We start from the raw sequence: 57,671 nt of genomic DNA, 5'->3' as shown, positions 1-57,671 counted from the left end.
GCCCCCCGGCTAGCTCTTGTTGTTGCCATCCCGCGCGCTTGCGCGTGTACTGTTCGCGTCCAAGCGTGCTGCAGGACGGGAGGTTTGATGGGTCAGAAGAGGATCGCCCCACCCCCGGTGCGCTGGGCCATGGCCGTCCTGGCCGTCCTGTTGATCGGTTATCTCGCCGCGGTGGCGCTCCAGCCCGCCATCTTGGATCTGCTGCCGTCCGGTGTCGGATGGTTCGGCCGGCCCGGATCGATGGCGACGACCGCGATCGTGGTCGGCGTCCTGGTCGCGGTGTGCGTCATGACCTTCCGGTCCAACACCAGCCACCGCCTGGTCGGTGTGTCCTTCACCGTGATCGCGGTGCTCATCACCATGAGCGCCATCCTGGGTCTGAGCTCGTACTGGAACTGTCACGACGAGAACCACCCCGCTGTTTTCACCCCGCTGATGCTGACCGCCCAGCTGATCAAGGGCAGCAGCAGCGACTACTCGCTGGGCGGGCACGTGTGCCCGAGCCCGACCCCCGTCGGCCTCGAATTGGCCCGGATGGCAGCGGTTTCGGCGATCTTCACCGGCTTGGGCGGTGTGGTGGTCGGGGTCTTCCGGTCCCAGGTGGACCGGCTGCGCTCGAACTTCGCCGATTCGGTCACCGCCATCGTGGGCGTCGACGACGACACCGAATCGATGATCAGCGGTGTCGCGCGGACCTTGGACCGGCGCAGCACCCTGGTCGTGATCACCAGCGCCAATGACGACCGGGTGCAGCGGGTCCGAAGACTGGGCGCCCGCGTGGTGCTGGTCGACTTCAACACGCCTGCCACGCTGGTGTCGCTGCGGCTGTGGCGCCACCTCAGCCGGCTCTACCTGATGGCACCCGACCCGGCGATCAATCTTTTGTGGCTTGACCTGATCAGCCGCCGGTTGTCGCAAGTGGCCAACAAGCGGCGGTTGCCGCTGATCGTGCGCATCGACGATCCCTGGCTGGCCGAAGCCTGGCGAGCCCAGCAGTTCGGCGGATCCGACACCCGATGGGCGGCCGACGTCGTCGGCAAGTATGAAGTCACGGCGAGCCGGCTCCTGGACGGCATCATCGCGACCGGCCGAACTAAACGTGTATTCGTCTGCGGCACTTCGCAATTGACCTTGGCACTGTGTGCGGACCTGACCCGCCGCGCGCTGGAGCGCGACTTCTACACGCCGCCGGGCGCAGTCCCGCTGCCGTCGCTGACCCTGGTGGAGCGCGACGCCGAGGAGTACCTCAAAGATCACGAGTTCTACCGCCGGCAAGCGGGATTCGCCTCCGAGGGACCGTCGATCGACGCCGTGTCGGAGGGCCCGACGATTCCCACGATTCTGCGGCTGATCGGCGACGCCGACCCCACTACCAGCGCCGTGATCCTGGTCGACACCCATACCGCCACCACCGGAACCAGGCTGGCGGCCCGCTTCCCCGAGATGCCGGTCTATACCTCCGACCTGAATACCAGCATCGCCGACGACTCGATCCAGGTGGTCGGCCTGCTGCAGTCGTACTCGCTGGTGTTGGACAGCCGCGAAGGCCAGGTCCAGGACGCCTGGGAGCGGGCCGCCCGGCTGATCCACGAGCGCTATGTGGCCACCATCGATCCCAGCTGGCCGCGGGGGCCGGCCTCGGTGCCGTGGGTCGAACTCGACGAGTTCTACCGCGGCTCCAACCGGCGCCAGGTGCGCAACGCGTTGTGGATGGTCGAACAGATCGCCGGCCACACCTGGAACACCTGGGGCAGCCCGCCTGCGCAGTTGTCCGGGCGCGACATGGCCGACTCGCCGCCGCTGGAACAGCTCGCGTTGATGGGCTTCGACCAGTACTCGGCGATGGCCATGGCCCAGGCGGAGCACGAGGACTGGTGCCGCTACTACCGCCGCAACGGCTGGAAGTTCGGCACGCCGCGCGACGACGCCCGCAAGATTCACGACAAGCTGGTCGACTGGGCCACCGTCGAGAGCAATCCGGACTTGCTGAACGCCGCCGTGCGCAGCCTGGCCGCCACCCTGTGGAGCCTGCGCCAACTCGGTTACCGGTCCCGGCCGCTGTGGCGAACCTTCACCCGGGTCGGAACCGTTTCCGCCGAGCAACGCACCGCGCCCTGGACATGGACGTCGGATTCGGGGCACACCATGCATGCCGAGGCCGGCGACTGGGAGGTGCGATCCGACGGCAAGACCTGGTCGGTGCGCGACGACATCTTTCACGCCACCTACGAGCCGGTGGGCGAGGGGCAGTGGCGCCGGAAAGGACGGGTTCAGGCTCGTCCGGCACAGCCGGGAGAGTCGATCAACACCCTTGAGGGCCCAACGAACGCAGCCGACGGCGACTGGGTGGTGCGAGGCGCAGAGGGCGAGCAGTGGCCCGTGCCCGCCCAGGAGTTCGCGCAGCGTTACGCCGAGTTCCAGCCCTCCGATGAAGCCCACGTCCCGGCCGCGGACTGACGGCCGCCGCGCGGCGCTGCCGGTTTGCCAGAGCCGATTGCTGGGACCAGTGCCATGCGCTACCGTCGCATGACGGTTTCGCCGTATCCGCCTCCCCCTGCCCTCAATTGAGGAGACTGCCGTGGCCATATTCATCAGCTACTCGAGCCAGGACAGGACGTCGCTCGACGCGCTGACGACCGCCTTGAAGCGGGCTCAGCAGAAGGTGTGGTTCGACCAGGAACTCGGTGGCGGGGACGCCTGGTGGAACGCGATTCTGGAACAGATTCGCTCGTGCGATGTCTTCATCGTCGCGCTGTCCAACAACTGGCTGCAATCCAAACCGAGCCAGGCCGAGCTGCGCTACGCCCAAGCCCTCAATCGGCCCATCCTGCCCGTGCAGGTGGGTCCGGTCGACAGCGTGCGCGTCAATCCCGTCTCCACGCTGCAGATCATCGACTACCAGAACCCGACGGTCGACGCCGGTATCGCACTGGTCACCGCAATCCACGCGCTGGTCGCGAAGGCTCCGCCGCTGCCGTCGCCGTTGCCGGACGAGCCGCCGGTGCCGTTCGGTTACATCATGCGGCTGGGAAACACCTTGTCCGAGAAGGAGCTCACTCCCCAGCAGCAGTTGCAGTTGCTGGTCGAGTTGCGATCCGGACTCGACGAGGACGGCGACGACCCGAGCGCGCGCAGCGACATCGCCCAACTGCTGCGCATGTTGCGGATGCGCCACGACGTCACCTACCGCACCCGAACCGAGATCGACAACGTGCTGGCCGAGATCGAGGCGAAGGACGGTGCCCCGACGGGCTCGCCGGCCAGCGCCCCCGCTGCCGCTGCGGCGGCACCCCCGTCGGCCCCGGCGGCCGCACCGCAGGCCCGCCCGGCCGCGGGCCACGCCGCACCTGCGCCCAGCGGCGGGCAGTCCAACAAGAAGCTGCTCATCATCGGCGGCGCCGCACTGGCCGCCGTGGTGGCAATCGTGTTGATCGTGGTCTTCGCCACCAGCGGTGGCAACACCCGCAAGCCGGCTGCGGCCAGGCCCAGCGGCGCTGCCGCCGGGGCCCCGAACACAGGCGGGGCTCCGACCGAAACCGCGTCGATCCTGCTGGGCGCCGCCGACATCGGCGCCGTGCTGGGCGACCCCAACATGAAGGAAAGTGCTCACAGCGACCAGCTGCGCGCCCCGCAGGGGACGTTGTCCGATCCGGAGTGTCTGTCGGCCTTCGAGCCGTTCCAGGAATCGGTGTACCGGCCGCACGACCCGACCGGGATTCACACTCAGGTCGTCCAATCGTCCGGTGATGCCCACCGGGTGGTCGAGGCTGTCGCGAAGTTCCCGTCGGCAGAGAAGGCTCGCGCGTTTGTCGAGTCATCCGAAGGGAAGTGGCGGGCGTGCGCCAACAAGACCGTCACGTTCACCGGTCCGAGCAAGAGCACGGAGTGGAACTTCGGCGAGGTCAACGGCGCCGCGCCGAAGATCACGATGACGCGTGCGGAAACCGACAACAACACCCGAACCTGCCAGCATGCGCTCAGTGCCGCCGGCGATCTCGTGATCGAGGTTCAGGCGTGCGGTAACGACATCACCGACGGCGGAGCGAAGTTGGCCGAGCAGATCGTGGCCAGGGCGAACAAGTAATCGTCCGGAGAAATGGAGCGGCCCCCGAGCGACGCTCCGGTTGGACAGACCGGACGCTCGAGGGCCGGGTGGCTGCGGGAAATTCGCCAGCGCGCGTAGATCGCTGACTCTTCCGAGCCGATGCAGCTAGCGCGCAGCCACCTCACATGTCCATGAAGCTATCAATTTCGCGGACCACCTCCCTTCTTGTGTAAAGCCGACGCTACCGCGACTCCGGCCCGGCGACAACAGATTTAAGCGCTCAGCGATCAAGGACGATGGCAGCGTCGACCAGTTCGGCGAAGGTGTCGGCGAAGGAAGACCGCGGCAGCCACCGCCCGTCGAGGGTGTGCACACGCGCGGCCAACGTCATGCTCGACACCAACCAGACACCTTGCGCCGCGACGAGATCCGCTGGCCGCAGCGCGCGATAGTCGCAGTCGTACCCCTGCGCGCGCGCAACTTCGAACAGCGCCTGCTGGGTGGTTCCCCGCAGGATCGGATACCAGGGCGGAGGGGTGAGCAGGCACGGGCGGCCGTCTTCGCCCTCGACGGCGATGACCACCGTCGAGCGTGGTCCTTCCAGGATGTAGCCGTCGGAGCTGACGAAGATGACATCACCGGCGCCCTGGCGGGCGGCGTGGCGCAGCACCGCCATGTTGACCGCGTAGGACAGCGTCTTCGCTCCAGCCAGCAGCCAGGGCATGGTGTCAATGCCGTTGGCGGGCAGCCCGCGGTCGAGCGTGATCGCGGCGATACCGTCGCGGCGCACCGCGGTCACCCGGTCCGGGACGGGATTGACCATTACGTATGCCGTAGCAGCACTGGGGTCGTTCTCCCGGCCGCGGCTGTAGATCAACCGCATCGCCGCCTCGTCGCCGGTGATCGTCAGCCACTGCCGGGTCGCCACATCGATGGCGCACCGCCACTGCGCCAGGTCCGGTTCGGGCAGGTCCATCAGCTTCGCCGAGTGGGTCAGCCGCTGCAGATGAGACTCGACCAGACACGCCCTGCCGTCCCGGACCAGCAGCGTCTCGAATATTCCGTCGCCCCGCACCGCCGCCAGATCGTCGGCGTGCAACAGCGGCGTCGCCGAGTCCAGGACTTCGCCGTCCAGAGTGACGACCACACCCGTCATGGGGAGTGAGCCTAACGGGCCGGGCCGGCACCGGGCGTGCGGCTGACTTCACGCTCGGCGGAGGTCGGGCCGCGTCGCCGTAGAGTTGACGGGTGGCGCACATGAATCCAGTCCCTGCCCCCGATCCCGGCCCCGACGCCGGCGCGATCTGGCACTACGGCGACCCGCTCGGTGAGCAGCGGGCGGGCGAAACCGACGCGATTCTCGTCGACCGCTCGCACCGCGCGGTGATCACGCTTACCGGAGCGGATCGCCGCGCCTGGCTGCACAACATCTCCACCCAGCACGTCAGCGAGCTACCCGAAGGCGCCAGCACGCAAAACCTGAGCCTAGACGGCCAGGGCCGGGTGGAGGATCACTGGTTGCAGACCGAGTTGGGCGGCACCACCTACCTGGACACCGAGCCGTGGCGCGGCGAACCATTGCTGGGCTACCTGCGCAAAATGGTCTTCTGGTCGGACGTTGCGCCGGCCGCCGCCGACCTATCGGTGTTGTCGCTGATCGGGCCGCGGCTGGCGGATGCGCCGGTATTGGCCGCGTTGGGGGTGGACGCACTTCCGCGGGAATGGTTGGCCGTGCCGTTGCCCGGCGGCGGCTTTCTGCGCCGGATGCCGAGCACTCCGAATGGCCCGGTCGAGCTTGATCTGCTGGTGCCGCGCGACACGACCGGGGACTGGCGGCAGCGGCTGACCCAGGCCGGTGTGCGCCCGGCCGGTGTGTGGGCCTACGAGGCCCACCGGGTGGCGGCCCTGCGTCCGCGGCTCGGCGTCGACACCGACGAGCGCACCATCCCGCACGAAGTGCGCTGGATCGGCGGTCCCGGCGCGGGAGCGGTGCACCTGGACAAGGGTTGCTACCGCGGCCAGGAGACGGTGGCCCGCGTGCACAATCTGGGCAAGCCGCCGCGGATGCTGGTTCTGTTGCACCTCGACGGTTCGGCGGACCGGCCGGAAACGGGGGCCGCGGTGCTCGCCGGCGGTCGCGCCGTAGGACGGCTGGGAACGGTCGTCGAGCACGTCGACCTCGGACCGGTCGCGCTGGCGCTGGTGAAGCGCGGCATCCCCGCCGACACGCAACTGACGACAGGCGCCAACGGCGAGGTCGCCGCGGTGATCGACGCGGACTCGCTGCCACCGGTGGATGGGGTGGGCGCGGGGAGGCTGGCGGTCGACCGGTTACGCGGCGGCGCCCGATGAGTCAACGTGACATCCGCCATGTGCGGCCGGGCAGGGCGCGCCCACCTTCGGCCGCGCGGCACGGTAAGCTGTCGTCAGGACAATAACGACACTAGAGATCGGAGCCGCCTACTCGTAGGCCGCTCCGTTATTTCGCGAGGGGGTCCCCCCATGGGCCGCGGCCGGGCTAAGGCAAAGCAGACCAAGGTTGCTCGAGAACTGAAATACAGCTCCCCGCAGACCGACTTCACGCGGCTTCAGCGCGAGTTGTCAGGGACGAGCACCAGCACCGATGAATCCGACCATGTCGAGGGCGATTCATGGGACGACGAGGACAGCTGGCGCCGCTGACCTGACAGACCCAGGTGCCCAACGGCACTGAATCTGTTCAGAATCTCGGATGCTGCCCGACGAGCGTCGCCCGCGGGCCTTCTTTTCCACCCTTGCAAATGGTGCCCAGCACCCAGCAGTCCAGGTGCCGCGCGGTCAGAATGGCCAACGCACGGTCGGTGTCTTCAGGGGCGACGACGGCGATCATCCCCACCCCCATGTTGAACGTCTTCTCCATCTCCGGCCGGGCGACGCGACCGCGCTGCGCGATCATGGCGAATACCGGCGCGGGCGTCCACGTTCCGCGATCCACCTCGGCGACCAGACCGTGCGGGATGACGCGTTCGAGGTTGCCCGCCAGCCCTCCTCCGGTGACATGGCAGAAGGTGCGAACCTGTGTCTCGGCGGCCAGCGCCAGGCAGTCCTTGGCGTAGATCCTGGTGGGCTCCAGTAGCTCCTCGCCCAGCGTGCGCCCGAACTCCTCGACGTACCCGGCCAGGTTCATCCGGTCGATGTCGAGCAGCACCGCACGCGCCAGCGAATACCCATTGGAATGCAGCCCCGAGGAACCCATCCCGATGATGACGTCACCGGGTTTGACGCGGTCCGGCCCCAAAACGTCGTCGGCCTCCACCACGCCGACGCCGGTGGCCGAGATGTCGTAGTGGTCCGGTTCCATCAGCCCCGGGTGCTCGGCGGTCTCGCCCCCGAGCAGCGCGCAACCCGCGCGCACACAACCCTCGGCGATGCCGCTCACGATCGCCGCGACCCGTTCCGGCACGGTCCGGCCGACGGCGATGTAGTCCTGCAGGAACAGCGGTTCGGCGCCGCACACCACGAGATCGTCGACCACCATCGCGACCAGGTCCAGGCCGACCGTGTCGTGCTTGTCCATCGCCTGGGCGACCGCCAACTTCGTGCCGACACCGTCGGTGGAGGCGGCCAGCACCGGTTCGCGGTAATCGCCGCGGAGCGCGAACAACCCGGCGAAGCCGCCGAGCCCACCGCGCACCTCGGGTCGGGTGGCCTTGGCCGCCAGCGGCTTGAACAAGTCGACAGCGCGGTCACCGGCTTCTATGTCCACCCCGGCCGTCGCGTAGGTGATGCCCTGGCTGCCCGCGCCGCGTTTGGCGCTTTGTTCGGGATCCGTCATCGCGATAAAGGCTACCGGTCGGCAGGTACCCCGGTGACGGTTACCTCCGCAGAGCCCCGGTCAGCGCCCGACCGGCACTTCCGGAGCGTCCTGGCCCGCCAGGTCGCCCAGGCCGGCGCCGCGCGCCGCATTGGCCAGCATGTGCTCGATGACGTTCTTGCCCAGCGCACTCTCGCTGGGCAGTTCGATCGGGTACGTGCCGTCGAAGCACGCGGTGCACAGCCGCGAGGCAGGCTGCTCGGTGGCCGCGATCAGACCGCGCAGCGAGATGTAGCCGAGGGTGTCGGCGTTGATCGCGTGCCGGACCGCCTCGAGCATCTCCCCTTCGTCCTCGACCGCGTTGGCGATCAACTCGGCCGGCGAGGGGAAGTCGATGCCGTAGAAGCAGGGCCACTTCACCGGCGGCGAGGCGATGCGCACATGCACCTCCACGGCCCCGGCTTCGCGCAGCATGCGCACCAGCGCGCGTTGGGTGTTGCCGCGCACGATCGAGTCGTCCACCACGATCAGGCGCTTACCGCGGATCACCTCTTTGAGCGGGTTCAGCTTGAGGCGGATACCGAGCTGACGGATGGTCTGCGACGGCTGAATGAAGGTGCGCCCGACGTAGGCGTTCTTCATCAGGCCCTGTCCGTACGGAATGCCGGACTCCTGGGCGTATCCCACCGCAGCCGGGGTCCCGGACTCCGGGACCCCGATGACCAGGTCGGCGTCGACAGCGCATTCGCGGGCCAGTTGGCGGCCGATGTCGAGGCGGGCACCGTGAATCGAGCGGCCACCGATGGTGCTGTCCGGGCGGGCCAGGTACACGTACTCGAAGATGCAGCCCTTCGGCGTCGGATTCGCGAAGCGGGTGGACCGCACTCCGTCCGCGTCGATGGCGAGCAGTTCACCTGGCTCGATGTCCCGGACGAAGGATGCGCCGACGATGTCGAGGGCGGCGGTTTCGGACGCGACCACCCAGCCGCGGTCCAGCCGACCGAGTGACAGCGGGCGCACACCGTGGGGGTCGCGGCAGGCATAGAGGGTGTTTTCGTCCATGAACGTCAGGCAGAACGCACCGCGGACGGTCGGCAACAGTTCCAGCGCGGCCTGCTCGAGGCTGGAGTCGGCCGCACCATGAGCCAGCAGCGCCCCGAGAATGTCGGAGTCAGTGGTGGCCGGGGCGGGTGCCCGCTTGGCGATCAGCCCCTCGTCGCGGGCGCGCGCCATAAGCTCGGCGGCGTTGACCAGGTTTCCGTTGTGCCCCAGCGCGACTCCGGTGCCCGCGGCGGTGTTGCGGAAAACCGGCTGGGCGTTCTCCCAAGTGGTGTCGCCGGAGGTGGAGTAACGGCAGTGTCCGATGGCGACGTGGCCCTCCATGGCCGCGAGCGTCTGCTCGTCGAATACCTGACTGACCAAACCGAGGTCCTTGAACACCAACACCTGTGATCCGTCGGCGACGGCGATGCCTGCGGCCTCCTGGCCGCGGTGCTGCAAGGCGTAGAGGCCGTAGTAGGTGAGCTTGGCGACATCTTCACCCGGGGCCCAGACCCCGAATACGCCACACTCTTCACGAGGCGAACTGAAGTCTTCTTCGGGCTGCTGCGCGGTCACGGTGTGGCGGCTCCCTAGGGCGCGGTTGGTGACGCTTCGGAGTCTACGGGCACCCCGGGCCGCCCGCGCAACGCCGGCGGGCGTGTTGCGGCGTCATCAACGGGCGTGTCGGCGCGAAACTCCAGGTCAATGGATGTCAGGACGCTAAACGCAACAACGGCATCCAGTGTTCTATTTCACAGGCCCGGGAGCCGGAAAGGGTCAGCACGCCGCTTGTCGCAGCCTCGGTGAACCCCAGCAGTCCCGTTGTCACCAACAGCCACGTGCGCGGGTCCGTCTCGACAACGTTCGGCGGTGTGCCGCGAGTGTGCCGCGGTCCGGATACGCACTGCACGGCGACGAATGGCGGTATCCGCACTTCCACGCTGGCGCCGGGCGCCAGATCGGCCAGTGTGCGCGCCGTGAGCCGGACGGCGGTCGCGAGGTCGGCCCGCTCCGGCGCAGGGCTGGTTTCGTCACGCAGCCACTCCGCAATCGCCGACACGGCCTGCCGTGTCTTTGCCGGATCGGCTTTGGGACGGGCGGCCATACCCTAGGGTCTCAGAATCATGGAGCGTCGTCGCTCGGGCGCGCGGCCACCCTACCGAACCATCGGCCTGATCGCGCTGGTGGCGCTGACGCTCGTCCTGGGCGCGCTGTACTGGCAGTTCCGCGGCAATTTCACCCCGAAGACGAAGCTGACCATGGTGGCACCACGCGCGGGCCTGGTGATGGACCGGGGCGCGAAGGTCACCTACAACGGCGTCCAGATCGGGCGGGTGGCCACCATTTCCGAGATCACCCGCGACGGCCACCCCGCCGCCCAGCTGATCCTCGACATCTTCCCCAAGTACATTCCGCAGATTCCGGCGAACGTGGCCGCCGAGATCAAGGCCACCACCGTGTTCGGCAACAAGTACGTGTCCCTCAGCTCACCGACAGTTCCTGCGGCACAACACATTACGCCCGCCGTCGTGATCGATGCGACCAAGGTCACCACCGAATTCAACACGCTGTTCCAAACCTTGACCGCCATCGCGGACAAGGTCGATCCGGTGAAACTCAACCTGACGCTCAATGCGGCAGGTCTGGCGCTGGCCGGGCTGGGTGACAAATTCGGTGCCTCCCTGACCAACGGAAACGCCATCCTCGACGACCTCAACCCGCAACTGCCGGCGGTCCGCCTGGACATGCAGCGACTGGCCGTTCTCGGGGACGTCTACGCCGACGCCGCACCGGAACTGCTGGCGGCCCTCAACCAGGCGGCCACCACCGCAAGCACCGTCAGTCAGCAGCGCACCGAGCTGGACTCGGCGTTGCTGGCGGCCGCCGGGTTCGCCGACACCGCGACACCGGTGTTCGAACGGGCGGGACCGTACCTGGCGCGGGGGGCTGCCGACCTGCTCCCTACCGCCCAGCTGCTCGACGAGTACAGTCCCGAAATCGTGTGCACCCTGCACAACTACGACGAAGTTGCGCCCCGGATCCGAAATGCGTTGGGATTCAACGGTTACGCGCTCGGCGCGTCGTCGTCAGGAGCCATCACCGGCGCACCGGGCCCGTACATCTACCCCGAAAACCTGCCCCGGACCAACACCAGGGGCGGCCCGGGCGGGCAACCGGGCTGCTGGAAGAAGATCACCCGAGACTTGTGGCCCGCTCCCTATCTGGTGATGGACGCCGGCTACGACCTGGCCCCCTACAACCATTTCGAAATCGGTTCACCGATGTTTCTCGATTACGTGTGGGGCCGGCAAATCGGCGACTACACCATCAACCCATGACATCCCTGTTGCGCACACTGGCCGCGCTGACCCTGCTCGTCGTCACCGCCTGCCACAGCACCGGCGCCGCACGGCAGGGCGACTGCCGGCAATTGCAGGTCGACTCCGGCTGGTACGGCGACAACCGTGACCGGATCAACGCGATGATCGGTCGGCTCGGGACCTGCGGCAAGCCCGGGACCACCGCACCGTTGGCGTTGTTCGACTGGGACAACACCATGATCCGCAACGATATCGGGCACGCCACGTTCTTCTGGGTGATACGAAACTCCAAGGTGCGCCAGCCCGCCCGCGGCGACTGGACCACCACCAGCCCCTTCCTCACCCCGGCGGCCGCGACGGCCCTCGGCGCCGCCTGCGGAAGCCTTGCGCCGCCCGGCCAGATCCTGCCGACGGGGTCCGGACCCGGCACCGGGTGCGCCGACGAGTTGGTGTCCATCTACTCAGACGGCCAAACACGCTCGGCGCAAGCGGCGTTCGCCGGCTTCAACCATCGCCGGTTCAAACCGGTGGACGCGTGGCTGCTGCAGCTGCTCGCCGGCTGGACCGACGCTGAGGTCACCGGGTTTGCCGCCGCCGCCAGGCAGGAGAATCTGGACGCGCCGCAGGGCGCCGAACAAACGGTGGGCAGCACCCGGCAAACGGCCTGGGTGCGCTATTACCAGCAGATGCGTGACCTGGTGGGCGCGTTGCAGGCCAACGGATTCGACGTGCGGGTGATCTCGGCGTCTCCGGAATTGGTGGTGCGGGTCTGGGCCGCGGATGTCGGCGTTCCCGCCGACCGGGTGATGGGCGTGCTCACCGATCACGACGGCGGCGTGCTGACACCACGGCTTGCGTACTGCGGCGGTGAACCGTCCATGCCGTTCAACGAAGGCAAACGATGCCGCATCAACCAGCAGGTGCTCGGCATCACCGGCCCGGCGGCGTTTGCGGCCGCACCCGAACCCCGCCGCCAGGTGTTCGCCGCGGGCGACTCCGACGGCGACGTGACCTTCGTTTCCGATGCCACCGAGCTGCGACTCGTGCTGAATCGCAATCAGATCGAACTGATGTGCCGGGCCTACTCCAGCTCCGATGGCCGCTGGTTGATCAATCCGACGTTCATCAACCCGCTGCCGCAGAGCCCACCGTATCCGTGCGCTACCCAGGGCTTCGACCAGCCCGACGGCGGTCAGGCGCCACTACACGGCGCCGACGGCAGCGTGGTGGCCGACCAGCAGGATCGAGTACACTGAAGAACGACTGGAATATTTCCGGGAACTGAACTCAGTATGACACCGGCGTAACCCCGGAATTAACTATAGATGTCAGTTTCTGACTAAATCGACTGTCCTGCAACAGTTGTCGACGCCACCCTGCTCCACCGCGCGCCCACGCCTGAAGTATGAGATTCTCCGGTTGCTGTGGTCACTTCGAGCGAAGGCGGTGTTTCCGGTGCCCATGATCTTCTCCCGCGACGACGGCCAGTCGGCGCAACGCCCGCCTACCCCCATCATCGTTACCCGGCGCGGCAAGATGGCCCGCCTGGAATCGAGCCTGACGCCCCACGAGGCACAGATCGAAGACCTGATCTTCCTTCGAAAGACGTTGAACCGAGCCGATATTCCTTACCTGCTGATTCGCAATCACCGGGACCGTCCGGTTATCGCCGTCGATATCCGACTGCGTTCCGCCGTCGAACGTGCGTTGGCGGCCGCCTGCACTGCCGAGCCGATGTACGCCAAAACTCTGGATGCAACTGGTGTTTCCCCCGCATTGCTGGCCGACGGCCGGTTGTCCCCGTCGCCGGATCCACGCATCCTGCGACTGTACCGGCGCCGGATCGCACCGGGCGGCTTTCGCTTCGGACCGGCATTCGGCGTCGATCTGCAATTCTGGGTCTTCGAGGAGAGCGTGATCGGGTGCCCGGTAGAGAACTCCCTGACCCGCACGCTCCTGCCGCGGTCCGAAGTCACCCCGGCAACTGTCAAACTCTACGGCTACAAGTGGCCGACCCTAGAGGGCATGTTCACCCCGCACGCCAGTGATGTCACCTTCGACATCGACCTGGTGTTCTCCTGGGTCGACGGCAGCGATCCGGCGTTTCGCGCTCAGCGCGCGGCGCGGATGTCCGGGCATGTCGTCGGCGAAGGCGACGACGCCGAAGCGCGAATCCGCCAGATCGACGAACTGAAGTACGCGCTGCGCTCGGTCAATATGTTCGCACCGTGGATCCGGCGCATCTTCATCGCGACGGATTCGGCGCCACCGCCGTGGTTGGCTGAACACCCGAAGATCACCATTGTGCCCGCCGTCGAACACTTCTCGGATCCGGCGGCGCTACCGACTTACAACTCCCACGCGGTCGAGAGCCAACTCCACAACATCGCCGACCTGAGTGAGCACTTTCTGTACTCCAACGATGACATGTTCTTCGGCCGGCCTTTGCAGGCCAGCATGTTCTTCTCCCCCGGCGGGGTCAGCAGGTTCATCGAAGCCAAGACTCGGATCGGGCTGGGCACGAACGACGCCACCCGCAGCGGCTTCGAGAACGCCGCCAGGGTGAACCGCCAGCTGCTGTTCGAGCGGTTCGGGCAGATCATCACCCGCCATCTCGAGCACACCGCCGTCCCGCTACGCAAGAGCGTGCTGCTGGAGATGGAGCGGGAATTCCCAGAAGACTTCGCCCGCACCCAGGCGAGCGCGTTTCGCTCCTGTACCGATATCTCGGTGACCAACTCGTTCTATCACTACTACGCGCTGATGACGGGACGCGCTGTGCAGCAGGAGAAAGCCAGAGTCCGGTATGTGAACACGACCACGAGGGCAGGCCTGAATCTACTGCCCGAGTTGCGAAAAAATCGCCGATACGACTTCTTCTGCCTCAACGACAGCAGTTGTCCCGAAGTCGGCGCTGCTGAGCGCACCAAACGGGTCGTCGACTTCCTGGATCGGTACTTCCCGATCCCAGCCCCCTGGGAGAAAGTCGCTGTTGACGTCAGTCGGCCCGATTTCGCGGTGCCGTCGACGCGAGCACCATCCGAGCGGGACTGAAAAGCGAGTCGCGACGCGACGACTGCTCGATGAATATGCCGGCTTCGGCAATATTGCGTTGCGCCTGATCGGGTGAGACGAAGGTGCCCACGGTGTTGCCGCCACCCAGCGGAATGACGGAGTGCACAACGGTTTCGGGGTAGACGTGCACCAAGTTGCAGGCCTGAGCGCCGTCCCGGCCGCGTGTCCCGCCGACGGCTACCGTGAGGTCCTGGGTATAGCAGGTAGCCGAGGCGACCGACACCGGGATGCCGACGAAGGTTGCATTGGTCGAGTAGTGCAGGTGCCCGGCCAGGATGGCGCGGACGTCGCTGCCTTTGAGCACCCGCCCAAGAGGGGCCTGGTCACGCAGTTCCACGGTGACGGCCATATCGAGCACGCTCGGAATCGGCGGATGGTGCAACGCCAGAATGGTGCCGTCAGGCGCTGGTGTCGCCAGCTCGCCTGCGAGCCAATCCAATTGAGATGCCCGGATCTCACCATGGTGATGCCCCGGCACCGAGGTATCCAACGTGATGATCCGCAGCCCGTCGACCGTGCGCACGTGGTCGAGCGGCGCCATCGACGGCACTTCGTCCAGCAGCAGCCGACGCAGTTCGGCCCGATCGTCGTGGTTGCCCATCACCCAGATGAGTTCGGCCCCAAGGTCGGCCGCGAACGGCTCCACCAGGTCGCGAAGCTTGCGGTAGGCGGCCGGTTCGCCCTTGTCGGCGAGGTCACCGGTGAAGACGATGGCGTCGGGGCGCACCCCCGAGTGGTTGAGCTGTCCGAGGAGTTCACCCAGCCGTCCGTCGGCATCCACGTCGCCGTAGAGCGGACCGTCCCCACCGACGAGGTGGGTGTCGCTGATATGCAGGAGTACGTAGTCCGGCCGCGGGTGCTCCGCGGCCCTGAGTCTGTGCACCGGCGGTGCCGCCCTCTCTAGCTGGGGATTTAACAAGCAATTAACAAGTGTAGGGGCTCAGGCGGCAGATCGCGCGTCGTGTGAGCTGTTCCACGTTCTCCGCTGCACGACGACCGCGGCTATCGCACCGGCCTCATTGATGGCCAGGTGCACCAGGATCGGCGCCACCAAGCTTCCGCTGCGCTCGGCCAACCACCCGAACACCCAGCCCGCCAGGCCGGTGACCACCACGACGGGCAGCAACGGTTCGCCGACCATGCGCGCGTCGGCGATGTGTGACAGGCCGAACGCGCCGGCCTGCAAGAGCCGTCCGCGGGTAGGACCGAAGGCTTTCGCGGCGACGTCACCCAGCGCCCCGCGGAAGGCGGCCTCCTCGGCCCAGACGGTGCCGACCGGGATGTGCCATGCCAGCCAGCCGGGTACCGACTCCGGCAACTCGCGCGCCGACATCGACAGCCGCACCTTCGGAACCGGCGTGGTCGCCGCGATCGTCGCCGTGACCAGTGCCGCTGCCATGGAGCCCCACCGCAATCCCGCCCACACCCGGGGTGGACGAAATCCCAAGGGCTTGGCGGTCGTCAACGCCAGCATGCTGCCGGCAGCGGCCTGCGCCGGTGTCCGGTAGGCGGACCGTAGCCGCGGGCTGACCAAGCTCCAGCCGACCAGGGCGGTAGCCAAACCCAGTGCGCGAAGCCTTAACCGAAGAATCGCGGAAGCACCGCCTCGGATGTCTCGCGCAATTCGGCCAGCGATACCGTGAACAAGCCCTGCACTTCGATCTCTTTCGACTCCTGATCGACGACGCCGATGCGGGCGGCGGGCAGTCCCCGCGCCTCGCACATCGAGGAAAACCTGCTCTCCTCGGTGCGCGGCACCGCAACCAGCGCCCGGCCGGCCGACTCGGAGAACAGCGCCACAAAGGGGTCGGCGCCCTCGGGAAGGATTATGCGGCAACCGGTTTCGCCAGCCAGCGCCGACTCCACAATGGCCTGCGCCAGTCCGCCTTCGGACAGATCGTGTGCGGCGGTGATCAGCCCGTCGCGCGAGCCGGCTGCCAGCACCTCGGCCAGCAGCTTTTCGCGTGGCAGGTCGACTGCGGGGGGTAGCCCGCCCAGATGATCGGCGGTCACCTGCGCCCAGATCGAGCCGTCGAACTCGTCGCGTGTGTCACCGAGCAGCAACAGGCTTTCCCCCGGCTCCGTGCCCAAACCGGTGGGAACGCGCCGGCCCACGTCGTCGATGACGCCGAGTACCCCGACCACCGGCGTCGGCAGGATGGCCGACGAGCCGGTCTGGTTGTAGAAGCTGACATTGCCGCCGGTGACCGGAATACCAAGCGCCGCACAACCATCGGCCAACCCACGCACCGCCTGGGAGAACTGCCACATCACACCCGGGTCCTCGGGCGAGCCGAAGTTGAGGCAGTTGGTCACCGCGACGGGGGTGGCGCCGGTGACGGCCACATTGCGGTATGCCTCGGCGAGTGCGAGTTGGGCACCGGTGTAGGGATCCAGCTGCGTGTAGCGCCCGGAGGCGTCGGTGGACAACGCGATTCCGCGCCCGGTCGCCTCGTCGATGCGCAGCACACCGCCGTCGGCGTGTTCGGCCAGCACGGTGTTGCCGCGCACGTAGCGGTCGTACTGCTCGGTGATCAACGCGCGGCTGCACAGATGCGGACTGTCAAGCAGCGCAAGCAGAGTCGCACGCAGCTCCTCTCCCGTGGCCGGCCGGGGCAGCTTCTTCGACGAGTCCGCGTTCAGCGCATCCTGCGTCTCGGGACGGGCCACCGGACGCTCATACACCGGGCCCTCGTGGGCCACCGTGCGCGGCGGCACGTCGACGACGGTTTCGCCGCGCCAGGTGATGCGCAGCCGGTCGCCCTCGGTAACCTCACCGATGACGGTGGCCAGCACCTCCCACTTGCGGCACACCGCCATGAACGCCTCCACGTTCTCCGGCGCCACCACCGCGCACATCCGCTCCTGGGACTCGCTGCACAGGATCTCGGCGGGGGTCATCTCTTTGGCGCGCAGCGGCACCGTGTCCAGGTCGATCGCCATGCCGCCGTCCCCGGCAGACGCCAATTCTGAGGTGGCACAGGATAATCCGGCACCACCAAGGTCTTGGATGCCGATTACCAGGCCGCCGGAATACAGTTCGAGACAGCACTCGATGAGCACCTTCTCCATGAAGGGGTCACCGACTTGCACCGACGGCAGCTTCTTGCGCGAATTCTCGGCGTCAAACGTATCGGAGGCCAGCACCGAAACCCCGCCGATGCCGTCCAGCCCGGTGCGCGCCCCGAACAGGATGATCTTGTTGCCCGCGCCGGAGGCGAACGCCAGATGCAGGTCTTCCTGGCGTAATACGCCGACGCACAAGGCATTCACCAGGGGGTTGCCGGCATAACAGGCGTCGAAGACGGTCTCGCCGCCGATGTTGGGCAGTCCCAGTGAGTTGCCGTAGCCGCCGATACCGCGGACCACACCGTCGAGGACCCGGCGGGTGTCGGGCGCGTCGGCGGCGCCGAACCGCAGCTGGTCCATCACCGCGACCGGCCGCGCCCCCATGGCCATGATGTCGCGGACGATGCCGCCGACGCCGGTGGCCGCGCCCTGGTAGGGCTCCACGTACGACGGGTGGTTGTGCGATTCCACTTTGAAGGTGACCGCCCAGCCGTCACCGATGTCGACGACGCCCGCGTTCTCGCCGATGCCGGCGAGCATGCCGGTACGCATCTCCTCGGTGGTGGTCTCACCGAAGTATCGGAGGTGGACCTTCGACGACTTGTACGAGCAGTGCTCGCTCCACATCACCGAGTACATCGCCAGCTCGGTGTCGGTGGGCCGACGCCCGAGAATCTCGCGAATCCGCTGGTACTCGTCGTCCTTGAGACCCAACTCACCGAACGGCTGCGGCTGGTCGGGGGTGGTTGCGGCGTGCTCGACGGTGTCAGTCACGGGGGGGCTCGTCACCCCGACAGTCTAGGTTCCCGCCCTAGGTGCCGACGACGCAGAACTGGTTGCCTTCCGGATCGGCCAGCACCACCCAGCGGAAGTTGTCGCCGAAGCTGTGCCGTTCGATCTTGCTGGCCCCCGCCGCGGTCAGCCGGGTGACCTCGGCCTCCATATCCTCGGCGCCGAAATCGAGATGAACGCGGTTCTTCCCGGGGGTCGGATCGGGCACCTTCTGAAAAGCGAGCCGCGGCCCGTCCGGGCGTATCACAGCGATGAACTCACCCGGCATCAACTCGTGCGTCGTGCCGCCGAACTGCTCGGCCCACCAACCGGCGAGCGCCACCGGGTCGGTGCAATCAAAGGTGACCATCTCGACTTTGAGCGCCATACCGCCGACTCTAGGCCTCGGGGGCCAGAAACGCCTGCAGTGCAGCCGCATACGTACCGACGTCGTGCGCACCCATCAACTCCCGCGCGGAATGCATGGCCAGCTGCGGAGCCCCGACGTCGACGGTCGGAATGCCGGTACGTGCCGAGGCCATCGGCCCGATCGTCGACCCACAGGGCAGATCGGCGCGATGCTCGTAGCGCTGCAGCGGCACCCCCGCCTGTTCGCAGGCAACGGCAAAGGCCGCCGCGGTGCGTCCGTCGGTGGCGTACCGCAGATTCGGGTGCACCTTGAGCACCGGTCCCCCGTTGACCGCGATCTGGTGTCCCGGTTCGTGGCGCTCGGGATAGTTGGGGTGGGTGGCGTGCGCCATGTCGGCCGACGCCAGCAGCGAGGCCGGCAGCAGCCGCAGGACGTCTTCGCGGTTGCCGCCGGCGGCGAGCACGATGCGTTCCAGCACCGTCTCCAGCAAGTTGGATTGGGCGCCATGATCGGACGTCGAGCCGACCTCTTCGTGGTCGAAGAGCACCAGCACGGGTAGGAATTCACCCGGTGCTGTGGTGTCCAGGGCCAGTAACGCTTCCAGTCCGGCGTAGCAGCTGGCCTGGTTATCCAGCCGTGGAGCGCTCAGCAGGCTGCCGTCAGCCCCGACGACCGTGGCGGGTGTCAGGTCATGCGTCATGAGGTCGGCGGATAACACATCGCCCGCGGACACCCCGGCTTGCTCGGCGACGTAATCGACGAACGACTCGGCCGCCTCACCCACTCCCCACACCGCGTTGAGGTGGCGCTGCGGATCCAGCGTCAGCGACCTACGGTCCTCGGCAAGGTGGATGGCCAACTGTGGAACCCGCAGAATCGGCTCGTCGATCCGGACCAGCCGATGAGTGATCCGGCTGCCATCCCGCACCGACAACCGCCCGCTGATGCCCAGGTCCCGATCCAGCCACGAGTTCAGCCAGGCGCCCCCGTAGGGCTCCAGCGCCACCACCTTCCAGCCGGCCACGCAGCGGTCCGGGTGCTGCTTGACCCGCAGGTTGGGGCTGTCGGTGTGCGCGCCGACGATCCGGAACGGGGCCAGACCGGCGCGCCCGCTCCAGGCGACCAGCGAGCCGGCGCGGCGGATGAAATAACGCCCCGGCTGCTCAGGCCAGCGATCGAACTCGCTCAATTCGGTGTATCCGGCGTCGAGCAACCGGGCGGCCGCCGTCGCGCACGCGTGGAACGGCGACGGGGACGCATCAATGAATTCACCCAGGCCGCGGGCGGTGGCCACCATGTAGTCAGGTTAAGCACCGTCCCCTTCACAGGGGCGTTAGGGTCTTGCCTGTGCCCGCTGTTCAGCCGCAGCCCATTCTGGCGCCATTGACGCCAGCCGCGATCTTTCTGGTCGCCACCATCGACGACGGTGGCGAGGAGGTGGTCCACGCCGCGCTGCCCGACATCTCGGGCCTGGTGCGCGCGATCGGTTTTCGCGACCCGACCAAACGACTGTCGGCGATCACCTCCATCGGGTCTGACGCCTGGGACCGGTTGTTCTCCGGTCCACGGCCCGCCGAGCTGCATCCCTTCACCCCATTGACGGGGCCGCGCCACTCCGCGCCCGTGACACCCGGCGATCTGCTGTTCCACATCCGGGCCGAATCCATGGACGTGTGTTTCGAACTGGCCGGGCGCATCCTCAAGGCGATGGCCGGTGCGGTGACGGTGGTCGACGAAGTGCACGGCTTTCGCTTCTTCGACAACCGCGACCTGCTGGGTTTCGTCGACGGCACCGAAAACCCGGACGGTGCAATCGCCGTCAGCGCCACCACGGTTGGGGACGAGGACCCCGGTTTCGCCGGCTCCTGCTACGTCCATGTCCAGCGCTACCTGCACGATATGACGTCCTGGGATTCGCTCTCGGTCACCGAGCAGGAGCGGGTGATCGGGCGAACCAAGTTGGAGGACATCGAACTCGGCGACGACGTCAAGCCGTCCAACTCGCATATCGCGCTCAACGTGATCACCGACGAGGACGGCACCGAACTCAAAATCGTGCGGCATAACATGCCCTTCGGCGAGCTGGGCAAGGGCGAATACGGCACCTACTTCATCGGCTACTCCCGCACACCCACGGTGACAGAACGCCTGCTGCGCAACATGTTCCTGGGTGATCCACCTGGTAACACCGACCGGGTGCTCGACTTCTCGACCGCCGTCACCGGTGGGTTGTTCTTCTCCCCCACCGTCGACTTCCTCGACGATCCACCGGCCCTCCCCCAATCGCCGCCTCAGGCCGCGGCGTCATCCGACGGCTCTCTTTCCATCGGCAGCCTGAAAGGAATCTCCCAGTGAACAACCTGTACCGCGACCTGGCGCCGATCACCGAATCCGCCTGGGCCGAAATCGAGCTCGAGGCGGCACGGACGTTCAAGCGGCACATCGCCGGCCGCCGCGTGGTCGACGTCAGTGAGCCAGGCGGCCCGGTGACGGCCGCGGTCAGCACGGGACGGTTGATCGACCTGGAATCGCCCACCGACGGGGTGATCGCCCATCTGCGCGACAGCCGCCCACTGGTGCGACTGCGCGTCCCGTTCACCTTGTCGCGCAACGAGATTGACCATGTCGAGCGCGGCTCCAAAGACTCGGACTGGGAACCGGTCAAGGCGGCGGCCAAGAAACTGGCATTCGTGGAAGACCGCGGCATTTTCGAGGGGTACGCGCCGGCGTCGATCCAAGGCATCCGCGGCTGCAGCTCCAACCCCCCGCTGACGTTGCCGGACGATCCACGCCGCATCCCCGACGTCATCACCCAGGCATTGACCGAACTGCGGTTGGCCGGCGTTGACGGCCCGTACTCGGTGCTGCTGTCGGCCGACACCTACACCAAGGTGAGCGAGACCACCGAACACGGGTATCCGATCCTCGACCACCTGAACCGGCTGGTCGACGGCGACATCATCTGGGCGCCCGCCATCGACGGAGCATTCGTATTGACCACGCGCGGTGGTGATTTCGATCTTCAGTTGGGCACCGACGTGTCGATCGGCTACCTCAGCCACGACGCCGACACCGTGCAGCTCTACCTGCAGGAGACATTGACGTTCCTGTGTTACACCGCCGAGGCCTCGGTCGCGCTCACTCCCCCTCGGGACTGACGAGCATGACGACGTTCGGCGGCCACACGGCCCTGGTCACCGGCGCCACGTCTGGGATCGGCCGCGCCATCGCCCTTCAGCTCGCGCAACGTGGCGCCGACGTGGTGGTGCACGGGCGCAATGCGCAGCGCGGCGCTGAAGTGGTGCTTGAGATCGAAAGTGGCGGCGGCCAGGCACGATTCGTCGCCGCCGAGCTCAACGATCCCGGCGCGGTGCGGCGGCTGGCCGCCGAAGCGGGCCCGGTGGACATCCTGGTCAACAACGCCGGTGTCTTCATCTTCGGCGACACCGTCGACACCGACGACGCCGTCTTCGACGAACACGTGAACGTGAACATGCGCGCCCCCTACATTCTGGTGCAGGAACTCGCGCCGGGGATGGCCCGACGGGGCCGCGGCGCGATTGTCAACATCAGCACCCTGGCCGCCTCGGCGCCGAAGCGCAAAGGCGGAATCTACGGGGCCACCAAGGCCGCGCTAGAACTGCTGACCAAAGTGTGGGCGGACGAATTCGGCGAGTCCGGTGTCCGGGTCAATGCCGTGGCGGCCGGGCCTACCGACACCCCCGGCACCGAGGCCACACCCGGGCTCCTGGACAAGCTGGCCGGGGTCACCGCGCTGCGCCGGATCGCCGACGCCAGCGAGATAGCCAGCGCGGTGGTGTTTCTCGTCTCCCCGGAGGCCAGCTACGTCAACGGCGCGATCTTCAACGTCACCGGCGGCGAGACGTCGTTCGCCCGGTAACTACAGGTCCAGCACCAGGTCGCTGTCCGGAGCGGCGGAGCAGATGAGCACTTCGCTTGGCGCCGGGAGCTGCAGCGGTGGTTGAACATCGATCGTGGTACCGGCCAGGATGTTGGTGACGCACATGTGGCACACCCCGCTGCGGCACGAGAAACGCGTTGGCACGTCGCATGATTCGGCCAAGTCGAGAATGCTGCCGTAGTGCGGTGACCAGTTGACCGTCAGCCCGCTGCGCGCGAAGGTGACGGCCGGCCCGGTGCCGGGCACCCCCGCCGGCTGGTGCGGCGGCGTGGCCGCCGCACCGACCACCCCGGGGTTGATCGCAGGCAGCGCACCGAAGAGTTCGCTGTGAATACGGGCGGGGTCGAATCCGGCCGTCATCAGTGCGGCCCGCATATCGGACATGAATGACGTTGGTCCGCAAAGGTAGGCGGTGCCGTTGGCCGGCAGGCCCAGCGCGGCCAGCTCTCGGCCGTCGAGGCGTCCCTGTGTTTCGGTGTAGACCACGCGCCGCTTCGCCTGCGGCACCGCCGCAAGCAGATCCGCGACCTCAATCGCGAACGCCTCACTGCGCCGATTGCGGGTGGTGTGCAGCCACCAGATGGCACGGCGGCTGCCGGCCGACGACAGCGCATGCAGCATCGCCAGCACCGGCGTCACCCCGATCCCCGCGGAGACGAGTACCACCGGCGTGTCGTCGTCGACGAGGTAGAAGTCACCACGGGGAGCGGCGGCGTCGATCACGACCCCCGGGGCGACGTGGTCGTGCAGCCATCGGCTCACGACCCCGTACTCCTCGCGTTTGACGCTGATCCGATATTCGCCGCCGCGCGGATCACCGGACAGCGAGTAGCTGCGTACCGGCGCCGGACCGGTTTCGGCGGGGACTCGCACGGTCAGGTACTGGCCCGGCAACACCGGCGGCAGTGGGGTGCCGTCCTGCGAGGCAAGCCGGATCGACAACACCGAAGGCGCTTCCCGTCGGGCCGCACTGACTCGCAGCGGGCGGAAACCGTTCCAGGCCGGCTCGCCGCCTCTCGACGCCGTCAATCCGTCTTGGCCGGTCAGCATCTCGGTGAAGGACTGGCGCCACCCGGGACTCAACGCAGGTTCGTCGACTGCCTTGCGGAGCTGCTCGGTGTCGTGATCCGGTAGATAGAGCAGCGCGTCGACATCGGCCACCGTGAGTTGGTGCTTGCCGCGACGGGTCAGCGTGATGTCGTCACCGGCCTGCACGCTGCCCTCCGTGACGACCCGGCAGTAGAAGCCCGGGCGATGTTGCTTCACAAGCAGATTCGGGATCCGCGGGTCGTCCAGCCGCATGCCGACCCGGAAGCAGGTGACGCGGGGCTGAGTTACCTCGAACTCGGCGGCACCGATGCGGTAGCGGTCACCGATACACACCTCGTCGTCGGCGAGGCCGGTGACGGTGAAGTTTTCGCCGAAGTGGCCGGCCACCAGGTCGTCACGACCGAGGTAGTTCTTCCAGAATTCGTATGACTCGGTCTGGTACACCAGCACGGCCCGTTGTTCGCCACCATGGCCGCCGAGGTCGCCCTGCCCGTCACCGTCGATGTTGAGACGGCGCACCATCACCGGCCGGTCGACAGGTGTTTTCCAGATCCCGGTGTGGACGGTCTTGTCATTCCATTGAACGTCTCTGGGCATGCCCACGTTGACTGAGACCAGCTTGCCCATCTGCGCCTCCTCGGCCCGGCACCCCAGCGTGTGCCTCAACGATTGAGACTAGTGCCGGCGGCCCGCCTCGTGCATAATGGGTTGCGCAACCCATAATTTTCCAGCCCAAGGGAGCTTGCCATGCCGACCGTCCACCATCGCTATGCCACCATCGACGGTCACCGACTGTTCTACCGCGAGGCCGGCGACCCGCGTCATCCCACAATCGTTCTGCTGCACGGCTTTCCGACCAGCTCGTACATGTTCCGCAATCTCATTCCCGAGCTCGCTGACCGGTTCCATGTCGTGGCACCCGACCACCTGGGCTTCGGACTGTCCGACGCGCCGTCCGTCGACGAGTTCGATTACACCTTCGACGCACTCTCCGATTTAACCGCCGGGTTACTGAGCACACTGGGCGTCGACCGGTACGCCATGTACGTCCAGGATTACGGCGCGCCGATCGGCTGGCGCCTCGCGCTGCGAGAGCCGTCCGCGATCATCGCCATCATCACCCAGAGTGGCAACGGTTACGACGCGGGTTTCGTCGAGAGCTTCTGGCAGACGGTGTGGGCATATCAAGAAGACCCGAACCCCGGCAACGAGGCGGCGGTGCGGCAGTTTCTCACGCTGGACGCCACCCGCTGGCAATACCTGACGGGCGTTGCCGACGAGACGCTGGTGGATCCCGAATGCTGGCACCACGATTTTGCGCTGATCTCCCGGCCCGGCAATGACCTGGTGCAGCTCAAGCTGTTTCGGGACTACGCGTCCAACGCGCCGTTGTATCCGCGCCTGCATGAGTACTTCCGCGCGACCCGCGTACCGTTGCTGGCAGTCTGGGGACGCGGTGACGAGATCTTCGGCCCGGCAGGTGCCAGCGCATTCGCCACCGACCTGCCGCACGCCGAAATCCACCTGCTGGAGGGCGGGCACTTCCTGCTGGAGTCCGCACTGACCGAAGTCGCCGGACTCATCCGTACATTCTTGGCCGGTGATCGCATCGCCGCATGACAGGACCGCAATCAGTGGGCTGAATATCCCATAGACCTGGCCGGCTCCGGGTTAGCCTGGCGCGATGGCCGATCCGGACGTCGAACAGCGGCTGACCGCCAAGGGGCGCGCCACCCGCGACCGGATCGTTCTCGCCACCGCCGAGTTGATCGTCGCGGAAGGCCTGGCGGCGTTCAACATGGATAACGTGCGCAAGGCCGCGTCGGTGAGCGGTTCCCAACTCGCGCACTATTTCACCGACAAGCGCGCACTGATCCGGGCCGTCATCCACCGGCAGATCGAGGTGGTGCTGGACTTCCACCGCCAACCGAAGCTGGGTGGCTTGGCCACCTTCGACGACTACGAGCGCTGGCTCGACCTCAACATGCGCTATCTGCGGCGCATCAAGTACACCGGAACGCCCACCTACCACGCCCTCGCCGCCCAACTCGCCAAATCCGACGAGTCCACCCGCGAGGCATTGGCGGTCGGCTATCAGCGGTGGATCACCCTGTTGCAGAGTGCGATTCAACGAATGAAGGACAACGGGGTACTGGTGGCCGAGGCACAACCGCGCGCCCTGGCCTCGGTGATCGTGTGCGCTCACCAAGGTGGCGGCACCCTTGCCTTCACCTATCAGGCGGAATGGCCGCACGCGGATGCCACGCGATTCGCCGTCAACTATTTGCGCCTCTTCGCCAAAGACCCCGCCGAACGCGCGCCCAGACCGCCGCGGCGTCCCCGCCTCCGGCGCCCATCGCCCAGGTCCGGCGATCGGCCCACTGCACGGCTGACACAAAAGGGACTCGCTACGCGCACGCGCATTGTCGACGCCGCGGCCGGCCTGGTCTTCGAACGAGGGGTGGCCAACACCAGCATCGACGAGGTGCGGACCCGCGCCGAGGTGAGTGGATCGCAGATCACGCACTACTTCACCGATAAGCGCGATCTCATCCGTCAGGTGGTCGCCACCCGCCGTCACGACGTGAAGGCCTTTCACACCCAAGCCCGCCTGGGCGCGCTCGACACCGTCGATGCCTTGCGCACATGGGTTGATGCCTGCATGGCTGACGTGGACACCGTGTATCGACTCGGCGGGTGCGTGTACGGGTCACTGGCCGGTGAGTTGATCGACGCCGACAGCGAGATTCATGACGACGTCGCCCGCGGGTACGATGAGTGGATCGAAATCTTCTCCGCGGGAATAACTTCCATGCGCCGGCGGGGCGATCTACGTCCCGATGCCGACCCACGGCACTTGACGGTGTCACTCGTCACCGCCCACCAGGGCGGCGCCATGCTCACCCACGCCACTGGCGACCCCGAGCCCATGTCCGCAGCACTCAACGCCGCGGTCGACTACGTTGCCTCGTTCGCGGCGAAAGCGGGACGTAGCCCAGCGCGGAACCGCTCCAAGTCCTGATCCCCCGGCAGCCTGGACATTACTGGGATGCCGTGCCCATAATAATGGGATATACCGCCCACTTTTCTAGGAGGGGATGGCCATGGCGGCTCCGACGAGGGGGACGAGCCCGCTGCCGACGACACCTGCCGTGGTACGCGAGCCGCACGGTGAAACAACGATGCGCGCAATTATTTTGGAGAGTTTCGGCGGGCTCGACAGCCTGGTCTATACCGACATTCCCAAGCCCCTGCCCAAGGACGGCGAGGTCGTCATCGAGGTGAAGGGCTTCGGCATCAACCACGCCGAGATGCACATGCGCCGCGGCGAATGGGCCGAAGCCGCCGAAGTGAGTGGCATCGAATGCGTCGGCATCGTCGACGCCTGCCCGGGCGGGGAGTTCCCGGTCGGCGCGAAAGTCACGGCGCTGATGGGCGGCCTGGGGCGCACCATCAACGGCAGTTACGCCGAATACACGCGCGTGCGTGCCGCGAACGTCGCGCCGATCGAGTCCGACCTGCCCTGGTCACAATTGGCGGCGCTGCCCGAGACGTACGCGACAGCCTGGACCTGCCTGTTCCGCAACCTCAAACTGACGGCTGGACAGACGCTGCTCATACGAGGCGCGACATCGTCTTTTGGGCAGGCGGCGCTGAAGATGGCGGTCGCGGCCGGCGCCCACGTCATTGCCACGACGCGCAGCCGTGGACGCATACCCATGCTCGAGGCTCTCGGCGCGGCCCGCGTCGAGCTGGAAAGAACCGATCTGGCCGCTCACCTCGCGGAGTCCAAGCGGCTGGACGCCGTGCTCGACCTGGTGGGCAACAGCACCATCCTCGACTCCCTCGACATGCTGCGTCGCGGCGGTACGGCGTGCCTTGCCGGTTGGCTGGGTGGGTTGGACCCCATCGGGGATTTCAACCCGCTGCTGCGTCTGGCCAGTGGCGTGAATCTGAACTTCTTCGGCAGCTTCGTGTTCGGCACACCCGGCTTCCCGCTCTCCGACGTGCCCCTACAGCACATCGCCAAACAGGTCGCGGACGGCGAGCTCGATGCGCAACCGTCCCGGGTTTTCGCCTTTGACGAGATTCGGCAGGCACACCGCGTGATGGAGGCCGGTGAAGCCGGGGGGAAGATGGTGGTGGTGATGGATCGCGAATGAGGGCAGGAGCCTGGTAGTGGCCGTACCACCCGTGCTGGTGTTCGACGTGAACGAGACGCTGCTCGATATCGAAGCCTTGGCGCCGGTGTTCGATGATCTGTTCGGTGACCGGCGAGTGTTGCGGGACTGGTTCAACCAGCTCGTCATGTATTCGATGACCGCAACGCTGTCGGGCAATTACGTCGACTTCGCGACGCTTGCCGGGGGAGTGTTGCGGATGCTGGCCGACATCCAGCACGCGGACATCGGCGCCGACGCAGTAGAGCGTCTGGCGGCGAGCATGCGCACCATGCCTGCCTATCCCGACAGCGCAGAAGGGCTTACCCAACTGCGCGACAACGGTTTTCGACTCGTCACCCTGACGAACTCGCCGCATCCGCCAGGTCAGCCGACGGCGCTGGAAAACTCCGGGCTGGCAGAGTTCTTCGAAAGGCGGTTCACTGTCGATGCCTGCCACGCCTTCAAGCCGGCCCCCACGGTCTACCGGCAGGTGTGCGAGGAACTCGGCGTGGCGCCCGCCGACTGCCTGATGGTGGCCTCGCATGTGTGGGATCTGCTGGGCGCCCACCACGTCGGTTTCGGCACGGCCCTGATCACTCGGCCGGGCAATGCCCCGCTACCCGTCGACGCGCTGCCACAACCAGATTTCGTGGCCGCCGATCTCCGCGAGCTTGCCCGCAGCCTGCCGCCCCCTTCGCCGAAAGGAATCGACTGATGCCGGCAAGAGAATACGACTTCCAATACGACGTTGTGGTGCTCGGGGCCGGTCCGGTCGGTCAGAATGTCGCCGATCGAGCCCAGGCAGCCGGACTGAGCGTCGCGGTCGTCGAACGCGAACTCGTCGGCGGTGAATGCTCGTTTTGGGCCTGCGTCCCGAGCAAGGCGCTGCTGCGCCCCGTCATCGCCCTCGCCGACGCCCGCCGAGTGCAAGGCGCGCGGGAGGCGATGACCGGGTCTATCGATCCGGCAGGGGTGTTCGGCCGTCGCGACCGCTTTGTGAGCGACTGGGACGACTCCGGTCAGGCCGACTGGGTAGACGGGATCGGCGCGACGCTGATCCGCGGCCATGGGCGATTGTCCGGCCCCCGGTGCGTCACGGTAGCCACCGCAGGCGGCGAATCGGTGATCCTGTCGGCGCGCCATGCGGTGGTGATCTCCACGGGAAGCCGCCCGGCTCTACCAGACCTGCCCGGCATCGACGAAGCCAAGCCGTGGACCAATCGCCAGGCCACCGACAGCAGCTCGGTCCCGGACCGGCTCGCGATCGTGGGTGCCGGCGGAGTCGGCGTGGAAATGGCCACGGCCTGGCAAGGCTTGGGCGCGTCAGTGACGCTACTGGTGCGAGGCTCCGCGCTGCTGGCCCGGATGGAACCGTTCGTCGGCGAGTTCGTCGGCCGGGGACTCGCCGCGGCGGGCGTCGATGTGCGCGTAAGTGTCTCGGTCCGGGCGCTGAGCAGACCCGACGCGATGGGCCCGGTGCGGCTGACGCTCGATGACGGCACTGAGCTGGAGGTCGACGAGATCCTGTTCGCGACCGGTCGGGTGCCGCTCACCGACGACATCGGTTTGGAGTCAATCGGATTGACCCCGGGCAGCTGGCTCGACGTCGACGACACCTGCCGGGTGACGGCCGTCGAGGACGGCTGGCTCTACGCCGCCGGCGACGTCAATCACCGCGCGCTGCTGACCCACCAGGGCAAGTATCAGGCCCGCGTCGCCGGCGCGGCCATCGGCGCCCGTGCCGCCGGACGCCCGCTGGACACAGCGCCGTGGGGCGAACACGCGACCACCGCCGACCATCACGCCGTGCCACAGGCATTCTTCACCGACCCAGAGGCGGCGGCCGTCGGACTGACCGCCGAACAGGCCGCTCAGCGCGGCCACCGGGCCAAGATCATCGATGTCGAGATCGGTGATGTCGTCACGGGCGCAAAGCTTTTCGCCGACGGGTACCAAGGCCGGGCACGCATGGTGGTCGACGTGGACACCCGCCAGGTGCTCGGCGTGACCCTAGTCGGCCCGGGTGTCACCGAGCTGCTGCACGCGGCCACCATCGCCGTCGCCGGCCAGGTTACCGTCGAGCGGTTGTGGCACGCCGTGCCGTGCTTCCCGACGATCAGTGAACTGTGGCTGAGACTGCTCGAGTCCTATCGAGACTCGTTCATCACGGTCGTCTGACGAAAAGGAGTGCTGGATGGCGACATCGGACGGATTCCACCCGGACTTCGGCCCCCGGCACGCAGACAAACGCCGTAAGCACGTTCATCACATCAGGGCGTCCCAACTCGATTCGGACACGGCCCAGACAGACGGCCTGCGGCGCTTCGCCGCCATCAGCGGCAAATCGGTCGGCGCGCAGCAGCTATGGATGGGAGAGACCTACATCGAGCCGGACACGGCATCGGGCAACCATCACCACGGCGAGTCCGAGACGGCGATCTACGTGCGAAGCGGTAACCCGGAATTTGTCTTTCACGATGGCGTGCAGGAAGTGCGCATCAAGACCGAGCCGGGCGACTACATCTTCGTCCCGCCGTTCGTCCCGCACCGGGAGGAGAACCCGGACCCAACCACGCCCGCGGAGGTGGTCATCGCCCGCAACAGCCAGGAAGCGATCGTGGTGAATCTGCCTGAGCTGTACCCGCTCTAAGCGCTGCACTTTCCCGCCCCTGGCGTGTTTACATTGCCGCGAACGATCATCGGCCCGGGCGCCGGAATCAACGAGGAGACCAACCAATGAATTCCGATATCCGGTTCGGCCTCATCTTGGCGCTGACGGTCAACGGGCTTGCGGTGAGCGCATATCGAGACATGGTCGCCGTCTCCCAGAAAGCCGAGCGATGCGGTTTCGATTCGGTATGGCTGTGCGATCACTTCCTCACCATCAGTCCCGACGACTATGTGAAGGACGCCGGGATTGCCGATAAATCCATCGGCGCCGACCCCGCCGAACCACCCGCCTCGCTTCCGCTGCTGGAGTGCTGGACGGCGCTGAGCGCTCTGGCGCGGGACACCACCCGGCTGCGCCTGGGCACCAGCGTGCTATGCAACTCCTACCGTCACCCTTCGGTGCTGGCGAAGATGGCCGCGACGCTCGACGTCATCTCCGAGGGACGGCTCGATCTCGGCATGGGCGCCGGCTGGTTCCAGCGCGAGTTCGAGGCCTACGGCATCCCGTTTCCACCAGTGCGCGACCGGGTCTCGGCCCTTGCCGAGTCGCTGGAAGTGATGAAGGCGGTATGGACCGAGCCGAATCCCACGTTCGCCGGGCAGTTCTACTCCTTGAACGGCGCCATCTGCGATCCGCCCCCGGTGCAGCGGCCCCATCCGCCGCTGTGGATCGGCGGGGAGGGCGACCGCGTGCACCGCATCGCCGCCAGGTCCGCACAGGGCCTCAACGTGCGGTGGTGGTCGCCTGAACAGGTCGCCGCGCGCCGCGACTTCCTGAGCCGGGCCTGTGAGTCTGCGGGCCGCGACCCGGCGACGCTGCGCCTGTCTGTCACGGTGCTGCTCGCACCGACCGACTCCGCCGAGCAGGAAGCCCGAGTGCGCGCCGAGTTCGCCTCGATCCCCGAGTCGGGGCTCATCGTCGGTTCACCTGACAACTGCGTCGAACGCATCCGCGACTACCAGCGCCACGGTGTCGACCAATTCCTGTTCACGATCCCCCATGTGGCCCGCTCCGAGTACCTCGACAACGTCGGACGCGACATCATCCCGCTGGCCAAGTCGCACTGAAGCCTGGCCCGCTCAGCCAATTCTCAACTGATTCTTCGGAATCCCTGGCTCTGGCTCAAGGATCCACATAGTCGCATACCGGAGCATGGAACCATGTCTGAGCCCGTGGGCGAGCCGCTGAACACCAATCTGATCGAACGCTACCTGTGCACCCGGGCGCGGCGGTACTTCCGCGGCCGGCACGACGGTGAGTTCTTCTTCGTCCTCAACACCGCCCCGCGCCTGCACGTCCATCTCGAGATCCCGGCGTCGCACCCCGACGTATTCACCATCCGCGTCACGCCCGCATGCTTCTTCCCCGCCTCGGATCAAGCCCGACTGACGGCGCTCGCCGATTCCTGGAACGAGCAACACCGCGAAGTCACCGCCGTTGTGCATGGTTCCTCCGACCCGCAACGCATCGGTGTCGCGGCCGAGCAGTCCCGGTGGATCGGTGAGCGAGTTCGGTTCGACGATCTCGCTGCGTTCGCCGACCGCGCCACGGCGGCCGCCATCGATCTTTTCAGCCGGTTGACCGTGGCCGCGGAGCTGCCGTCGCGGCCTCTGCTGCTCGACGCGAGCTAACCCAGCCGACCGGTAAGCACCGCGCGGCGCCACTGCGGATTACGGTCGCATGTCGGCCTGAGGGATCAGGCGGTCAGCACCGCGTCGAGCGCCGAGTAGAACAGGCCCAGGCCGTCGTCGGAGGGACCCGTCAGCGCTTCGGTGGCGTGCTCGGGATGCGGCATCAAGCCCACGACGCGCCCGTTGGCGGAGCTGATGCCGGCGATGTCGTGCAGGGATCCGTTGATGTTGTCGCGATAGCGGAACACCACCCGTCCCTCGCCTTCCAAACGTTCGAGCACCTCTTTGGGGGCGACGTAGCGGCCTTCGCCGGACTTGAGCGGGATCAGCAGGTCGGCGTCGGACTCGAAACGCGATGTCCACGCGGTCGAGGTGGAGGTTACGTTCAGCCACACGTCGCGGCAGATGAAGTGCAGCCCGACGTTCCGCGTCAAGGCGCCCGGGAGCAGTCCGGCCTCACAGAGCACCTGGAACCCGTTGCAGATGCCCAGCACCGGCATGCCACGGCCGGCCGCGGCGACCACTTCACCCATCACCGGGGCGAACCGGGCGATCGCACCGGCGCGCAGGTAGTCACCGTAGGAGAAACCGCCGGGCACCACCACGGCGTCGACACCCTTGAGGTCGGCGTCGGCATGCCACAGGCTGACCGCCTCGGCCCCCACCAGTCGGGCCGCCCGCGCGGCATCGACGTCGTCGAGCGTGCCCGGGAAGGTGATGATGCCGATCCGTGCCGTCACTGCGGGTCCCGGCTGATGGTCCAATCCTCGATCACCGTGTTCGCAAGCAGCGATTCTGCGATCTCGGCGAGCTGGGAGTCATCTACTGTGTCGTCGACTTCAAGCTCAAATCTCTTGCCCTGACGGACATCCGAGATGCCAGGGTGACCCAGCCGCCCCAGGGCGCCGACAATCGCCTGCCCCTGCGGGTCAAGAATCTCCGCTTTAGGCATCACATGCACGACCACCCGGGCCACTGCGTTCCTCCTCAGGTCTGACGACTACGCGTCCGGGCCAACTCTACCGACCCCCACGACGCTCAGGCGACCAGAACCAGGCCGTCGCCGCCCAGCTCGGTGACGCGGCGTTGCGCGTCCCCATCCGGGTCCAGTGCGGCGTCGCTCAGCGCGGTCCACGCATTGACCTCAAAGGGACGTCCGGCCAGGTCAGAGGATGCGCGGGCGGCGCGGGCAGCCGCGATGAACTCCTCAATACGCGGATGGTCGAGCGCGACGTTCATGGCGTCGCATCGCGCCCCGGCAATCGTGGCCAGGCTCACGCTGTTCACCCCGAGCAAAATCGGCGGACGAGGCGACGGCAACGGGAAACCGGCCCAGCGCTCCACCCGACCCGGGTCCCACTGGATGTCACATAGGTCGATGACGTCGATCAGGTGCTGGTGCCGCCGCTGTATCGAGCCATGCAGCGGAATGTCGAGCAATTCGTGTTCACGGGCCCACCGGGTGCCCGGCGCGGACCCGGCGCCGAGGCCGAACACGAAACGCCCGCCGCTGATCTCCTGCACCGAGGCGGCCGCCGCGACCGCGACGCCGGCGGGCCGGTTAGCGGCGTTGACCACCAGGGTGCCGATGCCAATGGTGGAGGTCGCAGCCGCAAGCGCACCGGCCAGGGTGAAGCACTCCAGCATTCGGGTGCCCGACAACATCGCTCCCGAAAGGTGGTCGAAAACCCACGCCCGGCCGTACCCTTCGGCTTCCGCCCGCATCACGTGGTCACGAAGCTGCGGCCAGGGGTGGTTGGCCGCACTGTAGAGAACATCGAGTTTCATTGTGTCGCAGATAATCTCAGCTAAGCGCAGGAGGCGATGTAGGCCTCGCACAGCGGGGCGGTCAGGGCGTCGAGTACGGCGGCGTCGTTGAGCACCGGCCAGGGCACCTCCGGGGTTCCAGCCGCCCATAGTGTGAGCTCGCTGATCGTGCTGCTTGCGACGTGGGCGATCAGGTAGGTGTGCATGATGACGGGTCCGCCGATCACGGCGGCCATCCGGGTCGCTTCGTCGTCGGTGATGGACGGCGACTGCTCCTGCGCGCCGAGCTGGCATCCGCGCAGCGCGGCGACGGCGGTGCCGAACACCGACGCGGCGAGTGCGCCGCCGCGGGCGGTGTCGCCACGCCAGTGCACGATCTGGGCGTGCAACTGCCACTGACCTTCCGGGCGGGCCACCGTGGCGCGTGCGGCTACCGCGGAATTGCGGCTGTCCTGTGGTGACGCAACAGTGTTACAGACCTGCTCGAACTTGAACTGCGGTATCCCCCTGCCCGTTACCGCGGTGTCGATAACGGCCGGGGCCGGCCAGTCGTACACCGGGTGCAGTGGGATCGACCGCCGGTCGATCCAGGCGGTGCCCGGAATTAGATCGCACACCGGAGGGCAGGTTTCGGGTTCGGCGTATGCAGGGGTGGCGGCGACAAGCGCGATCGCGAAGCTACCGGCCACCATCATGGTCGCCAGAAACACTCTCAGCTGCACGGCCCCCATCAAGGCACAATCGTAGACATGCAACTGACGCATTTCGGACATTCCTGCTTACTTGCCGAGTTCGGTCAGACCAAGATCCTTTTCGATCCCGGCAGTTTCGCGCACGGCTTCGAGGGAATCACCGGCCTGTCGGCGATTCTGATCACCCACCAGCATCCCGACCACGTCGATGTCTCGCGGTTGCCGGCACTGCTCGAGGGCAACCCGGACGCGGCGCTGTACGCCGATGCGCAGACCACCGAGCAACTCGGCGAGCCGTGCCGGGCGGTGCACGTCGGCGACGAACTCGCGGTCGGAGCGCTGCACATCCGGGCGGTGGGCGGCAGACATGCCGTCATTCATCCGGAAATCCCGGTGATAGAGAACATTTCGTTTCTGGTTGGCGATGGCGAGCACCGCGCCCGGCTGATGCATCCCGGTGACGCGTTGTTTGTCCCGGAGGAGCCGGTGGATGTGCTGGCCACTCCGGCCGCCGCCCCGTGGATGAAGATCTCGGAGGCCGTCGACTACCTGCGGGCGGTAGCGCCGCAACGGGCGGTGCCGATCCACCAGGGTGTAGTGGCGCCCGAGGCGCGGGGTATCTACTACGGCCGGCTCACCGAAATGACCACGACCGACTTTCAGGTCTTGCCGGAGGAGAGCGCCGTCACCTTCTGACGGCGAGCAGACACAAAAGCACCTCGGAGCGCTCGCTCCCGGGTGCTTTTGTGTCTGCTCGCCAAGTCAGGTGACGTCGTCGGCGACGCCGCGGCCCGCGGCGCGGCCGGAGAAGATGCAGCCGCCGAGGAAAGTTCCCTCCAGCGCCCGGTAGCCATGTACTCCCCCGCCGCCGAAGCCGGCCGCCTCGCCCGCGGCGTACAGCCCGGTGATCGGCGTGCCGTCGGATTTCAGCACCCGTGAATCCAAATCGGTTTCGATGCCGCCCAACGTCTTTCGCGTCAGGATATGCAACTTGACCGCAATCAGCGGGCCGGCCTTGGGGTCGACCAGCCGGTGCGGCGCCACCACGCGCCCCAGCCGATCGCCGAGGTAGCCGCGGGCAGCCCGAATCGCGGTGACTTGACCGTCTTTGGTGAACTTGTTGGCCACCTCGCGATCGCGCGAGGTGACCGCGGCCTCCACCGTCTCGTAGTCCAACGGGAACACGTCGGGCAGCCCGTTCATCGCCTCCACCAGATCCGGCAGTGAATCGGCGGTGACGAAGTCCACACCCTTGTCGATGAAGGCCTGCACCGGGCCCGGCGGTCCCGACCGGGCCCGCGCGCGCAGCATCCGGCGCACGCTCTGCCCCGTCAGATCGGGATTCTGTTCCTGACCCGACAGCGCGAACTCTTTCTCAATGATTTTCGCGTTCAACACAAACCACGTGTAGTCGTAACCGCTTGCGGCGATGTACTCCAAGGTGCCCAACGTATCGAAGCCGGGAAACAGGGGCACCGGCAACCGATTTCCCGCACCATCGAGCCACAGTGACGACGGACCCGGGATGATGCGGATGCCGTGCTGCGGCCAGATCGGGTCGTAGTTGGTGATGCCCTCGGTGTAATGCCACATGCGGTCGGGATTGATCACCCGCGCGCCGGCCTTCTGGGCGATGCCGATCATCCTGCCGTCGACGTGCGCCGGCACGCCGCTGAGCAGATTCCGGGGGGCCCGGCCCATTCGCCGGGGCCAGTTCTTGCGCACCAGGTCGTGGTTGCCACCGATGCCGCCGCTGGTCACCACCACCGCCGAGGCCCGGAATTCAAACTTACCCACTGATTTTCGTGACGATGCCACCCCACGTGGATCGTCGGAGGGTTCCAGAACGGTGCCCCGGACGCCGGTCACCGCGTCGCCTTCGACGATCAGCCTGTCGACCTGATGGCGGTGCGCGAAACGCACATTGGGCCGGTTACGCAGTTGCCGCGCGAAGATTTCTACCAGCGCGGGCCCTGTTCCCCAGGTGATGTGGAAGCGCGGCACCGAATTGCCGTGTCCCTGAGCGTCATAGCCACCACGCTCGGCCCACCCGACCACCGGAAAGATCTTCAGACCGCGCGCCCGCAGCCAGCTGCGCTTCTCTCCGGCCGCGAAGTCGACGTAGGCGTGCGCCCACTGCTCCGGCCAGTAGTCTTCGGGGCGATCGAAGGCCGCGGTGCCGAGCCAATCCTGCAGCGCGAGTTCGTGACTGTCCCGAATCCCGAGTCGGCGCTGCTCGGGGCTGTTGACGAAGAACAGGCCGCCGAACGACCAGTAGGCCTGGCCCCCGAGGTTGGCGCTGTTCTCCTGGTCCAGGATGAGAACGCGCAGGCCCCGGTCCACCAGTTCGCAGGCCGCTACCAGCCCGGCAAGTCCGGCTCCGACGATGATCGCATCGGCTGTGAACACGCCAGAAACCGAACCCGCATCGCTCATGTCGAAACAGGGTAGCGCCCGACGCGGGATGCGACCCGCTGAGCGTCAGGCGGCGTCCAGCACCGCTTTACCGGTTCGCCAGCTGTACACCGTGGGCGTGCAGTCCTGCAGCAGTGCCAGGTCGATGGCATCCAGCATCGCTTGCCGCGGGCCGGGCTTGCGCAGGTGACGGGCGGCGACGGCGATCCTAACCACGCCGCCGCGCCGGGCGATCCGGTCGGCGGACAGCACCACCATCCGGCACCACCAGGGTTCGGCCAGGAACCCTTCCCCGATACCCAATACCCGCGCCCGCACCGTGTGATCGCGAACCAGGTCGGTCATGCCGTAGGCGTCGGCGACGAAACGAAAACCATTGCTCGGCAGCGCCTTGACGACTCCCGGGGAGACCAGCCAGCCCGGCGCCGCGAAGAGCCGGGTACGCAAGCCGAGATGCTCGAGCACCCGGTCGGCGGCCTTGATGCGCAGGCCTGCTTCGTGCGCGTGCAGCGTCGCGAACTCACCGCGCCGCTTCTTGGTGGCAGCTTCGTCATAGCCGTGCAATACCAGGGCATCGCCGCGGGCGCGCCGGTCAGTCAGCCAATCCACGGTGTGTGGGTCGCGGTCGAGTCGATAGTCATTGGCCAGACGTGGTGCCGCGAGCAGTGACACCGGAACGGAACGCGCGTCCAGCTGCGCACAAAAGTCGGCGACGTCGGTCAGCGTTTGCTCGCCGATTCCCGAAATCGAGACGATCAATTTTCCAGACATGTTTGTAGTTTGCCGAGCACAAGTGTCGAGACGGTGAAGGACACACTGACGGCAGACGTATATCAGCCCTGTGATCAGGTCGAACGGGACTCCCCAGGGGGTGACCGTGACAATTCGTTAGATATGCTCAGCAACGCCATGGAAAAGGCGCCATCCACACCGGCCGACGCCGTGCTGCCCACCACCGCGACGGGAAAGTCGATACCCGGCGACTATCCCGAGAGGCTCGACGCGGCCACCCTCCGCGTCGCCGGGGTGTGCATCCTGGCTTCGGTGATGCTGTCGGTGGACACTACCGTCGTCAGTGTCGCGCAGCGCACGTTCATCGTGCAGTTCGAGTCGACGCAGACCGTCGTCGGGTGGACGATGACCGGCTACACGCTGGCCCTGGCCACGGTGATCCCGTTGGCCGGCTGGGCGGCCGACCGTTTCGGCACCAAACGGCTGTGGATGGGTTCGGTGGTGGCCTTCATGCTCGGCTCGTTGCTGTGCGCGATAGCGCCGACCATCCTGCTGCTGAACGTCTTCAGGGCGGTGCAGGGCATGTGCGGTGGCATGCTGATGCCTTTGGGGTTCACGATTCTGACGCACGTTGCCGGCCCGAAGCGACTTGGCCGTCTGATGTCCGTGCTGGGCATCCCGATGCTGCTCGGCCCGATCGGCGGACCAATCCTCGGCGGCTGGCTGATCAACGCCTTCAGCTGGCCGTGGATCTTCCTGATCAATCTCCCGATCGGGTTATGCGCTTTCCTGCTAGCCAAGTTCATTTTTCCCCGAGACCAACCGGCGCCATCGGAGACGTTCGACGCTGTTGGCGTGCTGCTGCTCTCACCCGGGCTTGCCATGTTTCTGTTCGGGGTGTCATCTATCCCCGGCCGGGGCACGCTGGCCGATCGTCATGTGTTGGTACCGGCGATCATTGGCCTGGCACTGATCACAGCCTTCGTTGTGCACGCGCTGCACCGGGCGGATCACCCGCTGATCGATCTGCGCCTGTTCCGCATCCCGGCGGTCACCCACGCCAATGTCACGGCATTGATCTTCTCCATCGCTTTTTTCGGGTCCCTGCTGCTGATCCCGAGTTACCTGCAGCAAGTGCTGGGTCAAACGCCCATGCAGTCCGGTCTCCACCTGATTCCCCAGGGGCTGGGCGCCATGCTGACGATGCCGTGGGCCGGCATCTTCATGGACCGCAAGGGCCCCGGCAGAAGCGTTCTACTCGGCATCTCCCTCATCACGGTCGGGTTAGCGGTTTTCACCGTCGGTGTCGCGCGGCAGGCCGACTACTCACCTGTCTTGTTGTTGGGCCTGGGCATTCTGGGCATGGGCATGGGCTGCACCATGATGCCGCTCTCGGGGGCGTCCGTGCAGGCGCTGGCACCACACGAGATCGCCCGCGGTTCCACGCTGATCAGCGTCAACTTCCAGGTGGGCGGCTCGATCGGGACCGCGTTGATGTCGATGGTGCTGACCAGCCAGTTCAACCGCAGTCAGAACATCTCGGCGGCAAACGAATTCGTGCGCCGCCAAGAGAACGCCGCGCGACGCGGGGTGCCGGTAGACCCCTCCGGGGTACCCCAGCGAACACTGCAACCCGACTTCGCTACCGGCCTGCTGCACGACCTTTCCCATGCCTACACAGTGGTCATGCTCATCGCTGTAGCACTGGTGGCGGTCACGCTGATTCCGGCGTCGTTCCTGCCCAAGAAACCCGCCGCCTAGCCGTGCTGGGCGGTGGCCAGCAGCCACGCGTACTGGAAAGCGGTTTCCTTCCACCGTTCATAGCGTCCGCTGATTCCGCCGTGCCCGGCTTTCATCTGGGTCTTCAACAGCACCGGGCTGCCCTGCGAACCGTTGGTGGCGTGCCGCAACGCGGCCACCCACTTGGCCGGCTCGACATAGTAGACCCGGGTGTCATTCAGCGACGTCATCGCCAAGATCGCCGGATACCGCTTGGTCTGCACGTTCTCATACGGTGAATACGACTTCATGTACGCATAGACGTCGCTGTCGGCCAGCGGGTTTCCCCATTCGTCCCATTCCGTCACCGTCAGCGGCAACGAGGGATCCAAGATGGTGGTCAACGGGTCCACGAACGGCACCTGCGCCAGGATCCCGGCGAAGAGCTCCGGCGCCATGTTGGCCACCGCGCCCATCAGTAGCCCCCCCGCGCTGCCCCCCAGCGCCACCAGTTGCCGCGGGGTGGTCAGCCCGGTGTCCACGAGATGCTGTGCCACAGCGATGAAGTCGGTGAAGGTGTTCTTCTTCTCCAGTAGCTTGCCGTGCTCGTACCACAACCGGCCCATCTCGCCGCCGCCGCGGACGTGGGCGATGACGAACACCATGCCACGGTCGAGCAACGACAGCCGCGCGATGGAGAATCGCGGATCTTCACAGATCTCATAGGCGCCGTAACCGTAAACGAGTGCTGGAGCTGGGAATTCGATGCCGGCCTTATACACGATGGAAATCGGCACCCGCGCGCCATCCGGCGCTTGCGCCCAGTCGCGGCGCTCCACGTAGTCCTCACGGCGGTAGCCGCCCAGCACCGGCTGCTCCTTGAGTAAGGTGCGTTCCCCGGTGGCCAGGTCGAGATCGTAGATCCGCACCGGCGTGACGAAGGATCCGGCGCCGACCCGCAGCTTGGGCGACCTCCAGTTCGGGTTGGCCCCCAGCCCCGCCGACATCAGCTCGGAGTCGAAGGAGATCTCCTGCGGCTCCCCGTAACCGCCGTCGGAACCGAACGGCCACAGCTGGATTCGTGGCAGTGCCGCCCGCCGGTAGCTGACCACCAGATGGTCGGCGAAGGCGTCGACGGCGTCGAGTCGGACGTCGTCGCGGTGCGGGATGAGGGTGCGCTGTCGCGTGGGGTGGGCAACGGGCGCCTCCGTCAGGGTGAAGTTCACCGCGCCGTCGTTGTGCAGGATCAGGAACCGGTCCTCGCCCCCCACCGTCGCATGCTCCACCGAATACTCGACGCCTTCGCGGCGCGGCAGCACGACGGTGAACTCGGCCTCGGGATCGGCCGCGTCCGCGTAGCGCACCTCCGAGGTGACCGACGATCCGGCCGCGATCACGATGTAGGTGTTGCTGCGCGTGCGGCCCACGCCGAGCCAGAATCGTTCGTCGGGTTCGTGATACACCCGCTCCGACGGTCCCCCGGATGCTAGTCGGTAGCGCCACACCGTGTCCGGTCGCCATGCCTCGTCCACTGTGCTGTAGTAGACGGTGCGGTTGTCGGCCGCCCAGGTGGCCCCCGCGCCGATGTCGGTGATCTCGTCGGGGTAGCGCTCGCCGGTGCGTAAGTCCTTGAACCGCAGCGTGTACCGTTCGTCGCCTTTGACGTCGACGGAGTAGGCCAAGAGGTTGGCGTCCAGGCTGACGCTGGCTGCCCCGAGGGCGAAGAAGTCGTGTCCGTCGGCTTCGATGTTCTCGTCGAGCAGGACCTGTTCACCGGGGATCTCGGTGTGCTCGTCGAACTGTGGCGGGTTCCAATCGCCGGGATCGGTGACCGGGCAACGGCAATGGACGCCGTACTGCTTCCCTTCAAAGGTACGGGCGTAATACCACCAGTCGCCGCGCCGGGTCGGCACCGACAGGTCGGTTTCCTTGGTTCGGGACTTGATCTCGTCGAAGATCTGCTGGCGCAACGACTCCAAGTGGGCGGTGCTCCGATCGGCGTACTCGTTCTCGGCCTCGAGGTAGCCGATGACCTCGGGGCTGTCCTTGTCGCGCAACCACTCATACGGGTCGATGAACACATCGCCGTGGAATTCGCGGCGCGTCTCCACCCGCTTAGCTGCGGGCGGTACCAGCGCGTCGGTCATGCGCCGATCCAGTCGTTGAAACGGAGCCCCGAAATCCGTTCGTAGGCTTCGATATAGCGGCCCCGGGTCGCCTCGACGATGTCCTGGGGCAGCGGTGGGGGTGGTTCGGTACCGTGGCGGTCCCAGCCGGACTCGCTGCTGGTGAGCCAGTTCCGAACGAACTGCTTGTCGAAGCTGTTCTGCACCACGCCCGGCCGGTATTCGTCGGCGGGCCAGTAGCGCGACGAGTCGGGCGTGAAGATTTCGTCGGCCAGTACCAGGTTGCCGTCGCGGTCGGTGCCGAATTCAAACTTGGTGTCCGCGATGATGATTCCCTTGGTCAATGCATGGTCGGCCGCCTGCACGTAGATCTGCAGGGTTCGGTCGCGCAGTTGGTTGGCCGCCACGGCGCCCACCAGTTCAACCACCCGGTCGAACGAGATGTTCTCGTCGTGGCTGCCCAGTTCCGCTTTCGTGGCGGGGGTGAACAGCGGTTCGGCGAACTTGCTGGCCTCGACAAGGCCCGGTGGCAGGGCGATACCGCACACCTTTCCGGTCGCCTGGTAGTCGAGCAGCCCCGAGCCGGTCAGATAACCGCGGGCAACGCACTCCACCTCGAGCATCTCCAGCCGGTGCACCAGCAACGCCCGACCGAGCACTTCCTCGGGGATGCGCGGGTCGTCGGGTGGGCCGGCCAGGTGGTTGGGGGCGTCCACGAGGCCGAAGAAGAACACGCTCATCGCCGTCAGGATGCGGCCCTTGTCGGGAATGGCGCTGTCCAGAATGAAGTCGTACGCGGAGATCCGGTCGGTGGCGACCAACAACAGGTGGTGGTCGTCGACGCGGTAGATCTCGCGAACCTTGCCGCTGGCCACATGCTGGTAATCGGACAAAGGGGGTCGCATCGGGTCAGCCTATCGGGCGAGCCGGCACCATTTCGGTGCGAGCTGTGCTGGTATCGGAGGCATGACGAGGTTCCTGCCGTACTCCACCCGCCCCCTTCGCCTGTTCGGTCAACTGATCAGCGATATCACCATTTCGTTGTGGACGGTGATCTGGGTGTTCGTCGGCATGGCGGTGCACGACGCGATCGCGACGATCGCCGAGGCCGGGAGGCAAGTGGAGAGCGGTTCGAAAGGCCTGGCCGGCAACCTCGCCTCGGCAGGACAGGGAGCGCACAGCGTTCCACTGCTCGGCGATGCGCTCGGCAAGCCGCTGGACGCCGCCAGCCAGGCGGCTCTGGACGTGGCGGGCGCGGGCCACAACCTGGACACGACAGCGAGCTGGCTGGCCTGGGTCCTGGCGCTGGCGGTGGCGTCGCCGCCGATTCTGGCGGTGACCGTGCCGTGGCTGTTCCTGCGCTGGCGGTTCTTCCGGCGCAAGTGGGTGGTGACCGCGCTGGCCGCCACCGCGGCAGGGCAGCAACTGCTGGCCATGCGGGCGCTGGCCAACCGGTCGCCGGCCAAGCTTGCGGCGGTCAGTGCCGACCCGGTAGGCGGCTGGCGCCACGAGGATCCGATGGTGATCCGGGGGTTGGCCGCGCTGGAACTGAGGGCGGCCGGAATCCGGTTGCGGATGCCCTGACATTGTTACGCCGCAGCGACACGGCGTTCAGGGCCGGCTGGCGTCCAGTTCCACGACCAGATGGCGGATGCCGGTGTGCCGGTTGCTGCGCGTCCATTCCGGAGGTTCCACCAACCGGACGGCGTCGAACCGCGACAACAGTTCCTCGTAGAGCACTCGCAGCTCCAGCCGGGCCAGGTTGGCGCCCAGACAGTAGTGCACCCCCTGACCGAATCCCAGGTGCGGATTGGGTTTACGGGTGATGTCGAACTGGGCGGCGCGCTGGAAGACGGTGTCGTCGCGGTTGGCCGAGCCTTCCCAGATCTGCACCTTCTGGCCCGCCTGGATCCGGTGTCCGCCGAGGGTGACATCGCGGGTGGCGGTGCGCCGCTTGGACGGCGACGGCGATGTCCATCGGATGATCTCCTCCACCGTCGTCGGCAGCAACTCGAAATCGCTCCGCAGCGCCCGTAGTTGGTCCGGGTGCTCGGCCAGCGCCAGTAGCCCGCCCGCGACCGCGTTACGGGTCGTCTCCGCCCCGGCGCTGAACAACAGACTGAAGAACAGGTACACCTCGAGGTCGGACAACGCCTGGGAGTCCCCGTCGTCGACCAGGGCGTTGGCAACCACCGACAGCATGTCGTCGGTCGGCTGCGCACGCTTGGCGGCGATCAGCTCCTGACCATAGGTGTACATTCGCGAGCCGGCCTCTTCGATCGACAGCTGCGACAGTGCAGCCTTGCGCGATCCGCCGAAGTCGAACTGCGGCTCGATCGCCTCGAACAGCCAATGCCGTTCGGATTCAGGCACTCCCAACAGGATGCAGATCATCTGCATCGGCACCTCGGCGGCGATGTCGACCAGGAAATCGAACGGCTGGCCGGGCACCACTTCGTCCACCAGCCGGCGCGCCCGTGCCCGTAGGTCGTCCTCGACCCGGCGGATCATGCGCGGCGTGAGGCCGGAGCTGACCAGCCGCCGGATCTGCGAGTGCCGGGGATCGTCCATCATGTTGAGCACCTGGCCCGCGATCGCCAGATCCTGCAACAATGTGCCGCCGAACGGACGGGAGCCGCCGGTGACAGACGAGTACGTCACCGGATCCCGGAGTACCTCAAGGGTTTCCGGGTAGGTGGCCACCGACCAGAACCCTTCGCCGTCGGGGGTGTTGTCGGTGGGTTCGTGCCAGAACACCGGCGCCTCCCGGCGGTGCACGGCGAACAACTCGTGCGGGAAACCGTTGGCGAAGTTGTCCAGGTCGGTGAAGTCGATGCCCGTTACCGCGGTGGTCACAGGATCGCCCCCGGCGTGTACTTGGCCGCCTCCGGGTAGCGACTCACGAGCTCGTCCACCAGGGTGGCCACCTCGTCGACCTGGTCACCGGCCGCACCGACAAAGGCCGCCTTGTTGGCCAGCGCGGCATCGAGTGCCGCCCTATCCAGCGGGAGCCGGTCGTCGTCGGCCAACCGGTCCAACAGGTCGGGCTCGGCGCCGCGTTCCCGCATGGCCAGCGCCGTGGCCACCGCGTGTTCGCGGATCACATGGTGCGCGGCTTCGCGGCCCATCCCGGCACGCACGGCGGCGATCAGAACCTTGGTGGTGGCCAGGAACGGCAGATACCGGTCTAGCTCGCGCTGGATCACCGCCGGGTACGCACCGAACTCGTCGAGCACCGTCAGGAACGTCTCGATCTGTCCGTCGATGGCAAAGAAGCTGTCCGGCAAGGCCACTCGGCGCACGACGGAGCAGAAAACGTCGCCCTCGTTCCACTGCGCGCCGGCCAGCTCGGCGGCCATCGACGCGTAGCCGCGCAGCACCACCTGGAGTCCGTTGACCCGTTCGCAGCTGCGCGTGTTCATCTTGTGCGGCATCGCCGACGAGCCGACCTGACCTTCGGCGAACCCTTCGGTGACCAGTTCGTGTCCGGCCATCAGCCGGATGGTGTGCGCCAGCGACGACGGTCCCGCACCCAGCTGCACCAGCGCGGACAGCACGTCATGGTCCAGCGAACGCGGATACACCTGTCCGACACTGCGCAATACCGTTGCAAATCCCAGGAATTCGGCCACCTGCTGCTCTAGGGCGGCGAGTTTGACCGCGTCACCGTCGAGCAGGTCAAGCATGTCCTGTGCGGTGCCCATCGGGCCCTTGATGCCGCGCAGCGGGTAGCGGTCGATCAGCTCCCGCAGCCGGGTCAGCGCGATCAGCGTCTCCTGCGCGGCCGAGGCGAACCGCTTGCCCAGGGTGGTGGCCTGGGCGGCGACGTTGTGGCTGCGCCCGGCCATCACCAGGTCGCGGTAGGCCACGGCCCGCTCGGCAAGGCGGGCCACCACCGCAACGCCATGGTTGAACACCAGTTCCAGCGACTGGCGGATCTGCAGCTGCTCCACGTTCTCGGTCAGGTCGCGGCTGGTCATGCCCTTGTGCACATGCTCGTGGCCGGCGAGTGCGTTGAACTCCTCGATGCGGGCCTTGACGTCGTGGCGTAGCACCCGCTCCCGCGCGGCGATCGAGGCCAGATCGACGTTGTCGAGGACGCGCTGGTAGTCGTCGATCGCCCCGGCGGGGACGTCCACACCCAGCTGGGTCTGGGCCCGCAGCACGGCCAGCCATAGCCGCCGCTCCGCAACCACCTTGGCCTCGGGTGACCAGATCGCGACCATCTCACCGCTTGCGTACCGGTTGGCCAGCACGTTTGGAATGCTCACGAACACACAGCTTACGGTCGGGCGCGGGACGCACCTACCGGCGACCGGCCAAATCCCAACTGTCACAGCAGTCCTGCGTCAGGCGCCACTCTCTTGCCCGCCTCACAGCGACACGTCAACCCTGTCGCGCTGAGGTGGGCACAAACAGTCGCGACTCCGGCAGAGATCAAAGTGACGGAAGTGACATGATGCCGCCATGCACTTCGCCGGCGTCGACCTGGCCTGGGCGGGCCGCAATCCGACCGGGATTGCCGTCGTCGACGAGGGCGGTGTGCTCGTCGACGTCTGCGCCGTCCGCACCGACGACGAAGTGCTCAATGCGCTGCGCCCGCACCTGCGAAGTGAGTGCGTCGTGGGTTTCGACGCGCCGCTGGTGGTGACCAATCCGACCGGACAGCGCCCGGCCGAGACCGCGCTGAACCGCGATTTCCGCAGGTTTGAGGCGGGGGCGCATCCGTCCAACACCGGCAAACCCGAATTCGCCGGCGGGCCACGAGCCGCGCGGCTGGCCGCCGAGCTGAACCTCGACGTGGACCCGTATTCGAAGGCGCCGCGACGCGCCCTCGAGGTGTATCCGCACGCGGCGACGGTGGCCTTGTTCCGGCTGCCCCGCACATTGAAGTACAAAGCCAAGCCGGGCCGCGACATCGAGCGGCTGCGCTCAGAGTTACTGCGGCTGATGGACCTCGTCGAGACACTGGCCGGCGCGCGGGTAGGCCTGCGTGTCTGCGAACACGAAGGGTGGACCAGGCTGCGCCGCGCCGTGCTGACCGCACAACGCAAGAGCGAACTGCGGGGCGCGGAGGATCCCGTCGATGCCGTCGTTTGTGCCTATGTGGCGATGTACGCACACCGCCGTCCCGACGACATCACCATCTACGGCGACGCGGCGACCGGCTATATCGCGACGCCGTCGTTGCCCAGCGACGTGCTGATGACCCGCACCGGCGGCTGATCGACGGGAGCGAGCACTTCGATCAGGTCGATCACCGTCGCCATCGCCGCGGCGCGCGGATCGCGCCCCTCGACCAGAGCCGAGACCACCGAGCCGTCAACGGCACAGATCAGGGTGCACACCAGCTCGATTTGAACTGACCGACCCGACCTCTCGATGGCTTCGGCGACCGCCTCTGCCCGCTGGCGCAGGCTGCGCCGCATGCTGTCGCGCAGGGCCGGAAGACGGGTACAGGCGATATGCCGCTCATACCGCGATATCAGCTGCTCAGCGAGCCCCGGCCCGGATACGTCCCCTACCAGCAAGTCGACCAGCACGTCAGCGGTGGTCTCCGGCCCGCGGCGCCGACGGGACAGGGCGTTGACCCTGGCCCTCAACTGCGCCACCTCGATCATTCCAATGTGTTCGACCGCGCGGGCGATCAAATCATCGAGTGACGAGAAGTAGTAGGTAGTAGACGCCAGGGGCAGGCCGGCTCGCCGAGCGACCGCCCGATGGCGCACCGCTTCGAACCCGCCTTCGCCGAGCAGCTCGGCGGCAGCGCTTACCAACGCATACCGCCGACGTTCTCCTTTTGGAGTAACTGCTGCTGTCACGTCCACCCATGCTGCCAGTCAAAGTGGTACTGCATTGCCATTTTCGCGAAACGAACATGGCATGATGAGCCGCATGCCAGACATCAGCCGCCGCGCCGTGCTGCGCCTCGGAGCCGCCGCCGCATGCGGCGCGGGCGGCGCATATGCGCTCGACGTGCTGTTTCACCCCCGTACGTCGGGCGCCGCGCCGGTTTCCTGGACTGGGACAAACGTTCCATTGGCGCCGACACGGCCGCTAGATCCGGCACCCCCCGCTCAGGCCGCCCCGACCATGCTCACGGGCTCGTTCGTCTCGGCCGCCCGGGGCGGGATATCGACCAACTGGGCGATCGCGCGCCCGCCGGGCCAGACCAAACCGCTGCGACCGGTCATCGCGTTGCACGGCAAAGGCAACGATGCGGCGGCCGTCATGGCCGGCGGTGTGGAACAAGGCCTGGCCCAGGCCGTCAACGCCGGGTTGCCGCCGTTCGCGGTGGTCGCCGTTGACGGTGGCGGCGGCTACTGGCACAGGCGGGCCGACGGTGACGATGCCGGGTCGATGGTGCTCAACGAGCTGATCCCGATGCTGGACAGCCACGGACTGGACACCTCGCGGGTGGGCTTTCTGGGCTGGTCGATGGGCGGCTACGGTGCGCTGCTGCTGGGTGGCCGGCTGGGCGCCGGACGCACCGCGGCGATCTGCGCGGTCAGCCCCGCGCTGTGGACATCCCCAGGCGCGGCCGCGCCCGGCGCCTTCGACGGGCCCGACGACTACGCGGCCAATTCGGTGTGGGGCATGCCGGCTCTGAGTTCAATCCCTATTCGGATCGACTGCGGAGACAGTGACCCCTTCTACTCGGCGACCAAGCAGTTCATCGCTCAGTTGCCGAATCCGCCGGCCGGTGGTTTCTCCCCGGGCGGTCACGACGGCGGGTTCTGGAGTTCACAGCTGCCGGCCGAGATGACATGGATGGCTCCGCTGCTGACGGCGTGAAACCTCTGGTTGCTGCGGCCGGTACGCCGTTACGCTCGCCTGCGTGAGCACACTGAGCACACCATTCGGCTGGAACAACCCGTACCGCTGGCCTCGGACGCCCATGCTGGCCGCCAACGCGGTCTGCACATCACAGCCGCTGGCCGCCCAGGCGGGGCTGGGCATGCTGGCGGCCGGCGGTAACGCCGTCGACGCGGCCATCGCCACCGCGATCACACTCACGCTGGTCGAACCGGTGTCCAACGGGATCGGGTCGGACGCGTTCGCCATCGTCTGGGATGGTGAGCGTCTGCACGGGCTCAACGCGTCGGGGCGCGCACCGGCCGCGTGGACACCGGAATACTTTGGCGCGCAGGGTGTTCCGCCCACCGGCTGGAATTCCGTGACGGTGCCCGGTGCGGTGTCGGCCTGGGCGAAGCTGCACGCCGAGTTCGGCAAGCTTCCGTTCGAGCGCCTCTTCGCGCCCGCAATCTCTTACGGCCGCGGCGGTTTCCTCGTCTCGCCGATGGTGGCCGCCCAGTGGGCGGCTCAGGTGCCGTTGTTCAAGAACCAGCCCGGATTCGCCGAAGCGTTCCTGCCGGGCGGACGCAGCCCCAAAGCCGGTGAGCTGTTCACCTTTCCCGACCATGCGGCCACGCTGGAGAAGATCGCAGTTTCGCGCGGCGAGGAGTTCTATCGCGGGACACTGGCGGCGGCACTCGAAGCGCATTCGGCGGCGAACGGCGGCGCCCTGCACGCCAGCGACCTGGCCGCGCACCGGGCCGATTGGGTGGGCACGATCAACGGCGAGTACCGCGGTTACACGGTCCACGAAATACCGCCCAACGGCCAGGGTATCGTGGCGCTGATCGCGTTGGGGATCCTCGAGCACTTCGACATGGCCTCGCTGCCAGTCGATTCCGCCGACAGTGTGCACCTGCAGATCGAAGCGCTGAAACTGGCGTTCGCCGACGCGCATGCCTATGTCGGCGATATCGACCACATGACGGTGACCGCAACGCAACTGCTCGACCCCGAGTATCTGAAGCTGCGGGCCGCGCTGATCGACCCCGAGCGCGCCAGACCCGCCTCGGCCGGAACACCCCGTGGCGGCACGGTTTATCTGACCGCCGCCGATGCCTCCGGGATGATGGTGTCGATGATCCAGTCGAACAACATGGGTTTCGGCTCCGGCGTGGTGGTGCCCGGCACCGGGATATCGCTGCATAACCGTGGCGCCAATTTCGCTGCGACGCAGGGACATCCGAATCAGGTTGGTCCGGGCAAGCGCCCCTACCACACCATCATCCCCGGCTTCGTCACCAAGAACGGCGCGCCGGTGCTGACTTTGGGCGTGATGGGTGGACCCATGCAGCCCCAAGGTCACGTGCAGGTGCTGGTGCGTATCGCCGACTATTGCCAGAACCCCCAGGCAGCTTGCGACGGCCCGCGGTTCCGCTGGGTGCAGGGCATGGAAGTCAGTTGCGAGAACGGTTTTCCGCCTGAAACTTTGGACGAGCTGCGGCAGCGCGGGCACGAACTGCTCACCGTGGACGACTACAACGCATTCGGGAGTTGCCAAGCGATCTGGCGCCTCGAAGCGGGGTATCTCGCGGCCAGTGACCCTCGCCGTGATGGTCAGGCCGCAATTATATGAACTTTATTTCCTGAATTCAAAGTTAGATTGCCAAGCGATGGCGTGCTGCATCCCCGGCAGTGAATCGAAGGTTAACGCACGGTGAACTCATAGGAAACTCTTGTCGTCGTTCGCGGCAGATTGCGGCTATCATTGGACGAGTAATCGCAGGTAAGTGCCTGGGCATGGACCCGGCGCCCCGGAGGGACGGTGCGATGATTGGGTTAACTCGTCAGGGCTTGAGCATCGGACTGAGGCCCGGTGAGGTGTTTGCCGGGTACACCATTATCCGGTTGTTGGGGTGCGGCGGCATGGGTGAGGTCTACCTCGCGGAGCATCCGCGGTTACCCCGTCAGGAGGCACTGAAGGTCTTGAGTGGCGACATATCGGCCGACGACGAGTACCGGCGACGTTTCGTCAGAGAGGCGGATCTGGCTGCCGCTCTGTGGCACCCGAACATCGTACGCGTTAATGACCGCGGCGAGTTTGACGGAAAATTGTGGATCTCAATGGATTTTGTGGACGGAACCGATGCTGCGAGCCTATTGAGGAATCGCTATCCGGCGGGCATGCCGGCAGATCGGGTAGTTGCGATAGTGGAGGCGATCGCCAGTGCCCTGGACTATGCGCATCAGCACCACAACGTCATGCATCGGGATGTCAGCCCTGCCAATATACTGCTGTCCGAGCCGGATGAAGGTAGTCAGAGAATCCTGCTCAGCGACTTCGGAATTGCTAGGAACATAGGCGATACCAGCAGCGGGCTCACCGCGACCAACATGATGATCGGCACCTTCCCCTACGCCGCACCGGAGCAATTGACGGATGAGCCGCTGGACCACCGCGCCGATCAGTACGCTCTTGCCGCGACCGCCTATCATCTGCTGACCGGATCGCAGTTGTTCCCCCACGACAACCCTGCCGTGGTAATCAGCCGCCACTTGAGTGCGCCACCGCCGTTGCTGGCGGAAACTCATCCATTGCTGGCGCCTTTCGATTCGGCGCTTGCTACAGCGCTCGCGAAGGACCCCACCGATCGATACTCTCGCTGCACTGCTTTCGCTCAGGCTTTCGCACGCGCAGCCCGCGCGGGTCAATCGGCCACCTCGGTATGCACGATGCCCAGACCCGCGGCGGTCCGGCCCCAGCGCAGATCGGTAACCGAGACAGAGGCTCACGGCACCAAACCGCACCCTCGACGGTGGCGGATCTTCGCGGCGGCAGCAACGGTGATCGCACTCACCGGCATCGCCGCCAGCGGCTACCCGCTTGACGATAGAAGCGAGGTCAGCCCTCGTGCGCTGGCCCAGGCTGCTGAGCAGCCCGACTTCGCCTCGGAGGTGTCGCCACCGCCGTTGCCACCGGCGGCGCCCGCGCCGCCGGTGGCGGCACCTGCCAACGAGGCCGTCGCACTGCCATCAACCCCGTCAATCCCGGCGCCGACTTCGCCACCTGCACCCCGGCGAGCGCCCGTCCCGGCTGCCGCTTCCGCTGCGCCCCCAGCTCCGGCGAAAGCTCCCGAGCCTGCGCCGCAACGGCCACCCGACCCGGACCAGGCCTTCGTCAATATGGTGTCCGGCATCCCCGGTCTTACCGTCACCGATCCGGGCACGGCCGCCGCCACCGGCCGAGCCGTGTGCAATAGCCTGCAAAACGGTGGCACGCCAAATGATTCGGTGCAGGCGACGGTGACCGGCAACGACGGCGTCACACCCGCGCAGGCCGCCGCGGGCGTCAACGCAGCGATCACCGTTTACTGTCCGCAGTACCAGCAATAGCGGGGTTGTCCGGCTACACGCTGATCTTTCCCTCGGCGGCGCGCTGCCCGATATCGGTGCGGAAGTGGCTGCCCGGCAATCGAATCGAGTCGAGGATGCCGTACGCGCGGGCGCGCGCTTCGGCCAGATCGGCGCCGGTACCGACGACCGACAACACCCGCCCGCCGGAGGAGACGATTGCGCCGTCGTCACGGCGGGCGGTGCCGGCGTGCAGGACGCCATCGGCTTCCGAGCCGACAATGACGTCTCCGACGCGTGGCCGCCCGGGATAATTCTCCGCCGCCAGCACCACCGTCACTGCTGAGCCGTCCCGCCAGCGCAACGGTTCGAAGTCAGCCAGTTTCCCGTTACCAGCGGCATACAGCAGCTGTCCGAGCGGCGACTCCAGCAGCGCCAGCACGGCTTGCGTCTCCGGATCACCGAACCGGCAATTGAATTCGACCACCGCGGGGCCGTCGGAGGTGATGGCCAGACCGGCGTAGAGCAACCCGTTGAACGGGCTGCCGCGCCGGACAAGTTCGGCCGCAACGGGTTCCACAACCCGGCTGACGATGTCGTGGTAGACATCGTCGGGCAACCATGACAGTGGCGCGTAGGCGCCCATGCCGCCGGTGTTGGGGCCGACGTCGCCGTCGCCGACCCGCTTGAAGTCCTGCGCGGGCAGCAGCGGCACCACGGTCGCGCCGTCGAGCACGCAGAACAACGACACCTCGGGCCCGTCCAGAAACGACTCGAGCAACACGGGATGACCCGAATCGAGGAGGCCGGCGGCGTGGGCGCGAGCGGCCTCGCGGTCAGCGGTGACGACGACACCTTTGCCGGCGGCCAGCGAGTCGTCCTTGACCACCCAGGCCGGGTCACCGGCAGCCGGTCCGAAACGCGCGAGGGCGGCATCCAGATGCGCCGGGTTGTCCACGATCTCACTGGCCGCAGTGCGCACTCCGGCCGCGGCCATGACCTCTTTGGCGAAGGCCTTGGACCCTTCGATGCGAGCCGCGTCCTTGCCGGGCCCGAAGCAGACGATGCCGGCGGCGCGCACCGCGTCGGCCACGCCCAGCACCAGCGGCACCTCGGGGCCGATCACGACCAGGTCGGCCTCGACCTTGCGCGCCAGCGCGACGACCTGCTCAGCGGAGGTGATGTCGACGTCGTGCTGCTCGGCCAGCCGGCCAGTGCCAGCGTTGCCCGGGGCCACAATCAACCCCGTGACCTGCGGGTCTTTGCTGAGCGCCAGCAAGAGGGCATGTTCTCGGGCACCGGAGCCGATCACCAGGACGCGCACGACACGCCACCCTATCTGACGCTGAGCAGACACAAAATCGCACGTTTGGCGCGGCCAAAGTGCGATCTTGTGTCTGCTCGCCAGGTGGCTACGGCAACTTCCCTCGACGGACCTAGGTGAGGGCCTCATAGATCAGTTTGGTGTATTTGCGGGTGCGCTCGGTTCCCGCCGACGTCACTTGTCCCATCTTGTTCATCACGTAGCCGAAGGTGGTGCGGCGCTCCGGATTCATGACCGCCATTGAGCCACCCCAGCCGCCCCAGTAGCAGATCTTCTCGTCGGGGATGTCGGGCACCGCCTCGAGATGCGGCAACGCGAATCCGAGGCCCCACCGGGTCGGCATGGCCAGCACCAGATCGATGCCGTTGGCTTGCTCTTGAAAGATCAGGTCGATGGTTTCAGGGCTCAGCAGCCGCACGCCGTTGACATTGCCGTTCAACGAGATCGGAGACAGGGCACGAACCAGCGAGCGCGCGTTTCCGTGGCCGTTGGCCGACCCGATCTCGGCGCCGCGCCACGCCGGTGTTTCGGCTGCCAGGGCAGACTCGGGAGTGGGTGGCATCGCGGCGAACGTCTTGCGCATCGGGTGGTCGCCAGGAACGGCGTCCAACGGGACATCGAGCGGCGGAGGTGGGATGAGTTCGGCGATCCGCGAATCGTCCTCGGGGCGTGCTCCGATCTGAAAGTCGGCCCCGAGCGGTTCGGCGATCTCCTCGCGCACAAACTGTTTCAATGTCTTGCCGGTGATCCGGCGGATGACTTCGCCGATGAGATGGCCACTGGTCACGGCGTGGTATCCGGACGCGGTACCCGGTGTCCACCACGGCGCCTGCGCGGCAAGCTGCGCCGTGGACTTTTCCCGGTCGTAGATATCGTCGAGGGTGAATGGCATCTCCCAACCGGACAATCCCGAGGTGTGGCTCATGATGTGGCGCACCTCGATGTGCTCCTTACCGTTGGCGGCGAACTCGGGCCAGTACTTCGCGACCGGGGCGAACGGATCGAGCAGCCCACGGTCAATCAGAATCAACGCCGCCAGTGAGGTGACATTCTTGGTGCTGGAGAAGACGTTGACGATCGTGTCTTTCCGCCATGCACGGGTTTTGGCTTTGTCGGCATTCCCGCCCCATACGTCAACAACGAACTCGCCGTCGATATCGACGGCGATCGCGGCGCCGAGTTCGCCATCGCCAGTGACCTCGTCGGCCAGCGCGGCGACGAGGTCCTCGAAACGCTTGTCGTAGTGTCCATGCAGAACGCCAGTCGTGAAGTGGGCGTCGATCAGGGTCTGGGTGTCCATCCGTTGTCTCCTCAAGTTCAGTGAAACTCACTATCGGACATGAACGGCGAAAGAACATCGGCCAAACGACCTAGCTTGGGATGCGTCAGGCCCAGCGGTCATCTAGGTGTTTCAGCCGATGATTGCTGCCTGAGGTCGCTACATGCTGGTTACCATGACTGGGATCGACAGAATCGCGGACACGCAACCGTTGGACTGGAGCGAGTTGGGCGTGAGCGAGCTACCCACCGGAACGGTCACGTTGTTGCTCGCAGATGTCGAGGGCTCCACACGGTTGTGGCAGACCCAGCCCGGCGAAATGAGTGCCGCAGTCGCTCGTCTCGACCGGGCGCTGACGGACCTGGTCACCGCCCACCGCGGGGTGCGCCCGGTCGAACAAGGTGAGGGCGACAGCTTCGTTGTCGCCTTCGCTCGAGCCAGCGACGCCGCGGCGTTTGCGCTGCAACTGCAGCTCACACCGCTCTCACCGCTCAGTTTGCGGATCGGTTTGCATACCGGCGAGGTACAACTCCGCGACGAAGCAAACTACGTCGGGCCGACCATCAACCGTGCCGCACGGTTGCGCGATCTTGCCCACGGCGGTCAGACGGTCCTGTCGGCGACGACCGGCGACCTGCTCGCCGACGTGCTTCCCGCCGATGCGTGGATGCTCGACCTGGGCACCCATCCGCTGCGGGATCTGCCGAGACCCGAACGTGTGTCGCAGCTGTGTCACGCCGACCTTCGCATCGACTTCCCACCACTACGCGGCCCGAAAACCGATAAACAACAGCATCTTCCACCACAGCTCACCAGCTTTGTGGGCCGCGGCACCGAGATCGAGACGGTACGGCAGTTGATCGCCGATAACCGGTTGGTGACGCTGACCGGATCCGGCGGCGTGGGCAAGACACGTCTGGCGGTGCGGGTCGCGGAAAAGGTGGTGGGCGATTTAGCGGACGGGGTGTGGTACGTCGATCTCTCCCCGATCACCGACTCCGACGTCGTGCCGGTCACCGTGACACGCGCGTTGGGGCTGCCCGACCAGGCTGGGCGGTCGACGATGGACACGCTAACCCGGGTCGTGGCCGGTCGGCAGATGCTCATCGTCTTGGACAACTGTGAGCACGTGATCGACGCATGTGCCTCGCTGACCGTTGCCCTGCTGGGAGCTTGCCCGGCGGTTACCATCTTGACCACCAGCCGCGAGCCTATCCGAGTGGCAGGCGAAGTCGTCTGGGCGGTGCCGTCCCTGTCGCTGGCCGACGAGGCGATCGCATTGTTCACCGAACGCGCCCGTCACGTTCGACCCGACTTCGTTGTGTCCGAGGAAAACTCGGCGACAGTGACGGAGATCTGCCAGCGCCTCGACGGCATACCATTGGCGATTGAGCTTGCGGCCGCACGAGTTCGGGCGCTGTCGCCGACGCAGATACTCGACAGCCTGCACAATCGCTTCCGGCTACTGACGGGCGGTGCCCGAACGGCCGTCCGTCGCCAACAGACGCTGCGGGCCTCTGTCGACTGGTCACACGCGCTGCTGACTGAGCCCGAACGTGTGCTGTTCCGCCGAGCGGCGGTCTTCATGGGCGGATTCGACCTCGAAGCTGCGCAGTCCGTTTGTGGCGGAAGCGATATCGAAAGTTACCAAGCCCTGGATCAACTCACCCTGCTCATCGACAAATCTCTCATCGCAGCAGAAGACAGCGCCTTCGGGACACGGTACCGAATGCTGGAGACAGTCCGCCATTACGCGCTGGAAAAGCTCGGCGAGTCCCGCGAGGCGGACGAAGTGCGCGCCCGCCACAGCGACCACTACTCCGCGATGGCGACGCTACTCGAAGCACCCGGCCGCACCGGTCATCAGCGCCGGGTCGAACGGGCCGTAATTGAGATGGACAACATGCGGGCAGCGTTCACGTGGTGCCGTGAAACCGCAACCGACACCGCGACCACAACCGCGTTGCGTCTCGCGTCTGCGTTGCAACCCTTGTGGCTCACCCGTGGCGGCGCGCAGGAGGGTACGGCCTGGTTCGAAGCTGCGCTCGACGACGTCAAGGTGCACCACATGGAGGTGCCGCCCGCGCTTCGCGCCAGGGCGCTGGCCGACAGGGCCATGCTCGACGCGGCGCAATTCATCCACGACCACACTGCGGAGGCACAAGAAGCCCTGGCGATCGCTCGCGAACTCGACAACCCGGCCTTGCTGGTCCGCGCGCTCACCGCTTGCGGCTGCTTAGCAGCCTTCGATGCCGAGGCCGCACGCCCGTACTTTGATGAGGCACTCGGCCTCGCCCGCGCACTGGGTGATGACCGGAGCCTAAGCCAGATTCTTGGTTTCCAGGCTTTCGCGGCGGTCACCGGAGAAGGTGATCCGACTGCGGTGCTCGCGGCCGGCGAAGAAGGACGCGATGTTGCCGAGGCGATCGGTGACGGCTACAACTCGCGCACGTGCCGCTGGTGTGTGGCTTTGGCGCAGTGGTGGCAAGGCGACGTCGGCGGCGCCATAACGCAATTCCGCGACCTCGTTGTCGAGTCAGAAGCCGCGCATGACGACAACTGGAGGGTGTCCAGTCTCGTCAGCTTGGGCCACCTACTCGTCTCTGGTGGCGACACGGCAGGAGCACGGGCGGCCGCGACGGCGGCTGTGCATGGCGCGGCAGACTTCGGCGAGTTCGCCCAGGGTTTTGCCTGCGCGGCGTTGGCCGCCGCGACCCTGGCGGCGGGTGACGTGGAGGCGTCCGCCAACGCCGCCGAGAAGGCTTGGCAACTAATGAGCGTCCAGCCCGAACTGGCGATCGTCAACGTCACCCCTCTTGCCCAGGTTGCGCTCGCACGTGGCGAACTGGCCGTGGCGCGGCGCTGGGCCGACGATGCCGTCTCGGCGACCCGCGGCGCGCATCTGATGCTGGCGCTGGTGACGCGGGCGCGCGTCGCACTCGCACAGGATGATCGAGACCAGGCCGAGCGCGATGCGCACGAAGCACTGGCGCTTGCGGCGAAGCTCAAGGGACACTTGGTCATTCCCGACGTGCTCGAGTGCCTGGCCACGCTCGCGGTGGACGCCGGTGCCTACCGGGATGCCGCACGCTACTTCGGAGCAGCAGAGCAACTTCGCGACCGCGCCGGTCAGGTCCGCTTCACGATCTACGACGCTGCCCACGACACGTCGGTGACCCGATTGCGGGAGGTCATGGGCGACAATGCTTTCGAGGAGTCCTGGACCCAGGGCGGGACCCTTTCCGTTGACGAGGCGATCGCTCATGCACGACGTGGCCGCGGCGAACGCAAACGACCGTCAACGGGGTCGGCTGCGCTGACACCGGCCGAACTCAACGTCGTGAAACTGTTGGGCCAAGGACTGGCGAACAAGGACATCGCCGCGCGTCTTTTCATCTCCACGCGAACTGTGCAAGCGCATTTGAGCAACATCTACTCCAAGCTGAGCGTGCGCTCACGAGTCCAACTCGCACGGCAAATTCATACGGTCATTGCAACAACATGGATCTTAGGAGTTGCAATGCCAAGTGGTTACCCGCATCCGCCGGC

Annotated in this window: 49 protein-coding genes; 26 read left to right on the top strand and 23 right to left on the bottom strand. The window is 66.6% G+C overall.

Annotated elements, in window-relative coordinates:
- The first annotated feature begins 87 nt into the window (after window positions 1–87).
- Both AWC08_RS20990 and AWC08_RS36665 read left to right on the top strand, forming a co-directional pair.
- Window positions 88–2,457 carry a hypothetical protein gene (locus AWC08_RS20990; RefSeq protein ID WP_065137698.1) on the top strand — a complete coding sequence of 790 codons (2,370 nt, stop codon included), beginning with the start codon at window positions 88–90 and terminating at the stop codon, window positions 2,455–2,457.
- Window positions 2,458–2,578: 121 nt separating this feature from the next.
- Window positions 2,579–4,084: a sensor domain-containing protein gene (locus AWC08_RS36665; RefSeq protein WP_065137699.1), complete on the top strand. Its 1,506-nt coding sequence runs from the start codon at window positions 2,579–2,581 to the stop codon at window positions 4,082–4,084.
- 241 nt (window positions 4,085–4,325) lie between these two features.
- Here AWC08_RS36665 and AWC08_RS20980 read toward each other — a convergent pair whose 3' ends face one another.
- Window positions 4,326–5,192 (bottom strand): aminodeoxychorismate lyase, encoded by an 867-nt coding sequence (locus AWC08_RS20980; protein ID WP_142283712.1) that lies wholly within the window; start codon window positions 5,190–5,192, stop codon window positions 4,326–4,328.
- Window positions 5,193–5,302: 110 nt separating this feature from the next.
- On the opposite strand from AWC08_RS20980, the gene ygfZ reads away from it, so the two are divergent.
- Window positions 5,303–6,397, top strand: a complete 1,095-nt coding sequence (gene ygfZ, locus AWC08_RS20975) for a CAF17-like 4Fe-4S cluster assembly/insertion protein YgfZ (RefSeq protein ID WP_065137701.1) — start codon at window positions 5,303–5,305, stop codon at window positions 6,395–6,397.
- Window positions 6,398–6,547: 150 nt separating this feature from the next.
- On the top strand, window positions 6,548–6,727 hold the full coding sequence (locus AWC08_RS20970; protein ID WP_065137702.1) for a DUF3073 domain-containing protein: 180 nt from the start codon (window positions 6,548–6,550) through the stop codon (window positions 6,725–6,727).
- Between the two features lie 37 nt (window positions 6,728–6,764).
- Here AWC08_RS20970 and purM read toward each other — a convergent pair whose 3' ends face one another.
- The 3 genes from purM to AWC08_RS20955 form a co-directional block, all read right to left on the bottom strand.
- Complete coding sequence (gene purM, locus AWC08_RS20965) at window positions 6,765–7,859, bottom strand: phosphoribosylformylglycinamidine cyclo-ligase (RefSeq protein WP_065137703.1); 1,095 nt, start codon at window positions 7,857–7,859, stop codon at window positions 6,765–6,767.
- A 60-nt stretch (window positions 7,860–7,919) separates the two neighbouring features.
- Entirely contained in the window at window positions 7,920–9,455 is a 1,536-nt protein-coding gene (gene purF / locus AWC08_RS20960) for an amidophosphoribosyltransferase (protein ID WP_055581487.1), read from the bottom strand.
- A gap of 136 nt (window positions 9,456–9,591) precedes the next feature.
- Window positions 9,592–9,984: a sterol carrier family protein gene (locus AWC08_RS20955; RefSeq protein ID WP_065135183.1), complete on the bottom strand. Its 393-nt coding sequence runs from the start codon at window positions 9,982–9,984 to the stop codon at window positions 9,592–9,594.
- 19 nt (window positions 9,985–10,003) lie between these two features.
- Between AWC08_RS20955 and AWC08_RS20950 the strand changes: the two genes are divergently transcribed.
- The 3 genes from AWC08_RS20950 to AWC08_RS20940 all read left to right on the top strand — a co-directional run bounded on the left by AWC08_RS20950 (window position 10,004) and on the right by AWC08_RS20940 (window position 14,254).
- Window positions 10,004–11,218, top strand: coding sequence for an MCE family protein (locus AWC08_RS20950; RefSeq protein WP_065135182.1), 1,215 nt, complete (start codon window positions 10,004–10,006; stop codon window positions 11,216–11,218).
- Entirely contained in the window at window positions 11,215–12,456 is a 1,242-nt protein-coding gene (locus AWC08_RS20945) for a haloacid dehalogenase-like hydrolase (RefSeq protein WP_082986486.1), read from the top strand. Before AWC08_RS20950 ends, AWC08_RS20945 begins: the two co-directional genes overlap by 4 nt.
- 199 nt (window positions 12,457–12,655) lie before the next feature.
- Complete coding sequence (locus tag AWC08_RS20940) at window positions 12,656–14,254, top strand: stealth family protein (protein WP_065135186.1); 1,599 nt, start codon at window positions 12,656–12,658, stop codon at window positions 14,252–14,254.
- On the opposite strand, the gene AWC08_RS20935 is transcribed toward AWC08_RS20940, so the two are convergent.
- From AWC08_RS20935 to AWC08_RS20915, 5 genes are read right to left on the bottom strand one after another with little or no spacing between them, the layout of a single operon-like run.
- Window positions 14,199–15,158: a 3',5'-cyclic adenosine monophosphate phosphodiesterase CpdA gene (locus AWC08_RS20935; RefSeq protein ID WP_065135181.1), complete on the bottom strand. Its 960-nt coding sequence runs from the start codon at window positions 15,156–15,158 to the stop codon at window positions 14,199–14,201. The genes AWC08_RS20940 and AWC08_RS20935 overlap by 56 nt on opposite strands.
- Before the next feature lie 57 nt (window positions 15,159–15,215).
- A complete protein-coding gene (locus AWC08_RS20930; RefSeq protein ID WP_065135185.1) occupies window positions 15,216–15,866 on the bottom strand; it encodes an Rv0804 family intramembrane glutamic endopeptidase in 651 nt (216 codons plus the stop codon).
- Window positions 15,854–18,118, bottom strand: coding sequence for a phosphoribosylformylglycinamidine synthase subunit PurL (gene purL / locus AWC08_RS20925; RefSeq protein ID WP_065135180.1), 2,265 nt, complete (start codon window positions 18,116–18,118; stop codon window positions 15,854–15,856). The genes AWC08_RS20930 and purL overlap by 13 nt, the downstream gene beginning before the upstream one ends.
- 37 nt (window positions 18,119–18,155) lie before the next feature.
- The gene (locus AWC08_RS20920) at window positions 18,156–18,503 is read right to left on the bottom strand and encodes a VOC family protein (RefSeq protein WP_065135179.1); all 348 of its coding nucleotides are present in this window, start codon (window positions 18,501–18,503) and stop codon (window positions 18,156–18,158) included.
- A gap of 10 nt (window positions 18,504–18,513) precedes the next feature.
- On the bottom strand, window positions 18,514–19,782 hold the full coding sequence (locus AWC08_RS20915; protein ID WP_065135178.1) for a M18 family aminopeptidase: 1,269 nt from the start codon (window positions 19,780–19,782) through the stop codon (window positions 18,514–18,516).
- A 44-nt stretch (window positions 19,783–19,826) separates the two neighbouring features.
- Here AWC08_RS20915 and AWC08_RS20910 point away from each other — a divergent pair, with 44 nt between their 5' ends.
- Genes AWC08_RS20910 through AWC08_RS20900 form a run of 3 tightly spaced genes read left to right on the top strand, consistent with a single transcriptional unit; the run spans window position 19,827 to window position 22,386 of the window.
- Window positions 19,827–20,840 carry a Dyp-type peroxidase gene (locus tag AWC08_RS20910; RefSeq protein ID WP_167544977.1) on the top strand — a complete coding sequence of 338 codons (1,014 nt, stop codon included), beginning with the start codon at window positions 19,827–19,829 and terminating at the stop codon, window positions 20,838–20,840.
- Window positions 20,837–21,643 carry a family 1 encapsulin nanocompartment shell protein gene (locus AWC08_RS20905; RefSeq protein WP_065135176.1) on the top strand — a complete coding sequence of 269 codons (807 nt, stop codon included), beginning with the start codon at window positions 20,837–20,839 and terminating at the stop codon, window positions 21,641–21,643. Before AWC08_RS20910 ends, AWC08_RS20905 begins: the two co-directional genes overlap by 4 nt.
- Window positions 21,644–21,648: 5 nt before the next feature.
- Window positions 21,649–22,386 carry an SDR family NAD(P)-dependent oxidoreductase gene (locus AWC08_RS20900; RefSeq protein WP_069434551.1) on the top strand — a complete coding sequence of 246 codons (738 nt, stop codon included), beginning with the start codon at window positions 21,649–21,651 and terminating at the stop codon, window positions 22,384–22,386.
- On the opposite strand, the gene AWC08_RS20895 is transcribed toward AWC08_RS20900, so the two are convergent.
- A complete protein-coding gene (locus tag AWC08_RS20895; protein WP_069434550.1) occupies window positions 22,387–24,084 on the bottom strand; it encodes an MOSC and FAD-binding oxidoreductase domain-containing protein in 1,698 nt (565 codons plus the stop codon).
- Window positions 24,085–24,204: 120 nt separating this feature from the next.
- Here AWC08_RS20895 and AWC08_RS20890 point away from each other — a divergent pair, with 120 nt between their 5' ends.
- The 8 genes from AWC08_RS20890 (at window position 24,205) to AWC08_RS20855 (ending at window position 31,922) form a co-directional block, all read left to right on the top strand.
- Window positions 24,205–25,077, top strand: a complete 873-nt coding sequence (locus AWC08_RS20890; RefSeq protein ID WP_065135174.1) for an alpha/beta fold hydrolase — start codon at window positions 24,205–24,207, stop codon at window positions 25,075–25,077.
- Window positions 25,078–25,141: 64 nt separating this feature from the next.
- Window positions 25,142–26,479 (top strand): TetR/AcrR family transcriptional regulator, encoded by a 1,338-nt coding sequence (locus AWC08_RS20885; protein ID WP_065135173.1) that lies wholly within the window; start codon window positions 25,142–25,144, stop codon window positions 26,477–26,479.
- An 82-nt stretch (window positions 26,480–26,561) separates the two neighbouring features.
- On the top strand, window positions 26,562–27,620 hold the full coding sequence (locus AWC08_RS20880) for a zinc-binding alcohol dehydrogenase family protein (protein ID WP_232008021.1): 1,059 nt from the start codon (window positions 26,562–26,564) through the stop codon (window positions 27,618–27,620).
- A gap of 16 nt (window positions 27,621–27,636) precedes the next feature.
- Window positions 27,637–28,335, top strand: a complete 699-nt coding sequence (locus AWC08_RS20875; RefSeq protein WP_065135172.1) for a haloacid dehalogenase type II — start codon at window positions 27,637–27,639, stop codon at window positions 28,333–28,335.
- On the top strand, window positions 28,335–29,798 hold the full coding sequence (locus tag AWC08_RS20870) for a dihydrolipoyl dehydrogenase family protein (protein ID WP_065135171.1): 1,464 nt from the start codon (window positions 28,335–28,337) through the stop codon (window positions 29,796–29,798). The genes AWC08_RS20875 and AWC08_RS20870 overlap by 1 nt, the downstream gene beginning before the upstream one ends.
- Before the next feature lie 16 nt (window positions 29,799–29,814).
- Window positions 29,815–30,270 (top strand): cupin domain-containing protein, encoded by a 456-nt coding sequence (locus AWC08_RS20865; RefSeq protein ID WP_065135170.1) that lies wholly within the window; start codon window positions 29,815–29,817, stop codon window positions 30,268–30,270.
- A gap of 86 nt (window positions 30,271–30,356) precedes the next feature.
- Window positions 30,357–31,358 carry an LLM class flavin-dependent oxidoreductase gene (locus AWC08_RS20860; RefSeq protein WP_065135169.1) on the top strand — a complete coding sequence of 334 codons (1,002 nt, stop codon included), beginning with the start codon at window positions 30,357–30,359 and terminating at the stop codon, window positions 31,356–31,358.
- Between the two features lie 93 nt (window positions 31,359–31,451).
- Window positions 31,452–31,922, top strand: coding sequence for a hypothetical protein (locus tag AWC08_RS20855; RefSeq protein WP_069433798.1), 471 nt, complete (start codon window positions 31,452–31,454; stop codon window positions 31,920–31,922).
- 65 nt (window positions 31,923–31,987) lie between these two features.
- Here AWC08_RS20855 and purQ read toward each other — a convergent pair whose 3' ends face one another.
- The 4 genes from purQ to AWC08_RS20835 all read right to left on the bottom strand — a co-directional run bounded on the left by purQ (window position 31,988) and on the right by AWC08_RS20835 (window position 34,462).
- Window positions 31,988–32,662 (bottom strand): phosphoribosylformylglycinamidine synthase subunit PurQ, encoded by a 675-nt coding sequence (gene purQ, locus AWC08_RS20850; protein ID WP_065136081.1) that lies wholly within the window; start codon window positions 32,660–32,662, stop codon window positions 31,988–31,990.
- Complete coding sequence (gene purS / locus AWC08_RS20845) at window positions 32,659–32,898, bottom strand: phosphoribosylformylglycinamidine synthase subunit PurS (RefSeq protein ID WP_055581507.1); 240 nt, start codon at window positions 32,896–32,898, stop codon at window positions 32,659–32,661. Before purS ends, purQ begins: the two co-directional genes overlap by 4 nt.
- A gap of 62 nt (window positions 32,899–32,960) precedes the next feature.
- The gene (locus tag AWC08_RS20840; protein WP_065136083.1) at window positions 32,961–33,710 is read right to left on the bottom strand and encodes an LLM class flavin-dependent oxidoreductase; all 750 of its coding nucleotides are present in this window, start codon (window positions 33,708–33,710) and stop codon (window positions 32,961–32,963) included.
- 20 nt (window positions 33,711–33,730) lie between these two features.
- The gene (locus AWC08_RS20835; protein WP_174900786.1) at window positions 33,731–34,462 is read right to left on the bottom strand and encodes an ATPase; all 732 of its coding nucleotides are present in this window, start codon (window positions 34,460–34,462) and stop codon (window positions 33,731–33,733) included.
- Here AWC08_RS20835 and AWC08_RS20830 point away from each other — a divergent pair.
- Window positions 34,439–35,077 (top strand): MBL fold metallo-hydrolase, encoded by a 639-nt coding sequence (locus tag AWC08_RS20830; RefSeq protein ID WP_069433800.1) that lies wholly within the window; start codon window positions 34,439–34,441, stop codon window positions 35,075–35,077. The genes AWC08_RS20835 and AWC08_RS20830 overlap by 24 nt on opposite strands.
- A 66-nt stretch (window positions 35,078–35,143) precedes the next feature.
- On the opposite strand, the gene AWC08_RS20825 is transcribed toward AWC08_RS20830, so the two are convergent.
- Entirely contained in the window at window positions 35,144–36,817 is a 1,674-nt protein-coding gene (locus AWC08_RS20825; RefSeq protein WP_069433801.1) for an FAD-binding dehydrogenase, read from the bottom strand.
- A gap of 45 nt (window positions 36,818–36,862) precedes the next feature.
- Window positions 36,863–37,567 carry a DUF2334 domain-containing protein gene (locus tag AWC08_RS20820; RefSeq protein WP_069433802.1) on the bottom strand — a complete coding sequence of 235 codons (705 nt, stop codon included), beginning with the start codon at window positions 37,565–37,567 and terminating at the stop codon, window positions 36,863–36,865.
- 123 nt (window positions 37,568–37,690) lie between these two features.
- Between AWC08_RS20820 and AWC08_RS20815 the strand changes: the two genes are divergently transcribed.
- Window positions 37,691–39,289, top strand: a complete 1,599-nt coding sequence (locus tag AWC08_RS20815) for a DHA2 family efflux MFS transporter permease subunit (RefSeq protein WP_069433803.1) — start codon at window positions 37,691–37,693, stop codon at window positions 39,287–39,289.
- Here the strand turns inward: AWC08_RS20815 and AWC08_RS20810 are convergent.
- Both AWC08_RS20810 and AWC08_RS20805 read right to left on the bottom strand, forming a co-directional pair.
- Complete coding sequence (locus AWC08_RS20810) at window positions 39,286–41,394, bottom strand: S9 family peptidase (RefSeq protein WP_069433804.1); 2,109 nt, start codon at window positions 41,392–41,394, stop codon at window positions 39,286–39,288. The genes AWC08_RS20815 and AWC08_RS20810 overlap by 4 nt on opposite strands.
- Window positions 41,391–42,278 carry a phosphoribosylaminoimidazolesuccinocarboxamide synthase gene (locus AWC08_RS20805; RefSeq protein WP_069433805.1) on the bottom strand — a complete coding sequence of 296 codons (888 nt, stop codon included), beginning with the start codon at window positions 42,276–42,278 and terminating at the stop codon, window positions 41,391–41,393. The genes AWC08_RS20810 and AWC08_RS20805 overlap by 4 nt, the downstream gene beginning before the upstream one ends.
- 61 nt (window positions 42,279–42,339) lie before the next feature.
- On the opposite strand from AWC08_RS20805, the gene AWC08_RS20800 reads away from it, so the two are divergent.
- A complete protein-coding gene (locus tag AWC08_RS20800) occupies window positions 42,340–42,957 on the top strand; it encodes a hypothetical protein (RefSeq protein WP_069433806.1) in 618 nt (205 codons plus the stop codon).
- Window positions 42,958–42,984: 27 nt separating this feature from the next.
- On the opposite strand, the gene AWC08_RS20795 is transcribed toward AWC08_RS20800, so the two are convergent.
- Window positions 42,985–44,229, bottom strand: a complete 1,245-nt coding sequence (locus tag AWC08_RS20795) for a cytochrome P450 (RefSeq protein ID WP_069433807.1) — start codon at window positions 44,227–44,229, stop codon at window positions 42,985–42,987.
- Complete coding sequence (gene purB / locus AWC08_RS20790) at window positions 44,226–45,644, bottom strand: adenylosuccinate lyase (RefSeq protein ID WP_069433815.1); 1,419 nt, start codon at window positions 45,642–45,644, stop codon at window positions 44,226–44,228. Before purB ends, AWC08_RS20795 begins: the two co-directional genes overlap by 4 nt.
- A gap of 196 nt (window positions 45,645–45,840) precedes the next feature.
- Here purB and AWC08_RS20785 point away from each other — a divergent pair, with 196 nt between their 5' ends.
- Window positions 45,841–46,599, top strand: coding sequence for a DUF429 domain-containing protein (locus AWC08_RS20785; RefSeq protein WP_069433808.1), 759 nt, complete (start codon window positions 45,841–45,843; stop codon window positions 46,597–46,599).
- On the opposite strand, the gene AWC08_RS20780 is transcribed toward AWC08_RS20785, so the two are convergent.
- Entirely contained in the window at window positions 46,542–47,201 is a 660-nt protein-coding gene (locus AWC08_RS20780) for a TetR/AcrR family transcriptional regulator (protein WP_142283708.1), read from the bottom strand. The genes AWC08_RS20785 and AWC08_RS20780 overlap by 58 nt on opposite strands.
- 55 nt (window positions 47,202–47,256) lie before the next feature.
- Here AWC08_RS20780 and AWC08_RS20775 point away from each other — a divergent pair, with 55 nt between their 5' ends.
- The 3 genes from AWC08_RS20775 to AWC08_RS20765 all read left to right on the top strand — a co-directional run bounded on the left by AWC08_RS20775 (window position 47,257) and on the right by AWC08_RS20765 (window position 51,561).
- On the top strand, window positions 47,257–48,168 hold the full coding sequence (locus tag AWC08_RS20775; protein ID WP_069433809.1) for an alpha/beta hydrolase: 912 nt from the start codon (window positions 47,257–47,259) through the stop codon (window positions 48,166–48,168).
- Window positions 48,169–48,220: 52 nt separating this feature from the next.
- Window positions 48,221–49,804, top strand: coding sequence for a gamma-glutamyltransferase family protein (locus AWC08_RS20770; protein WP_069433817.1), 1,584 nt, complete (start codon window positions 48,221–48,223; stop codon window positions 49,802–49,804).
- A gap of 194 nt (window positions 49,805–49,998) precedes the next feature.
- Window positions 49,999–51,561, top strand: coding sequence for a serine/threonine-protein kinase (locus AWC08_RS20765; RefSeq protein ID WP_065136098.1), 1,563 nt, complete (start codon window positions 49,999–50,001; stop codon window positions 51,559–51,561).
- Between the two features lie 13 nt (window positions 51,562–51,574).
- Here AWC08_RS20765 and purD read toward each other — a convergent pair whose 3' ends face one another.
- The gene (gene purD, locus AWC08_RS20760) at window positions 51,575–52,843 is read right to left on the bottom strand and encodes a phosphoribosylamine--glycine ligase (RefSeq protein WP_069433810.1); all 1,269 of its coding nucleotides are present in this window, start codon (window positions 52,841–52,843) and stop codon (window positions 51,575–51,577) included.
- A 112-nt stretch (window positions 52,844–52,955) separates the two neighbouring features.
- Entirely contained in the window at window positions 52,956–54,143 is a 1,188-nt protein-coding gene (locus AWC08_RS20755) for a serine hydrolase domain-containing protein (RefSeq protein WP_065132036.1), read from the bottom strand.
- A 142-nt stretch (window positions 54,144–54,285) separates the two neighbouring features.
- Here AWC08_RS20755 and AWC08_RS20750 point away from each other — a divergent pair.
- Window positions 54,286–57,671: helix-turn-helix transcriptional regulator (locus tag AWC08_RS20750; RefSeq protein ID WP_142283707.1), on the top strand; the 3,386-nt coding region annotated here is incomplete at its 3' end.

The sequence above is a fragment of the Mycobacterium gordonae genome (genome assembly GCF_002101675.1).
Taxonomy (GTDB): domain Bacteria; phylum Actinomycetota; class Actinomycetes; order Mycobacteriales; family Mycobacteriaceae; genus Mycobacterium; species Mycobacterium gordonae.
The sequence above is the reverse complement of the archived record's forward strand: the minus strand, read 5'-3'. Positions and strand labels throughout refer to the sequence as shown.

Excerpts from the sequence above, each read along its gene's own strand:
- AWC08_RS20990 (WP_065137698.1), top strand. The coding sequence starts at position 88 with ATGGGTCAGAAGAGGATCGCCCCACCCCCGGTGCGCTGGGCCATGGCC.
- ygfZ (WP_065137701.1), top strand. The coding sequence starts at position 5,303 with ATGAATCCAGTCCCTGCCCCCGATCCCGGCCCCGACGCCGGCGCGATC.
- AWC08_RS20970 (WP_065137702.1), top strand. The coding sequence starts at position 6,548 with ATGGGCCGCGGCCGGGCTAAGGCAAAGCAGACCAAGGTTGCTCGAGAA.
- purM (WP_065137703.1), bottom strand. The coding sequence starts at position 7,859 with ATGACGGATCCCGAACAAAGCGCCAAACGCGGCGCGGGCAGCCAGGGC.
- AWC08_RS20955 (WP_065135183.1), bottom strand. The coding sequence starts at position 9,984 with ATGGCCGCCCGTCCCAAAGCCGATCCGGCAAAGACACGGCAGGCCGTG.
- AWC08_RS20950 (WP_065135182.1), top strand. The coding sequence starts at position 10,004 with ATGGAGCGTCGTCGCTCGGGCGCGCGGCCACCCTACCGAACCATCGGC.
- AWC08_RS20945 (WP_082986486.1), top strand. The coding sequence starts at position 11,215 with ATGACATCCCTGTTGCGCACACTGGCCGCGCTGACCCTGCTCGTCGTC.
- AWC08_RS20920 (WP_065135179.1), bottom strand. The coding sequence starts at position 18,503 with ATGGCGCTCAAAGTCGAGATGGTCACCTTTGATTGCACCGACCCGGTG.
- AWC08_RS20915 (WP_065135178.1), bottom strand. The coding sequence starts at position 19,782 with ATGGTGGCCACCGCCCGCGGCCTGGGTGAATTCATTGATGCGTCCCCG.
- AWC08_RS20900 (WP_069434551.1), top strand. The coding sequence starts at position 21,649 with ATGACGACGTTCGGCGGCCACACGGCCCTGGTCACCGGCGCCACGTCT.
- AWC08_RS20895 (WP_069434550.1), bottom strand. The coding sequence starts at position 24,084 with ATGGGCAAGCTGGTCTCAGTCAACGTGGGCATGCCCAGAGACGTTCAA.
- AWC08_RS20890 (WP_065135174.1), top strand. The coding sequence starts at position 24,205 with ATGCCGACCGTCCACCATCGCTATGCCACCATCGACGGTCACCGACTG.
- AWC08_RS20885 (WP_065135173.1), top strand. The coding sequence starts at position 25,142 with ATGGCCGATCCGGACGTCGAACAGCGGCTGACCGCCAAGGGGCGCGCC.
- AWC08_RS20880 (WP_232008021.1), top strand. The coding sequence starts at position 26,562 with ATGGCGGCTCCGACGAGGGGGACGAGCCCGCTGCCGACGACACCTGCC.
- AWC08_RS20870 (WP_065135171.1), top strand. The coding sequence starts at position 28,335 with ATGCCGGCAAGAGAATACGACTTCCAATACGACGTTGTGGTGCTCGGG.
- AWC08_RS20865 (WP_065135170.1), top strand. The coding sequence starts at position 29,815 with ATGGCGACATCGGACGGATTCCACCCGGACTTCGGCCCCCGGCACGCA.
- AWC08_RS20860 (WP_065135169.1), top strand. The coding sequence starts at position 30,357 with ATGAATTCCGATATCCGGTTCGGCCTCATCTTGGCGCTGACGGTCAAC.
- AWC08_RS20855 (WP_069433798.1), top strand. The coding sequence starts at position 31,452 with ATGTCTGAGCCCGTGGGCGAGCCGCTGAACACCAATCTGATCGAACGC.
- AWC08_RS20840 (WP_065136083.1), bottom strand. The coding sequence starts at position 33,710 with ATGAAACTCGATGTTCTCTACAGTGCGGCCAACCACCCCTGGCCGCAG.
- AWC08_RS20830 (WP_069433800.1), top strand. The coding sequence starts at position 34,439 with ATGCAACTGACGCATTTCGGACATTCCTGCTTACTTGCCGAGTTCGGT.
- AWC08_RS20835 (WP_174900786.1), bottom strand. The coding sequence starts at position 34,462 with ATGTCCGAAATGCGTCAGTTGCATGTCTACGATTGTGCCTTGATGGGG.
- AWC08_RS20825 (WP_069433801.1), bottom strand. The coding sequence starts at position 36,817 with ATGAGCGATGCGGGTTCGGTTTCTGGCGTGTTCACAGCCGATGCGATC.
- AWC08_RS20820 (WP_069433802.1), bottom strand. The coding sequence starts at position 37,567 with ATGTCTGGAAAATTGATCGTCTCGATTTCGGGAATCGGCGAGCAAACG.
- AWC08_RS20815 (WP_069433803.1), top strand. The coding sequence starts at position 37,691 with ATGCTCAGCAACGCCATGGAAAAGGCGCCATCCACACCGGCCGACGCC.
- AWC08_RS20810 (WP_069433804.1), bottom strand. The coding sequence starts at position 41,394 with ATGACCGACGCGCTGGTACCGCCCGCAGCTAAGCGGGTGGAGACGCGC.
- AWC08_RS20805 (WP_069433805.1), bottom strand. The coding sequence starts at position 42,278 with ATGCGACCCCCTTTGTCCGATTACCAGCATGTGGCCAGCGGCAAGGTT.
- AWC08_RS20800 (WP_069433806.1), top strand. The coding sequence starts at position 42,340 with ATGACGAGGTTCCTGCCGTACTCCACCCGCCCCCTTCGCCTGTTCGGT.
- AWC08_RS20785 (WP_069433808.1), top strand. The coding sequence starts at position 45,841 with ATGCACTTCGCCGGCGTCGACCTGGCCTGGGCGGGCCGCAATCCGACC.
- AWC08_RS20775 (WP_069433809.1), top strand. The coding sequence starts at position 47,257 with ATGATGAGCCGCATGCCAGACATCAGCCGCCGCGCCGTGCTGCGCCTC.
- AWC08_RS20765 (WP_065136098.1), top strand. The coding sequence starts at position 49,999 with ATGATTGGGTTAACTCGTCAGGGCTTGAGCATCGGACTGAGGCCCGGT.
- AWC08_RS20755 (WP_065132036.1), bottom strand. The coding sequence starts at position 54,143 with ATGGACACCCAGACCCTGATCGACGCCCACTTCACGACTGGCGTTCTG.